The 57,671-nt window shown below is 34.1% G+C and carries 60 protein-coding genes and 1 pseudogene; 46 read left to right on the plus strand and 15 right to left on the minus strand.

Annotation, left to right across the window (positions count from 1 at the left end):
• Positions 1 to 601: 601 nt before the first annotated feature.
• Positions 602 to 802: a hypothetical protein gene (locus tag ACRPLQ_RS04510; protein ID WP_042991987.1), complete on the minus strand. Its 201-nt coding sequence runs from the start codon at positions 800 to 802 to the stop codon at positions 602 to 604.
• A 339-nt stretch (positions 803 to 1,141) separates the two neighbouring features.
• Here ACRPLQ_RS04510 and ACRPLQ_RS04515 point away from each other — a divergent pair, with 339 nt between their 5' ends.
• The 5 genes from ACRPLQ_RS04515 to ACRPLQ_RS04535 all read left to right on the plus strand — a co-directional run bounded on the left by ACRPLQ_RS04515 (position 1,142) and on the right by ACRPLQ_RS04535 (position 4,291).
• Positions 1,142 to 1,714 carry a TetR/AcrR family transcriptional regulator gene (locus ACRPLQ_RS04515; protein ID WP_014458912.1) on the plus strand — a complete coding sequence of 191 codons (573 nt, stop codon included), beginning with the start codon at positions 1,142 to 1,144 and terminating at the stop codon, positions 1,712 to 1,714.
• A gap of 14 nt (positions 1,715 to 1,728) precedes the next feature.
• Entirely contained in the window at positions 1,729 to 2,070 is a 342-nt protein-coding gene (locus ACRPLQ_RS04520; protein ID WP_432235719.1) for a DMT family transporter, read from the plus strand.
• Positions 2,070 to 2,384 (plus strand): DMT family transporter, encoded by a 315-nt coding sequence (locus tag ACRPLQ_RS04525; RefSeq protein WP_432235720.1) that lies wholly within the window; start codon positions 2,070 to 2,072, stop codon positions 2,382 to 2,384. The genes ACRPLQ_RS04520 and ACRPLQ_RS04525 overlap by 1 nt, the downstream gene beginning before the upstream one ends.
• A gap of 17 nt (positions 2,385 to 2,401) precedes the next feature.
• Positions 2,402 to 3,238, plus strand: coding sequence for a polyamine aminopropyltransferase (gene speE, locus ACRPLQ_RS04530; protein WP_116740096.1), 837 nt, complete (start codon positions 2,402 to 2,404; stop codon positions 3,236 to 3,238).
• Positions 3,239 to 3,556: 318 nt separating this feature from the next.
• The gene (locus tag ACRPLQ_RS04535; protein WP_432235721.1) at positions 3,557 to 4,291 is read left to right on the plus strand and encodes a carotenoid biosynthesis protein; all 735 of its coding nucleotides are present in this window, start codon (positions 3,557 to 3,559) and stop codon (positions 4,289 to 4,291) included.
• A 204-nt stretch (positions 4,292 to 4,495) separates the two neighbouring features.
• On the opposite strand, the gene ACRPLQ_RS04540 is transcribed toward ACRPLQ_RS04535, so the two are convergent.
• Positions 4,496 to 6,223: a sigma 54-interacting transcriptional regulator gene (locus tag ACRPLQ_RS04540; RefSeq protein ID WP_115654579.1), complete on the minus strand. Its 1,728-nt coding sequence runs from the start codon at positions 6,221 to 6,223 to the stop codon at positions 4,496 to 4,498.
• Between the two features lie 537 nt (positions 6,224 to 6,760).
• Between ACRPLQ_RS04540 and ACRPLQ_RS04545 the strand changes: the two genes are divergently transcribed.
• From ACRPLQ_RS04545 to ACRPLQ_RS04555, 3 genes are all read left to right on the plus strand, one after another.
• Positions 6,761 to 8,131, plus strand: coding sequence for an amidase (locus ACRPLQ_RS04545; RefSeq protein ID WP_432235722.1), 1,371 nt, complete (start codon positions 6,761 to 6,763; stop codon positions 8,129 to 8,131).
• A gap of 66 nt (positions 8,132 to 8,197) precedes the next feature.
• Entirely contained in the window at positions 8,198 to 9,643 is a 1,446-nt protein-coding gene (gene aspA, locus ACRPLQ_RS04550) for an aspartate ammonia-lyase (RefSeq protein WP_432235723.1), read from the plus strand.
• A 108-nt stretch (positions 9,644 to 9,751) separates the two neighbouring features.
• Complete coding sequence (locus ACRPLQ_RS04555; protein ID WP_432235724.1) at positions 9,752 to 11,380, plus strand: APC family permease; 1,629 nt, start codon at positions 9,752 to 9,754, stop codon at positions 11,378 to 11,380.
• 338 nt (positions 11,381 to 11,718) lie between these two features.
• Here ACRPLQ_RS04555 and ACRPLQ_RS04560 read toward each other — a convergent pair whose 3' ends face one another.
• The 3 genes from ACRPLQ_RS04560 to ACRPLQ_RS04570 form a co-directional block, all read right to left on the minus strand.
• Positions 11,719 to 12,417, minus strand: a complete 699-nt coding sequence (locus ACRPLQ_RS04560) for an aspartate/glutamate racemase family protein (RefSeq protein WP_432235725.1) — start codon at positions 12,415 to 12,417, stop codon at positions 11,719 to 11,721.
• A 154-nt stretch (positions 12,418 to 12,571) separates the two neighbouring features.
• Positions 12,572 to 12,754 carry a hypothetical protein gene (locus tag ACRPLQ_RS04565; RefSeq protein WP_275211260.1) on the minus strand — a complete coding sequence of 61 codons (183 nt, stop codon included), beginning with the start codon at positions 12,752 to 12,754 and terminating at the stop codon, positions 12,572 to 12,574.
• Positions 12,755 to 13,625: 871 nt separating this feature from the next.
• Positions 13,626 to 13,961, minus strand: a complete 336-nt coding sequence (locus ACRPLQ_RS04570) for a winged helix-turn-helix transcriptional regulator (RefSeq protein WP_098999701.1) — start codon at positions 13,959 to 13,961, stop codon at positions 13,626 to 13,628.
• Positions 13,962 to 14,104: 143 nt separating this feature from the next.
• Between ACRPLQ_RS04570 and ACRPLQ_RS04575 the strand changes: the two genes are divergently transcribed.
• Entirely contained in the window at positions 14,105 to 14,599 is a 495-nt protein-coding gene (locus tag ACRPLQ_RS04575) for a lactoylglutathione lyase family protein (RefSeq protein ID WP_014458924.1), read from the plus strand.
• Between the two features lie 298 nt (positions 14,600 to 14,897).
• Positions 14,898 to 15,938, plus strand: coding sequence for a zinc-binding dehydrogenase (locus ACRPLQ_RS04580; RefSeq protein ID WP_416420532.1), 1,041 nt, complete (start codon positions 14,898 to 14,900; stop codon positions 15,936 to 15,938).
• A 51-nt stretch (positions 15,939 to 15,989) separates the two neighbouring features.
• Here ACRPLQ_RS04580 and ACRPLQ_RS04585 read toward each other — a convergent pair whose 3' ends face one another.
• Positions 15,990 to 16,157, minus strand: a complete 168-nt coding sequence (locus tag ACRPLQ_RS04585; RefSeq protein WP_033580113.1) for a gamma-type small acid-soluble spore protein — start codon at positions 16,155 to 16,157, stop codon at positions 15,990 to 15,992.
• Positions 16,158 to 16,416: 259 nt separating this feature from the next.
• Here ACRPLQ_RS04585 and ACRPLQ_RS04590 point away from each other — a divergent pair, with 259 nt between their 5' ends.
• The 3 genes from ACRPLQ_RS04590 to ACRPLQ_RS04600 all read left to right on the plus strand — a co-directional run bounded on the left by ACRPLQ_RS04590 (position 16,417) and on the right by ACRPLQ_RS04600 (position 18,357).
• Positions 16,417 to 16,932 (plus strand): hypothetical protein, encoded by a 516-nt coding sequence (locus tag ACRPLQ_RS04590; RefSeq protein WP_108674835.1) that lies wholly within the window; start codon positions 16,417 to 16,419, stop codon positions 16,930 to 16,932.
• A gap of 126 nt (positions 16,933 to 17,058) precedes the next feature.
• The gene (locus ACRPLQ_RS04595; protein ID WP_165573594.1) at positions 17,059 to 17,235 is read left to right on the plus strand and encodes a hypothetical protein; all 177 of its coding nucleotides are present in this window, start codon (positions 17,059 to 17,061) and stop codon (positions 17,233 to 17,235) included.
• 921 nt (positions 17,236 to 18,156) lie between these two features.
• Positions 18,157 to 18,357, plus strand: a complete 201-nt coding sequence (locus ACRPLQ_RS04600; protein WP_033580115.1) for a cold-shock protein — start codon at positions 18,157 to 18,159, stop codon at positions 18,355 to 18,357.
• Positions 18,358 to 18,590: 233 nt separating this feature from the next.
• Here the strand turns inward: ACRPLQ_RS04600 and ACRPLQ_RS04605 are convergent, their stop codons facing one another.
• A complete protein-coding gene (locus tag ACRPLQ_RS04605) occupies positions 18,591 to 18,791 on the minus strand; it encodes a cold-inducible protein YdjO-related protein (RefSeq protein ID WP_155010758.1) in 201 nt (66 codons plus the stop codon).
• A gap of 267 nt (positions 18,792 to 19,058) precedes the next feature.
• On the opposite strand from ACRPLQ_RS04605, the gene ACRPLQ_RS04610 reads away from it, so the two are divergent.
• The gene (locus tag ACRPLQ_RS04610; RefSeq protein WP_432235726.1) at positions 19,059 to 19,604 is read left to right on the plus strand and encodes a hypothetical protein; all 546 of its coding nucleotides are present in this window, start codon (positions 19,059 to 19,061) and stop codon (positions 19,602 to 19,604) included.
• Between the two features lie 24 nt (positions 19,605 to 19,628).
• Positions 19,629 to 20,540: a hypothetical protein gene (locus ACRPLQ_RS04615; protein WP_432235727.1), complete on the plus strand. Its 912-nt coding sequence runs from the start codon at positions 19,629 to 19,631 to the stop codon at positions 20,538 to 20,540.
• 348 nt (positions 20,541 to 20,888) lie between these two features.
• Here ACRPLQ_RS04615 and ACRPLQ_RS04620 read toward each other — a convergent pair whose 3' ends face one another.
• Positions 20,889 to 22,187 (minus strand): CitMHS family transporter, encoded by a 1,299-nt coding sequence (locus ACRPLQ_RS04620; RefSeq protein WP_274862737.1) that lies wholly within the window; start codon positions 22,185 to 22,187, stop codon positions 20,889 to 20,891.
• Between the two features lie 723 nt (positions 22,188 to 22,910).
• On the minus strand, positions 22,911 to 23,762 hold the full coding sequence (locus tag ACRPLQ_RS04625) for a MurR/RpiR family transcriptional regulator (RefSeq protein WP_432235728.1): 852 nt from the start codon (positions 23,760 to 23,762) through the stop codon (positions 22,911 to 22,913).
• Positions 23,763 to 24,100: 338 nt separating this feature from the next.
• Between ACRPLQ_RS04625 and ACRPLQ_RS04630 the strand changes: the two genes are divergently transcribed.
• The 4 genes from ACRPLQ_RS04630 to ACRPLQ_RS04645 all read left to right on the plus strand — a co-directional run bounded on the left by ACRPLQ_RS04630 (position 24,101) and on the right by ACRPLQ_RS04645 (position 28,357).
• Entirely contained in the window at positions 24,101 to 24,781 is a 681-nt protein-coding gene (locus tag ACRPLQ_RS04630; protein ID WP_432235729.1) for an RraA family protein, read from the plus strand.
• Between the two features lie 20 nt (positions 24,782 to 24,801).
• Positions 24,802 to 25,692: a prephenate dehydrogenase/arogenate dehydrogenase family protein gene (locus tag ACRPLQ_RS04635; RefSeq protein ID WP_432235730.1), complete on the plus strand. Its 891-nt coding sequence runs from the start codon at positions 24,802 to 24,804 to the stop codon at positions 25,690 to 25,692.
• Between the two features lie 46 nt (positions 25,693 to 25,738).
• Positions 25,739 to 26,821, plus strand: a complete 1,083-nt coding sequence (locus ACRPLQ_RS04640; protein WP_432235731.1) for an amidohydrolase family protein — start codon at positions 25,739 to 25,741, stop codon at positions 26,819 to 26,821.
• Between the two features lie 207 nt (positions 26,822 to 27,028).
• The gene (locus tag ACRPLQ_RS04645) at positions 27,029 to 28,357 is read left to right on the plus strand and encodes an MFS transporter (RefSeq protein WP_432235732.1); all 1,329 of its coding nucleotides are present in this window, start codon (positions 27,029 to 27,031) and stop codon (positions 28,355 to 28,357) included.
• Positions 28,358 to 28,959: 602 nt separating this feature from the next.
• Here the strand turns inward: ACRPLQ_RS04645 and ACRPLQ_RS04650 are convergent.
• Positions 28,960 to 29,793, minus strand: coding sequence for a helix-turn-helix transcriptional regulator (locus tag ACRPLQ_RS04650; RefSeq protein WP_432235733.1), 834 nt, complete (start codon positions 29,791 to 29,793; stop codon positions 28,960 to 28,962).
• Between the two features lie 104 nt (positions 29,794 to 29,897).
• Here ACRPLQ_RS04650 and ACRPLQ_RS04655 point away from each other — a divergent pair, with 104 nt between their 5' ends.
• Genes ACRPLQ_RS04655 through ACRPLQ_RS04665 form a run of 3 tightly spaced genes read left to right on the plus strand, consistent with a single transcriptional unit; the run spans position 29,898 to position 32,311 of the window.
• A complete protein-coding gene (locus ACRPLQ_RS04655) occupies positions 29,898 to 31,085 on the plus strand; it encodes an MFS transporter (protein ID WP_432235734.1) in 1,188 nt (395 codons plus the stop codon).
• A 37-nt stretch (positions 31,086 to 31,122) separates the two neighbouring features.
• Positions 31,123 to 31,530 carry a carboxymuconolactone decarboxylase family protein gene (locus tag ACRPLQ_RS04660; RefSeq protein WP_165636310.1) on the plus strand — a complete coding sequence of 136 codons (408 nt, stop codon included), beginning with the start codon at positions 31,123 to 31,125 and terminating at the stop codon, positions 31,528 to 31,530.
• Positions 31,520 to 32,311 (plus strand): amidohydrolase family protein, encoded by a 792-nt coding sequence (locus ACRPLQ_RS04665; RefSeq protein WP_165636311.1) that lies wholly within the window; start codon positions 31,520 to 31,522, stop codon positions 32,309 to 32,311. Before ACRPLQ_RS04660 ends, ACRPLQ_RS04665 begins: the two co-directional genes overlap by 11 nt.
• A gap of 218 nt (positions 32,312 to 32,529) precedes the next feature.
• On the opposite strand, the gene ACRPLQ_RS04670 is transcribed toward ACRPLQ_RS04665, so the two are convergent.
• A complete protein-coding gene (locus ACRPLQ_RS04670; RefSeq protein WP_432235735.1) occupies positions 32,530 to 33,438 on the minus strand; it encodes a DMT family transporter in 909 nt (302 codons plus the stop codon).
• Positions 33,439 to 33,984: 546 nt separating this feature from the next.
• Between ACRPLQ_RS04670 and ACRPLQ_RS04675 the strand changes: the two genes are divergently transcribed.
• The 11 genes from ACRPLQ_RS04675 to ACRPLQ_RS04725 all read left to right on the plus strand — a co-directional run bounded on the left by ACRPLQ_RS04675 (position 33,985) and on the right by ACRPLQ_RS04725 (position 40,031).
• Positions 33,985 to 34,290: a hypothetical protein gene (locus ACRPLQ_RS04675; protein WP_064471965.1), complete on the plus strand. Its 306-nt coding sequence runs from the start codon at positions 33,985 to 33,987 to the stop codon at positions 34,288 to 34,290.
• 183 nt (positions 34,291 to 34,473) lie between these two features.
• Entirely contained in the window at positions 34,474 to 34,935 is a 462-nt protein-coding gene (locus ACRPLQ_RS04680; protein WP_432235736.1) for a hypothetical protein, read from the plus strand.
• 199 nt (positions 34,936 to 35,134) lie between these two features.
• Complete coding sequence (locus ACRPLQ_RS04685) at positions 35,135 to 35,638, plus strand: MepB family protein (RefSeq protein ID WP_367076947.1); 504 nt, start codon at positions 35,135 to 35,137, stop codon at positions 35,636 to 35,638.
• Between the two features lie 249 nt (positions 35,639 to 35,887).
• Positions 35,888 to 36,322 carry an SMI1/KNR4 family protein gene (locus ACRPLQ_RS04690; RefSeq protein ID WP_108674819.1) on the plus strand — a complete coding sequence of 145 codons (435 nt, stop codon included), beginning with the start codon at positions 35,888 to 35,890 and terminating at the stop codon, positions 36,320 to 36,322.
• 77 nt (positions 36,323 to 36,399) lie between these two features.
• Positions 36,400 to 36,807, plus strand: a complete 408-nt coding sequence (locus ACRPLQ_RS04695) for a MepB family protein (protein ID WP_108674818.1) — start codon at positions 36,400 to 36,402, stop codon at positions 36,805 to 36,807.
• Positions 36,800 to 36,967: a hypothetical protein gene (locus ACRPLQ_RS04700; protein WP_226313303.1), complete on the plus strand. Its 168-nt coding sequence runs from the start codon at positions 36,800 to 36,802 to the stop codon at positions 36,965 to 36,967. Before ACRPLQ_RS04695 ends, ACRPLQ_RS04700 begins: the two co-directional genes overlap by 8 nt.
• Before the next feature lie 163 nt (positions 36,968 to 37,130).
• Entirely contained in the window at positions 37,131 to 37,724 is a 594-nt protein-coding gene (locus tag ACRPLQ_RS04705; RefSeq protein WP_034267152.1) for a YdeI/OmpD-associated family protein, read from the plus strand.
• Between the two features lie 121 nt (positions 37,725 to 37,845).
• Positions 37,846 to 38,217: an iron chaperone gene (locus ACRPLQ_RS04710; RefSeq protein ID WP_098999706.1), complete on the plus strand. Its 372-nt coding sequence runs from the start codon at positions 37,846 to 37,848 to the stop codon at positions 38,215 to 38,217.
• A 40-nt stretch (positions 38,218 to 38,257) separates the two neighbouring features.
• Positions 38,258 to 38,965: a DNA alkylation repair protein gene (locus tag ACRPLQ_RS04715; protein WP_432235737.1), complete on the plus strand. Its 708-nt coding sequence runs from the start codon at positions 38,258 to 38,260 to the stop codon at positions 38,963 to 38,965.
• 163 nt (positions 38,966 to 39,128) lie between these two features.
• Positions 39,129 to 39,422 carry an RNA polymerase alpha subunit C-terminal domain-containing protein gene (locus tag ACRPLQ_RS04720; RefSeq protein WP_098999708.1) on the plus strand — a complete coding sequence of 98 codons (294 nt, stop codon included), beginning with the start codon at positions 39,129 to 39,131 and terminating at the stop codon, positions 39,420 to 39,422.
• A 123-nt stretch (positions 39,423 to 39,545) separates the two neighbouring features.
• Positions 39,546 to 40,031: a tetratricopeptide repeat protein gene (locus ACRPLQ_RS04725; RefSeq protein ID WP_108674815.1), complete on the plus strand. Its 486-nt coding sequence runs from the start codon at positions 39,546 to 39,548 to the stop codon at positions 40,029 to 40,031.
• A 262-nt stretch (positions 40,032 to 40,293) separates the two neighbouring features.
• Here ACRPLQ_RS04725 and ACRPLQ_RS04730 read toward each other — a convergent pair whose 3' ends face one another.
• Positions 40,294 to 40,482, minus strand: a complete 189-nt coding sequence (locus tag ACRPLQ_RS04730) for a hypothetical protein (protein ID WP_014458940.1) — start codon at positions 40,480 to 40,482, stop codon at positions 40,294 to 40,296.
• Between the two features lie 501 nt (positions 40,483 to 40,983).
• Here ACRPLQ_RS04730 and ACRPLQ_RS04735 point away from each other — a divergent pair.
• The 3 genes from ACRPLQ_RS04735 to ACRPLQ_RS04745 all read left to right on the plus strand — a co-directional run bounded on the left by ACRPLQ_RS04735 (position 40,984) and on the right by ACRPLQ_RS04745 (position 42,551).
• On the plus strand, positions 40,984 to 41,211 hold the full coding sequence (locus ACRPLQ_RS04735; RefSeq protein WP_251439580.1) for a hypothetical protein: 228 nt from the start codon (positions 40,984 to 40,986) through the stop codon (positions 41,209 to 41,211).
• Between the two features lie 91 nt (positions 41,212 to 41,302).
• Entirely contained in the window at positions 41,303 to 42,151 is an 849-nt protein-coding gene (locus ACRPLQ_RS04740; protein WP_165636323.1) for a sialate O-acetylesterase, read from the plus strand.
• 79 nt (positions 42,152 to 42,230) lie between these two features.
• Positions 42,231 to 42,551 carry a hypothetical protein gene (locus tag ACRPLQ_RS04745; RefSeq protein WP_165636324.1) on the plus strand — a complete coding sequence of 107 codons (321 nt, stop codon included), beginning with the start codon at positions 42,231 to 42,233 and terminating at the stop codon, positions 42,549 to 42,551.
• Positions 42,552 to 42,603: 52 nt separating this feature from the next.
• On the opposite strand, the pseudogene ACRPLQ_RS04750 reads toward ACRPLQ_RS04745, so the two are convergent.
• Positions 42,604 to 42,876 (minus strand): annotated as a pseudogene (locus tag ACRPLQ_RS04750) (nucleoside transporter C-terminal domain-containing protein); the annotation flags it as partial.
• A gap of 509 nt (positions 42,877 to 43,385) precedes the next feature.
• Here ACRPLQ_RS04750 and manA point away from each other — a divergent pair.
• The 3 genes from manA (at position 43,386) to ACRPLQ_RS04765 (ending at position 45,322) form a co-directional block, all read left to right on the plus strand.
• On the plus strand, positions 43,386 to 44,351 hold the full coding sequence (manA, locus tag ACRPLQ_RS04755) for a mannose-6-phosphate isomerase, class I (protein WP_260506424.1): 966 nt from the start codon (positions 43,386 to 43,388) through the stop codon (positions 44,349 to 44,351).
• A gap of 136 nt (positions 44,352 to 44,487) precedes the next feature.
• A complete protein-coding gene (locus tag ACRPLQ_RS04760) occupies positions 44,488 to 44,697 on the plus strand; it encodes a sugar phosphate nucleotidyltransferase (protein WP_221817686.1) in 210 nt (69 codons plus the stop codon).
• 355 nt (positions 44,698 to 45,052) lie between these two features.
• On the plus strand, positions 45,053 to 45,322 hold the full coding sequence (locus tag ACRPLQ_RS04765; protein ID WP_221817685.1) for a sugar nucleotide-binding protein: 270 nt from the start codon (positions 45,053 to 45,055) through the stop codon (positions 45,320 to 45,322).
• A gap of 126 nt (positions 45,323 to 45,448) precedes the next feature.
• Here the strand turns inward: ACRPLQ_RS04765 and ACRPLQ_RS04770 are convergent, their stop codons facing one another.
• Complete coding sequence (locus ACRPLQ_RS04770) at positions 45,449 to 46,048, minus strand: class I SAM-dependent methyltransferase (RefSeq protein WP_221817684.1); 600 nt, start codon at positions 46,046 to 46,048, stop codon at positions 45,449 to 45,451.
• Between the two features lie 778 nt (positions 46,049 to 46,826).
• Here ACRPLQ_RS04770 and ACRPLQ_RS04775 point away from each other — a divergent pair.
• From ACRPLQ_RS04775 to ACRPLQ_RS04805, 7 genes are all read left to right on the plus strand, one after another.
• On the plus strand, positions 46,827 to 49,178 hold the full coding sequence (locus ACRPLQ_RS04775) for a glycosyltransferase (RefSeq protein WP_221817683.1): 2,352 nt from the start codon (positions 46,827 to 46,829) through the stop codon (positions 49,176 to 49,178).
• Positions 49,179 to 49,502: 324 nt separating this feature from the next.
• Positions 49,503 to 50,618, plus strand: a complete 1,116-nt coding sequence (locus ACRPLQ_RS04780; RefSeq protein WP_221817682.1) for a glycosyltransferase family 4 protein — start codon at positions 49,503 to 49,505, stop codon at positions 50,616 to 50,618.
• A gap of 92 nt (positions 50,619 to 50,710) precedes the next feature.
• Positions 50,711 to 51,676, plus strand: coding sequence for a GDP-mannose 4,6-dehydratase (gene gmd / locus ACRPLQ_RS04785; protein ID WP_432235738.1), 966 nt, complete (start codon positions 50,711 to 50,713; stop codon positions 51,674 to 51,676).
• Positions 51,673 to 52,596, plus strand: coding sequence for a GDP-mannose 4,6-dehydratase (locus tag ACRPLQ_RS04790; protein WP_221817680.1), 924 nt, complete (start codon positions 51,673 to 51,675; stop codon positions 52,594 to 52,596). Before gmd ends, ACRPLQ_RS04790 begins: the two co-directional genes overlap by 4 nt.
• 130 nt (positions 52,597 to 52,726) lie before the next feature.
• Positions 52,727 to 53,764: a mannose-1-phosphate guanylyltransferase gene (locus ACRPLQ_RS04795; protein WP_432235739.1), complete on the plus strand. Its 1,038-nt coding sequence runs from the start codon at positions 52,727 to 52,729 to the stop codon at positions 53,762 to 53,764.
• 634 nt (positions 53,765 to 54,398) lie between these two features.
• Positions 54,399 to 55,133: a sulfotransferase family 2 domain-containing protein gene (locus ACRPLQ_RS04800; protein ID WP_432235740.1), complete on the plus strand. Its 735-nt coding sequence runs from the start codon at positions 54,399 to 54,401 to the stop codon at positions 55,131 to 55,133.
• Positions 55,134 to 55,245: 112 nt separating this feature from the next.
• A complete protein-coding gene (locus ACRPLQ_RS04805) occupies positions 55,246 to 56,511 on the plus strand; it encodes a glycosyltransferase family 2 protein (protein WP_432235741.1) in 1,266 nt (421 codons plus the stop codon).
• 137 nt (positions 56,512 to 56,648) lie between these two features.
• Here ACRPLQ_RS04805 and ACRPLQ_RS04810 read toward each other — a convergent pair whose 3' ends face one another.
• Positions 56,649 to 57,617 (minus strand): CgeB family protein, encoded by a 969-nt coding sequence (locus ACRPLQ_RS04810; RefSeq protein WP_432235742.1) that lies wholly within the window; start codon positions 57,615 to 57,617, stop codon positions 56,649 to 56,651.
• Positions 57,618 to 57,671 lie beyond the last annotated feature (54 nt).

Genomic DNA, 57,671 nt, shown 5'->3' on the forward strand with positions numbered 1-57,671 from the left:
TATCATTTAGAAGTATAAACATATAGACTACATTTTACTTACTATGTTTACCTAAAGGGATCCCGTCATAAATATGTTCTTAGCTTTGATAAATCGCTTCTGCTTCATTCCATCTTTCCAAAATTCTCTATTTGTTTCATTGATTCTTTCTTTTTGCTTGAATAATCAATTGAATTAGCTATTTCAATAAGAGATTGGATCGATACTTGTTTTGAAACTCTCTTATCATAAGCATATACTGCCAATTAGCTTTTTCGAAAACAATCATCTCGGACCCTGAATTTTCTATATAATGAGCTGATTGCCCCTCTTTAAGAAGGTAAGATCTTTTTATGTGCTTATTTGTAAACTGTATTTTATGCTTACTAGGCCTAATTTCAATTGTGTAATGATTTTCTGGAATTTGATCATGAACACATTCTAAATCAAATGAGTCGTTAATCGTACCTTGCAAATCACTAAAGCGCCCCAAGCAATGAGTAAAGGGAAGAAATGGAACTCTAAATGCTAAGAATACGGTATGCTTTATTTTAAGTTATAGATTTTTTTGAAAGGGAACCTCCTTCTCCAATGCTATTAGAAAGAGGTACCCTTTTCTTATTTAACTACTAAAGAAACTTCCACTCTTTCTTTTCCTCTTATAATGATGATGTCCATAACTTCCGTGATGACCACGTTTTTTCCTATAGTCATCACTACTGCTATAACTTTTAAAAGGTTTTGATCTGCCTCTTTTATAATCACTGCTACTATAACGCTTATGCTTATTGTTCATTAGTGAATCAAACAGTTTCTTGAACATAATTTAATCACTCCTCATAGTCATTTTAAATCTATAAAAAACAAAAAGCGCTTTTATCCTTTTAGTAGATAAAAGCGCTTGATGTATAAACAGTCTTCACCTAACTAAAAAAGTAGGCAAAGGTCTTGCTAACAATTAAGATTGCCAACAAAGCCGGAAACATTTTGTTTCGTAGTGACGACTTTTGTTGTACAGCTACTCCCCTTTGGAGTATTAAGTTTGTTCAATGTTAACTTAAAACAATTCTATAAGTCAATTAATAACAAAACGCTATTTAAATTGACATCAAAATCGCGTTTTGTTAAGATTTCCTTACGAACGTTCGTAAGGAGTGGTGAAATGAAATCAAATCAATTAAAAGAAGTCGCTTTAAATCAATTTGCTTTACATGGTTATCAAGGGGCTTCGCTTGCTTCTATTGCTAATGAAGTAGGCATTAAAAAACAATCTATATATGCACATTTTAAAAGTAAAGAAGATCTTTTTATTAGTACTTTTAATGATTCTCTAGAAAATGAATTGCAATTTATTAAACAATTCATGGAAGAAAATCATTCAGTACCTCTTGAAGAAGTTTTATATAACTTTTTAAACGAATACTTGGGACGTTATCAAAAAGATCATAATATGAGTTTCTTTATGAGAACATCCTTTTTTCCACCATTAGAGTTTGAAGAACAAATTAAGATTGGTACTAACACGTTTGTGAATGAATTAGAATCCTTGTTTTTATTAGTATTTAAAGACAGAAAGGCTGACTTAAAGTCAAACCTTGCTCCTGAATCTGCAATGATGTCATTTTTAACAATATTTGATGGATTATTAGTTGAATTGCTATATGGATTCCCAAATCGTCTTCAGAAACGTCTAACTAATTCGTGGAATGTTTATTGGCAAGGTATTACTAAATAAAAGGAGAGAGTCAAATGAATCGCGCTTGGGGTTTATTAGTTTTAGGATCCATATTAGAAATATTCTGGGTCATGGGGTTAAAACATGCTGATGATGCACTCACGTGGACAGGAACAATTATTGCCATTGTTTTATCTTTTGGCCTATTAATTAAGGCCACTTCAAAACTTCCTGTTGGAACAGCCTATGCTGTATTTACTGGACTTGGTACCACGGGTACTGTGTTACTTGAGATGCTAGTTTTTGGAGAGCCATTTCAACTTGTAAAGATTATCTTAATTCTGGTTCTTCTTGCGGGTGCTATTGGTCTGAAGCTTGTAACCGGAAGTACAAATCAAGAAGGGAGTGCTTCATAATGGGATGGATTTTTCTTGTTTGTGCAGGAGTCTTTGAAGTTGTAGGTGTCACAGGTTTAAACCTTATATTACGTAATAAAAACATCTTCTCATTTGCAGTCTTTGTCTTAGGACTGGGAAGCAGCTTCACCTTCTTAAGCCTAGCTATGCAATCTCTACCAATGGGAACAGCTTATGCAATATGGACAGGAATTGGAACAGTTGGGTCAGGACTTGTAGGAACCCTGTTTTATGGAGAATCAAAGAGCTTGGCTAGAATTATATTTATGGCTATGGTATTAAGTGCCGCAATTGGTCTAAAGCTTATTAGTTAACAAGAGGAGAATATAACATGACATTATGGTTTACAGAAAAACAGACTTCATCATTTGGTATTACAGGAAAAGTAAATCGTGCATTAGAAAGTGAAAAGACTACTTTTCAACAGCTAGACATGGTAGAAACTCAAGAGTTTGGAAACATGTTGTTATTAGACGGTATGGTCATGACATCAGAAAAAGATGAATTTGTCTATCACGAAATGATTGCCCACGTACCATTATTCACACATCCCTCTCCTAAACATGTTTTAGTAGTTGGTGGTGGTGATGGAGGAACAATTAGAGAAGTATTAAAACACACGAGTGTAGAAAAAGTAACACAAGTTGAAATTGACGATAAAGTAGTTGAGTATTCCAAGAAGCATTTGCCGCACATTTCGTCTGAATATGAAAACCCAAGAGTTGAATTGATAATTGGCGATGGATTTGAACATATCATCAAGAGTGAAAATAGGTATGATGTGATCTTAGTTGATTCTACTGAACCTGTTGGACCAGCTGCGGGCTTATTTACAAAGGGCTTTTATGCGGGTATTGCAAAGGCTTTAAAAGAAGATGGAATCTTTGTAGCTCAAACAGATAACCCTTGGTTTAAAGGCGATTTAATTAGGAAAGCCATTCATGATACAAAAGAAATCTTTCCTGTTTCTAAACTTTATACATGCAATATTCCGACGTATCCAAGTGGAATGTGGACGTTTACCATGGGTTCAAAAAAACATGATCCTTTAAATATGCCAGATAATCACTTCTTTGAAATAGATACTAAGTATTATACAAAAGAACTCCATTATGCATCTTTTGTGTTGCCAAGGTTTGTTCAGGAATTATGCGAAGACAATAAATAAAAAAGGTTCCGTCAATGGCTCCCTTGTTATCACTTCAAGGGAGCCGTTGATTTGACTTTAATAATATTTTATTAGCAACAAAAAAGACAAAAACTCCCTCATCTCTACACAGATAGAACATACTTTCATGCTCCTTTCTCCTGTTTTCTTAATAGTTGATATGCTATTTTTGTATGGTTTGTGGAAATCCATAAATGAAAAGTATTTAAATTCTCCATGAAATATAAAGTGCGTCAAAATATGCGCAAGGGACCTGAATAGGAAAGTTTTAAAATAGGGGGAAGTAGTAAAAATAGTTTTAGGAGTGCTAATACAAACATGTTAATTTTTCAAAAGTACCTTTGGATCTTTTTTAAAGTTTGGTTTTTCATTGGACTAATTTTAGTCGGATTCTCACTTTTACCACCGTGGCTTGAGTGGGCAAACACCGTATTTTTATTCGCATCTGGTTTATATGCTTCTTGTTATTTATGGAATGTATTACCGAGAGGACGCTTTATAATTCCACTGATTTTTTGGGGGTCAATTATAATAGAGTCTTTTGGAACTCATACTGGTCTTTTATTTGGGGAATACAGGTATGAATCAGATTTTGGACTTATGGTTCTCGGAGTCCCGATTACGATGGGACCTGCGTGGTTATCGGTAATTGGAGCTAGTCTCGCATTTTCACGGTTATTTTCATTTCGTCATCGAACAATCATATTAGTTCCACTTTTCTCTGTATGGTTAGATTTAGCTATTGATCCCGTCGCTGCTAATGTAAAATATTATTGGATTTGGAACGAGGGTGGATTATATTATAATATTCCCACTCAAAACTTTTTCGGTTGGTATATGACTGCACTTTTATTTTCTTTATTTATCTCAAGGTTTGAACACAAAACATCCATAATTGAATTAGAGCGTAATAATCAGTACCTCTTTTTGATGTTACACATTCTATTTGGTTTCACTGCATTTATTTCTGGTTTATATGGTGTTTTATTAGTTGGAATCTCATCTAGCATCTGCTATTTGGCTCTAAAATTTAAGGATTCCCAGCAGAAATAGTCTACAAGAAGGAGAGAAAATGCTCTTTTCTGAGGACCGATCTGGGACCTTATCGGCTGCTGTGTCTTAGGTTTCCCAGTTTTGGTGCGAAAACTTCGCAAAGCAGTACTTGTACTGCCTAGATTTATTCAATATTAGTGTAGTAATTAACAGTTTTTATATGAAACTGTTAATTACTACACTAGAAAATCTTTTCTATTAAGACTACTTATTGTTTAAATTTATCTTTTGTAATTTTCTGCTGATGGTTGATTGATTAACTCCAAGTGCAACAGCCATATGCGCAGTAGATGAACACTCCCGTTGAGCTAATTCAAGGAGTTGCCTTTCAGCCTCTTCTACGCAATCTTTGAGGGGCATAATATTATTGATATTAACATTCTTCTTAGATTTTCTTTGGTCTGTATATAGGTACTGTTCAACTAATGATTTTTCAATTGTATCATCATCGCTTAAAACAACGAGACGTTCTATGATATTTTGAAGTTCCCTAACATTTCCTGGCCAATTATAGCTTTGTAGCAATTCAAAGGCAGCTGAAGAAAGTTTTTTTGACTGTGAATACGTTTGGTTAAAGTAATTAATAAAGTGTATAGCTAAAGCTAAAATGTCTTCATGTCTTTCACGTAAGGGAGGGATTTTAACTGGTATAACATTCAATCGATAATAAAGATCTTCTCGAAATGTTCCTTCGTCTACCATCTTTACTAGGTTTCTATTTGTTGCTGTAAGGATTCGCACGTCAAATCTAATAGGTTTTGTTCCACCTACTCTTAACATTTCTCTTTCTTGAATAACACGTAGTAACTTTGTTTGTAATGAAAGAGGCATTTCACCAATTTCATCTAAGAAGATTGTTCCACCATTTGCTAATTCAAACATTCCTATTTTCTGTGTAACAGCTCCAGTAAATGCGCCTTTTTCATATCCAAATAATTCTGATTCGAGAAGATTTTCTGGAATAGCTCCGCAGTTGAGCTTAATAAAAGGTTTATGACTTCTTGGACTCAATTTGTGTATATAGTTAGCAATTACCTCTTTACCTACTCCTGTTTCTCCAAAAATTAAAACAGTTGAATCTACATTTGCTACTCTTTTAGCAATAGAAACAATTTGATTCATTGCTATGCTTCGAAATATAAGTTGATTTTCGGCTTCGTTACGCACACGAAGTTCTTCTAACTCGTTTCTATAAGCTTCCGCAAGCTTTTTCATTTCTTGTAGTTCTGATTGAAGCTGGCTAATTTCCGTAATATCTTTTGAAACATTTACTACTTTTACAATTTCTCCATTCTTATCTTTAATAGGCGTACCAATAACTTTAAGTTTTCTTCCAGTTCGCGTTATTTGAAATTCTGAGACAGGCGCTTTTTTTTCTAAGACTAGACGTGTAATGGAAGGTGTGTAAATACCTTCTCTTTCTAACGAATAGACACTTGTTCCTACTAGCTCATTTTCATCTTTTCCCCATAATTCTTTGCATGCTGAACTTACCCGTAGTGTTACGCCTTTATTGTCCGATACATAGATAACATCATACGATGTATCTAAAAGAGCTTGTAAGTCAAAGTTTAGGTTACTGTGTGAGTTCACATCTTTTAGTAATCCTTCATAATGATGCTCTTCTTCAAAAAAAGCTGAAATTCCATAAAAACCTTGATCCGTAAAAATAGGAGAATGATTTAATACAAGCTTTTGTTTACCGATAAAGATCTCACTAGTTGAATGCTCTTGATTTAAGAATAAAGAAGAATCACCTTTTGTTAACAAATCTAAAATAGATTTATTTGCAATTGTTTCAGCCTCAACCTTAAGCAACTTAGCACCTTTTGGATTAATAAACTGAATAGTGCCTTTACGGTCAATAATGATGAACCCAGACGAAAGAGAATTGAGAGCCAACTCTAATGGAAAGAAAAATTTTTTATTCATATAAGACACATCCTTTAAAAGTTTAATGCGAAAATGCAAAAATACATGCAATACTGCATTGGAATTCATTTTATATTCCATTAACTATTCATATTATTTCAAGCATAATGCTAAAAACTATTGGATATAAAAGTTGGCATGAATTTTGCATAGTAGATTAATGAGTACATGTAGAAAGCTATATAAAGCAAAAAGAAGGAGATGAGAACCATATGAAAATAACCATAAAAGTTACGAAAATATATAGTAAGCCATAACCACTTAATTTTTATAGTAAATCATTTATGCAATATTGCAAGAGAGTATTGATAATCAAGCATTATTTGTAATACAACATTGTAGGTTTATGAGTTGGCAACCTTAACACAAGGTTATTTAAGGTAATGATACAAAATTAAGTCCCTGGATACGTTGAATTTTAGACTACTGCTTAAAATATTGAAAAATGAGATAGTATCCTAATCCACAAAACCATAAAAACTAATTTGTTCTTATTTAGGAGTTAGATGTAAGTTGATGATTAAGGAGTTAACGAAGATGAATATTGATGAGGTATCACCATTAATTGAACAAAAAAAACTATCTCCTACTGAGTTGGTAAAACATACGTTAGAGAAGATATCTAATGAGAATAGCAACACTAATTCTTTTATTACTGTATGTAGTGAAAAAGCTCTCAAAGCAGCTGAAGATTTAGAAAAAGAACTGGTAGAAGGAAATGTAAGGAGTAAATTACATGGAGTTCCTATTGCGTTAAAGGACTTAATCTTTACAAAAGGCATCAGAACAACAATGGGTTCAAAACTTTACAAAGATTTTATACCTGATACAAATGCTACGATAGTAGAAAAGCTTGAAAATGCTGGTGCCATTATCATAGGAAAAGTGAATACACATGAGTTTGCTTATGGACCTACGGGCGACCGTTCATATTTTGGATCGTGTCTTAACCCTTATGACTCATCGAAGATTACTGGTGGATCAAGTAGTGGGTCTGCAGCTTCTGTAGGCGCCGGTTTAGTTAATCTTTCTGTAGGAACGGATACAGGTGGATCTATCAGAATACCATCATCAGCTTGTGGAACAGTAGGCATGAAACCTACTTTTGGTCTAGTTAGTAAAAAAGATGTCCATGCTTTGTCATATACTCAGGATCATGTTGGTCCTATAACTAGAACTGTAAAAGAGAATGCTTTGCTGTTAAATGTTCTAGCAGGATATGATCCAAATGATCCTTATTCTTTAAATATGGAAATTCAAGATTACAGCTCTTTAATTGGAACGGATGTTAAGGGGAGGGTAATTGGTATTCCTTCTTTTTATTTACAGAGCTTAGAAGAAGAAGTCCATCAAATGTTTAGCAAATGTATTAAGGTATGTGAGTATCTAGGTGCAAAGGTAACAGAAGTTAATATAGATGATATTGGCGAGATTTCTCACGCCCAATCTATAACAGTCCAATTTGAAGCTTCATCTATACATGCGCAAACATTAAAAAAACATCAAAAAAGCATTGATTCTGAAGTATATGAAAGGCTAAAAGCTAGCCGACTAGTAAAAGCCTATGAATATGTACATGCGCAATCAAAAAAACAAGAATTAATTTATAAATATAATCAGGTCTTTGATCATGTAGATATCCTATTAACACCTACTTTGCCAATAGTTCCACCTAATATTGGGCAAAGAGAAGTTACGATCAACGGAAAAGTGGAGTCTGTTCGAAACGCTTTGTTACGCTTGACAGCGCCGACTAATTTTACAGGAAACCCCTCTTTATCTCTACCTGTTGAACTGTCAAAAGACGGGTTGCCTATAGGTCTACAACTTATTTCTAGGCACGGTATGGAAGCAAAAATTTATCAATTTGCTTATATGCTAGAGCAACATGTCAACTTTGCAAAATAAATAAACCCTATTTATATAGAACAACGCCATAAATACTAATTAAATAGATGAATAAGGGGCGAGAGCATGGTTTTAGATGTAGACAAAAATACAAAATTTCGTATTGAAAAAGACTTTTTAGGAACAAAAGAAGTTCCTCATAATGTATATTACGGAATTCAAACTTTAAGAGCTGTGGAGAATTTCCCTATTACTGGATATAAGGTTCATACAGAACTTATTAAAGCCTTAGCTATGATTAAAAAAGCAGCTGCAATTTCTAATACACATACACAACGTATGCCATTAGAAATTGGAAAAGCTATTTCAGATGCTGCCCAGGAAGTAATAGATGGTAAATGGCATGGTCAGTTTATTGTAGACCCTATACAGGGTGGTGCTGGAACATCTATGAATATGAATATTAACGAAATTATTGCTAATCGTGCCTTAGAACTTTTAGGAGTAGACAAAGGTACATACAGTAAGGTTAGTCCGAATAGTCATGTCAATATGTCACAATCCACAAACGATGTCTTTCCAACGGCTATTCATATTTCTATATTAAATCTTTCTGAAGGCTTAATTACTACTATGGAAAACATGAAAAAAGTATTTACGCAAAAAGCTCAAGAATTTGATCATGTTATAAAAATGGGTCGTACTCATTTACAAGACGCTGTGCCTATTCGGTTGGGGCAAGAATTTGAGGCTTATAGTCGTGTGCTTGAACGTGATTTGCAAAGGATTAAACAATCTCGTCAACACTTGTATGAAGTAAATATGGGGGCAACAGCTGTTGGTACTGGGTTAAATGCAGATCCTAACTACACAAAAAATGTAATAGAAGAGCTAAAAAACATTAGTCATTTACCACTTGAGCATGCGTCCCATCTCGTAGATGCTACGCAAAATACAGATGCGTATACAGAGATTTCTTCAACACTAAAAGTATGTATGATTAATATGTCCAAAATCTGTAATGATTTGAGATTAATGTCTTCCGGTCCTCGCGCTGGACTTGCTGAAATCTTACTACCTGCTCGTCAGCCGGGTTCATCGATAATGCCTGGAAAGGTAAATCCCGTGATGGCAGAGATGATTAACCAAGTTGCCTTTCAGGTAGTTGGGAATGATCATACCATTTGTATGGCTTCAGAAGCAGGACAGTTAGAGTTGAATGTAATGGAGCCTGTATTAATTTTTAATTTACTTCAATCTATTAGTATTATGAAGAACGCTTTTCAAACTTTTACAGATTATTGTTTAAAAGATATTCAAGCAAATGAAAATCACTTAACAGAATTTGTAGAAAAAAGTGTAGGGGTCATTACAGCTGTTAATCCTCATATTGGATATGAAATGGCAGCTTCTATTGCACGTGAAGCTACGTTAAGTGGAACATCTGTTAAGGATTTATGTTTACAAAAAGGCGTATTAACAGAAGAACAATTAAACATTATACTCGATCCTTTTGAAATGACTCGTCCTGGTATTGCAGGCAAACAACTTTTAAGTATTATATCTAGTTAATTTACTAAATAGGAAAATTCTATATCTACTCAAATGTAAGCGTTATATAAAGTAAGATGTTTAAGGAGAATTTTCTTTATTTAAATTTAATATATGGGAGAAAAAAATATGAACAATTTAAACCGAAATATGGGGGTTTTTGCATTAACAATGGTTGGTCTTGGATCAATTATTGGATCAGGCTGGTTATTCGGAGCTTGGCGTGCTGCACAAATCGCTGGACCGGCAGCTATTTTTTCTTGGATCATTGGCATGATTGTTATTCTTTTTATTGGACTTTCTTATAGTGAGCTAGGCTCTATGTTCCCAGAGGCTGGAGGGATGGTAAAATACACACAATACTCTCATGGGTCATTCCTTGGCTTTATTGCTGGTTGGGCAAACTGGATTGCGATTGTATCCGTTATTCCGGTAGAAGCTGTAGCTTCTGTTCAGTACATGAGTTCTTGGCCTTGGGAATGGGCTAGTTGGACAAAAGATCTAGTTGAAAACGGAAAACTGACTGGAGAAGGATTAGTATGGGGGGCAGGATTATTAATTATCTATTTTCTATTAAACTATTGGACTGTTGGGTTATTTTCGAAAGCTAATTCTCTTATTACAGTTTTTAAGATTGTGATACCTGGCTTAACAATTGGAGCTCTTCTATTTGCTGGCTTTCACAGCGAAAATTTCACTTCAGGTCAAGGTTTTGTACCAAATGGGTTAGCAAGTGTATTAACGGCTGTTGCTACATCAGGTATCGTATTTTCATTTAATGGTTTTCAAAGTCCTATTAATATGGCTGGAGAAGCAAAAAATCCAGGTCGTACAATTCCATTAGCTGTATTTGGATCAATTGCAATCGCTACAATTATCTATGTTCTTCTACAAGTTGCATTTATTGGGGCTGTTGATCCAAAGATGATTGTGAATGGATGGGGGAATATTAATTTCAATTCACCATTTGCAGATTTAGCTATTGCATTAAGTATTAATTGGCTTGTTATTGTACTGTACGTTGATGCTTTTATATCTCCTTCTGGCACAGGTATTACTTATACAGCTACTACATCACGTATGATTTATGGAATGGAAAAGAATAAATATATGCCAAGTGTATTAGGGAAATTACATCCAATCTATGGGATTCCACGTCAAGCTATGTTTTTTAATCTAGGTGTATCTTTCATTTTTCTATATTTATTTAGAGGATGGGGAGTATTGGCTGAAGTTATTTCAGTAGCTACGCTTATCTCCTATATTACTGGTCCGGTTACAGTTATGACTTTAAGAAGAACAGGTAAAGATTTATATAGACCTTTACGACTTAAGGGATTAAAAGTGATTGCACCACTTGGCTTTATATTTGCTTCGTTAACGCTTTATTGGGCACGTTGGCCACTAACAGGACAAGTCTTATTCATTATATTAATTGGGCTACCTATCTACTTTTATTACCAAGCCAAAAATAATTGGAAAGGGTTTGGACGTAATCTGAAAGCTGGGATGTGGATGGTTGTGTATTTATTGTGTATGATGACCATCTCTTTCTTAGGAAGTGAAAAATTTGGAGGTCTTAATATCATTAAATATGGATGGGACATGCTCCTTATTACTTTTGTTTCTCTAATTTTTTATGGTTGGGCTCTGAAAAGTGGATATAAGACTGAATACATGGAGGCGGCTACAGAAGTAAATAATGAATTAAAAGCTGAAAAGCAAGATAATGAGATAAATGAAGAGCTATCTGTTTAACCTTCTTCTACCTCAATTTATCAGTTGGTGATAAAATTACCTAAGGAAAACTTCCCTTTGACAAATCAGGGAAGTTTTTTCTTTTATACATAAGTTATTGTTAAATTGAGCAAACTACCAAAGACGCTGTGAAGCACCCCTTTGAAAAACCTTACTATTTCTCGAGTCAATAACATGGAAGAAGAAAAAACTCTCCTAAACTATTTGTCCAGTTAGTTAAGGTAGTTTTTCTGTTTTTTAGGCTGCCTAAGATATACTTCCGCAGTTATCATAAAACGAATTCTAGGAAGGCTTTTTTCTGAAGAATAGGGCAGTTAGCCTATTTCTATCTGTTGTTTTTAGGACAGCTCTAACGCCCAATCAACTGCGGTTTGTGCGTGTATTTCTGTTGTATCAAAGATAGGTAGCGAGGTATCATTTTGATTAATTAATAAAGAGATTTCAGTGCAACCTAATATAGCTCCTTCTATTCCATCGTTAATTAAACCATTTATAATCTTTTGATATGCACTTTTGGAGTTTAAGTTAATCTTTCCTAGGCATAATTCTTTGTAAATGATATCATGCACAGTTTGGCGCTCTTTTTCACCTGGAATATTAACTTTAAGATTATGGTTAGCTATAAGTCGTCCTTTATAAAAGTCTTCTTCCATTGTAAACTTTGTTCCAAGCAACCCAACTCTACTAATCCCCTTATTTTTTATTCTCTTAGCTGTAGCATCTGCAATATGTAGGATAGGAACACTAATCTCATTCTGAATATCATTTGCCATTTTATGCATAGTATTTGTACAGATCACTAAAAAGTCAGCCCCACCTTTTTCAACATATTGAGCTCCTTTAATCATTAATTCTGTTGCTTCATCCCATCTATTATCGTGTTGTAATTTTTTTATTTCTTCAAAGTCCACAGAATACATCACACTTTTAGCAGAGTGATGTCCTCCTAACTTTTCATTTACTGTTTGATTGATAATTCTGTAGTACTCAGCTGATGATTCCCAACTCATCCCGCCTAATAAACCTATTGTTTTCATTTTCTCAACCTCCTTTATAGAAAATATTACCACAAACCAAGCTTTTTCAGGGTTAACATCATATATAATCGTAGTTACCATAATGTGCGTTCTAGGTAGCAAAAAAAGCATCTAATCACAATATTAGGTGCTTTTTTATAACGATTTAAGTCTTCTATCTATCTCGGTTAATTACTCCATTTTTCTTTTTATCTAAAGCTATTTTTAAATGAGAGATAAACATTAGTAAACCACAAATAATCATTACCCAACGCGTAAATCCATGAAAACCAGAATCAAAAATGTTTGCTAAAGCTATTATTAGCCCTGATAACATACCAATAAAATTAAAAAACAAAAAATAACCCCTTTTCCTTATCTTCCTAATAATTACATTTTATCAAAGTTTACGTATTAGTTCAGAATATATGTTAGCTACAACCGTAGTTAACGTAATCCGTATTACTGGTAATTTTCCAATTTAATGGAAATGTGATATTGTTAAATTATAGATAAAGATTGCTTGTCTTTTTTTATTTAACTAAATGATTTGAGGTGTAATTTTGGTTCAGCTTACTATTTTAATTATTTGTGCTATCTGCCTAGTACTAGGGATATTTATAAAAAAGAAAAACGCTTAAAACTACAAATCTTTATGTATACCATATACAAATCTAGTTTACATAAACACTCTTTCCGGAAGACACGAAAAAAGAGAACCCTTATGGGAGTAAGGGTTCTACAAGGGTCGCTTTTATAGAATATTCAGCTTTTTATACATCCTTGATATGACGAATTTCTCCTTACAAGTAGTTGAAGAGATGATGCATAAAAAGCGCACCTTTTATTCATATTCAGCAACACATTAAAAATATCCTTTAATTACATAAAATGGTAATATACCTATATTTCAATACTTCGGATACGTATGAACAAACCGTTATAAAAAAGCAACCTCGGCATTGGCCAATGAACGAAGTTGCTTTTTTATAACGTTATTCAAGTTCTAATCTTCACTCAAAGCTTTCGACCATGTCATTTTCTGATGCTCTTAACCACTTTTAAGGGTGAGTTAGATTTCCTAATACTGTATAACCCTTAGTACCACTTAATTTAATATGTACAAGATTACCTTCTAACGGTATTGCTTCCTATATACCAGTTCTTAATTGATTACCAAGATTTAGAGTGTTTTATGATAGGCAAATATTTTTGTCAAAGCTCTCAAATTAAAAACCCTCTCCATGTTCTTTCCCCCATGTATGCATCAGGTCTAAGATGGGCATTAACGTTTTTCCCTTGCTGGTTAAGGAATAGTCCACTTTAGGTGGTACGGTATTGTACTGAGTCCTATTAATTAAGTTATCTTGCTCAAGTTCTTTTAATTGTTTCGTCATTACTTTATGGCTCACACCAGGTAACAAATGACGTAATTCACTATACCTTAATGTCCCGTCTACGCCTAAATGCCATAGGATCACTGTTTTCCATTTGTTACCTATTTTTCCTAATGTATATTCAATAGAACATTTTAATTTTCCTGTATCGTCTATCGGAGTGCTCATTTCATTCTTCAGTCCTTTCTTACCTTTAGGTTAGTTTCTTACAAAAAAGTGCGTTCTTCCATAATTTAAAATTGTGAAATACACTATTTATGTGTTCGACAGCAAACACTAAAATCATTAAAAAAATTGGAGGAATATAAATTATGTTCACATATCCTAAAACATTTTCTCATATCGGTCTTTCAGTACCTAACCTAGATGAGGCAATTAAATTCTATACTGATGTGTTCGGTTGGTACGTTATTATGGAACCTTCAGATGTGGAAAATGATGACACACCTATCGGTCAAATGTGTCGAGATGTATTTGGGAATGACTGGGATAAATTCAGAATTGCACATTTAGCTACGGGAGATAAAATTGGCGTAGAAATGTTTGAGTTCCCTGAAAATGAAACACCTGAAAATAACTTTGAGTATTGGAAAACAGGCATTTTCCATTTCTGCATTCAGGATCCAGATATTGAAGGTCTTGTAGAGAAAATTAAGCAACATGGTGGTAAACAACGTATGCCTATCAGAGAATATTACCCAGGAGAAAAACCATATAAAATGGTTTATGTAGAAGATCCATTTGGAAATATTTTTGAAATTTATACGCATAGCTATGAGTTAACTTATTCACAAGGCGCTTACTAATAAATAATCTCTTTCCACCAGCAAAATCTTTTGCTGGTGTTTTTTATTATATGGTAGCGCCATGTTACAAAACAACAAAAAAGAGAGTTTATTAACATTTCTAAATTTAATGATCCAGTGGTTTTTGACACTGCGAAACAGAAGTAAAAAGAAAAGGCCGTAAAAGTATACTGACTCCAAACTTGATGATAATAGAAAGAAGAGTGCATAATGAAATATGCATGTTTTTTTCTAAACTATAAGCAGCCGTATGAAATATATTAAAAACTATATTCGTAAAAAAGAAGGGGACTGTTCTATGAAAGCTGTACAAGTAACAGGTTATGGAGACGTAAGTAAATTAAGCCTAGTAGAAATTCCTATACCTGAACCCAAAGAAAATGAAGTTCTTATAAAAGTGAAGGCCTGTGCTATTAACAATACAGAAATTTGGATGAGAGAGGGTGCTTACGGTACTGACTCAAAATCTGGATGGCGACCGGAAGGAGTCCAGTTTCCACGTACACCAGGATCTGATATCACGGGAAAAGTAGTAAAAGCAGGAAAGTTAGTAGAGGAGTCTATAGTGGGAAAAGACGTTGTGTTATTCCCTTTTATATCTAGCGGAGAAGAAGGGTACGAACATATTGCTGATGATATGTCCTTTATAGGTTCAGAATACGATGGTGGTTATGCTGAATATGTGGTTTGGCCTGCTGAACTTTGCTTTGACATGCCCCTATCAAGCTATTCAGAAAGTGCTGTTTTTTCGGTAAGTGGGTTAACTGCTTGGCACATGGTCAACCAAATTCAAGCTCAACCAGGTGAGACAGTTATAGTAACTGGAGCAAATGGTGGTGTGGGATCATTAAATGTACAGATTGCCTCTAAAGTCTTTGGTGCTAAAGTTATTGCAATCACGGGGGACTTAGAGAATCAAGAAAGAATTAAGGGATTGGGAGCCACACACGTATTATCATATAAATCTGATGCTCTTTCAGAAGACATTTTAGAACTGAACGGAGGTCCGGTCGATTCCGTTCTAGATGTTGTAGGAGATGCTTTGTTTTCCATATCTCTTCAAGTGTTAAAAAACGGCGGGAAATTTTGCATTTCAGGTTCTGCTGGTGGTCAGCATACAAATTTTGATTTTAGAACATTGTATCTAAAACATATTACAATGTATGGATCTGTGTTGGGAACGAGAGCAGAGTTTAAAGATATGCTTAAGGCCATTTCTGAGGGGGAAATTAAACCGGTTATCGATAAAATTTTCCCTTTAGACAAAGCAAAAGAAGCCCAAGTGTATTTTAAAAATAAAGGGAAGTTAGGGAAGATTTTATTACTTCCCGAAGAATAACCTTGTATCACAAAGGGTTCTTTCAACGAGCATGAAAGAACCCTTTTAACATTATTTTTGGTTTTTGTTTGCTTGAGCGTTTTGACGTTTAACGTGTTGTACGTCAGTCTCGCTAGCAAATTCCGTACCGTATTTGCCAGAAGATGCTTGAGCATTCTTTTGCTTCACGTGTTGTACATCTGTTCCTGAAGCTGTCTTGTTAGAGTATTTGTTTTCCATTACTATCACCTCCACAAGAATTAATATATCCAAGTGGAGAGACAGTATCCTTAGAAGTACCTGGTAAGAAAAAATTGAAAATTTCAGGAAGTATTGTGCATACAACTATGAGGCAACATGTACAAGAAAACATCGTCAATAGTTTGTTCGAATTTTTACCGATTATATATTATAATCCTTAGGCAGCATGCTCTTAAGATAATTCGTTGTGTAATTTTAGAATAGATGTACACCTTAAAATAGAGAGGTGTATAAAATCATGAAAAAGAATAGACTATTTTTAATACTGTTAGTTATCACTTGTTGGTCCAGCTTTTCATTTATGAAAGGCAAAGATTTTAAACGGTTTCTTCCAGCGTCCATTGCTATTTGTATGGTAACTAAATACCTTAATTCTTATGCTAAGAGAAAGAATTTTTGGTCTTTTAAACAAAGTGTACATCCGAAAATTCCTGGTGAAGATGTGTGGACATGGGGGCCCTTTTTTACTGTATCTATGTGGGTGCTTAAATCCACATACCGTAAATTGCCTCTGTATATAGCTGTAAACTTTATGATTCATACTACATTTACATTTGTAGTTGTACCTAAATTAAAAAAGGGCAGCATCTTTAAGCTTAAGAAAATTAATCCTTTTCAGTACGTAACCATTTTGACTGTTAGACAACTCCTGTTATATGGTTTTCAACATATGAGTGAGTTTATAATGTCGAAGAAACTAGAGGTAAAGCCGGATAATGGGGAGCATTCCTTTATTAGGTTATTGGATGAGTGATAAAAGTATCTGGCTACAAGACACGACAAACACCTTCTAAATAGCTGATTGTTTCTTCAGCTGTCTCTACTTGAAAGTAGAGACAGCTTTTTTAAACCTCTCATCTCTTTTTTCTCGGCTACGTATATGAAAGACGAAGAAGACATTGATTTTGTTCCCAAAGATGTTGAATTTTCAGGTGGAGAAGATTTAAGTGCAGTATTAGTCCACGGATATGCTAATGGTAAAGAGAAGAAAAAAGAGGTGTCTGTCACAGTAGATTACGGTGATGATTACCGAGTAACAGGGTACGGATACAATTAAAGAAAACCTATGCAGAGAACTCTGTACACCTTAATTGAAGACTTACATGCAAATAAACAAGTATACCTTAGATAGTATGTATAACAAAAACGAGATGCAAACGATTATGCATCCCGTCATGTGAAGAAGGAAAAATCAGCTTTTAATGCAGCATATGATCTTTAAGGAACACCTCATTTACGTAATTCCATTGCCTAATGAAACAGTAACTTGAAAAAGTATATTCTCTTTAACAAACACCTCATTTAAGCATTGAACTAAAAAAATATACAATGTGAACGAAATCGTTCTTGGTCTGGGACAAACACCTCATTTGTACAGTGATAAATGAATATTATTGTCTACCCATTATATATATTCTTACTACGTTCATGACTACCATCCCCTTATGAATCAAACATACATCGATTTACAATAAGGTTTTCTGAAATAGGCCTGCTGTAGACACCTCATCCCAAATGTAAGAAGCTTTGTAATGATTAGTTGTAATCAATAACTTGTTTTCCTTCTTCCCTAATTAGAATATCCCAATAGCCTCTTTATAATTCAGTAAAGTTAACAGGTGTTTTTTGGATTACATATACCCTTTATTTATAAGAAAGGTTAAATAGTGAATTATCATGAATAGCTATAATAAATGGAGATATATACATATTCAATATGCTCGAGCATTTATAAGCTATGCTACATATGCCTACCATAAGTCTTGGTAGGGGAAAGATGAATAGGTAGAACTTGTTGAAGGGGATATTTTTCTTGTTTGCTATCAATCCTACTATGTGTTACACTACAGATAACTTATTTTTGTTCGGTATATTGAGAAAAGAAAAAACCCTAAGTAGAAGTTTTTATCTTGAAATAGTATGTTTGGGCAAGATTAGTAATACATTTGTGGAGTATTCCACAGCAGGAGGCAACATTATGACACAAGGTACAGTAAAATGGTTTAATGCAGACAAAGGTTTCGGTTTCATCGAAGTTGAAGGCGGAGAAGATGTATTCGTTCATTTCAGTGCTATTCAAGGTGAAGGTTTCAAATCATTAGAAGAAGGTCAAAAAGTTACTTTTGATATCGAGCAAGGTCAACGCGGAGCACAAGCTGCTAACGTTCACAAAGCATAATTAAAAGTGATAAAAAAAGACTCCTGTGAAGGGGTCTTTTTTTTATGGTGTCATAATTAGCATACTATTGGTTCAATAGAAAAACCCAGGCTTTAAAAAAAACTGGGTTTTAGACAAGACGATTGGTACAAGGTTAACTAGTTATAACATACAACAGAAATAGAAAGCAAAGATGAACCAAGCTTTTTTTATGGATAAATAGTGTTTAATCTTTTAGAAAGCATAGGTTTATATTATTTTTTATGCGGATTACGGGGGATTTTATCAATAAGCCGTTTTTTAGCTTCCATCTGACTTTTACACAAAGGACATTTCTGATGCCTATCGTAAGAGAAGTCTTTCCTCATCCAGCCTTTACACTCTTCTACTGTACATTCCCAAATTTCTGTTTCCTCTTGAATCGGAGGTTCTTGATTTCTTTTACTATAATGCATATTAATCACTGCTCCTCTCTTTAGAAGTATACCTTATAAAGAGAGCATAAATACTTTATACCTTTTATTTTGTTCATATTTCACTGGCATCGATCTCATATTTGAAAATAAGAGTGAAGTGAGAAGAAGCAGGGAAAGTTCCCTGCTTCTCTTTTTATATTATGAGTTAAAAATATTCTAATCGTAATATGATGTTGTTAAGAGGGGGAATGAATGTGAGTAATTTAGCACAGGAAGACAGAGAAAAAGAAAAAAAAAAGAAAACTGATGCTTATTGTTTTGACATTTGTGCTCATTATTGCAGCATTTGCTTCAATTGGTGCTTATCATAAGCACCAAGAACGCGTAGCAGCCGAGCAAAAGAAAAAGGCCGGGCAAAAATATAAAGAGAATTTGTCCTCAGCCTATAATCAAATGGTAGCTGCTGGTTCAATGATGGAAGACATCATTAATGGCTATACAGAAGTTTGGCATGCGGCTATATGGAATAATGGTGCTACGATCGATGGTCAACGCTATACAGATTTTAACATGGCGCTAGCTGCTCAAATGGCATCTTATGATACAAATGGAGACTTAGCCACGGTAGAAGTTACCATGACTTCGTTAGACCAGACAATGGGTGAGTTAAAGAATCCTCCGGCTAAGTTTAAAGATGAATACACTGTCGCTCTTGATGCTTATACGGCTGTTAAAGATATGAATACTTACGTAAATCCTTCCGGTTCTTATCAGACTTATTCTCAAATCACAAATGAAAAAGATAACGAACTGGCAAGTAAGTTAAATAGCTTAGAAGTGCGTATCGATTAAATTAAAAATAATGGGGGAAAGAGAATGTCGAGACAACAGGAGCAAAAAGGGTTCTTTAAGACGTTATTTAGTAAGTGGTGGGCATGGGCGTTAGTGTTTGTGGCATGTATTGCTCTTATTTTTACTGCTGCGATTATCAGCTTTGGGCTTACGCCAGAATCAGTAAAAGAAGTGACCTCGCAAAAAGTAGAGGTTCAAGAAAAACTAGATAAAAGTGAAGCAAGACGAGAAAAAGTAGAATCTTCACTGGAACAAACAAAATCTTCTCTTAAAGACGCTCAAGCCAAGCTAGCGGATAGCGAAGCAAAGCTGAAGAAAGCAGAGTCTGCATCAAAAGATAAAAAAGAAGCTAGTAAAAAAGATTCGAAAGCACTCCAAAACAAATTAGCTAAAAGTGAAAGCAGCTTAAAAGAAACGAAAGGGGATTTAAAAGAGACTAAGGATAAGTTAAATAGTGCGAGTGCTAAGGTAACTGAGTTAACAAAACAATTAAAGGAAGCTAACGATCAAGTCGCGAAAGCCAAAGATGAAGTGAAAACGGCCAATGCGAAAGCAGAGGAGGCAAAAGCAGAAACTGAAAAGGCACTGGCTAAAGCGAAAGAAACACCTGCACCTGCCAAAGAAGAGCCAATAAAAGAAGAACCTAAAAAAGAAACTGCATCATCAGGCAGTTTTCATAATCCGGTTCTGGATCTTAATCCAACCAATGTAGCTAGTACAATTAAATCAAATGCAGAACAAAGATGGAAAGATGATTATCAAATGCAAGACTATGAGGTACAGCAGCAAACCTCAGCTTATAATCAATTGAAGAACGTAGCGGTTGATACTGAAGTTAAACAAACTCAAATGGAAAACGCATTAAGCAGATGGGGCTATGACTTTGAAATGGTTCAGTATGAGTACAGTGAGCAGATGAAGGCTTATAATAATTAGAGGGGGAATACAGGGGGGAATAGCCGAGGCTGCAGTTTCGGTTATGCTATTTTTCTATAAAAATATTAACAATCTATAAAAAAACCTGACTTTATTCCTTTAATATTTGAAATCAGATTGAAAATCAGCATCCGTAAATGTATATTTTTACGGACTTTTCTGTTTTATAAGAAACCTGCTATTTCTATCGTTCGTTTAAGTTTTAAAATAAATTATGAACGTCTTCTTTCATACTTACACCTTTACGAACGTTTTCGGTAGCATGAATAGAGAAAAACTCGTTAAATCAGATGAGAAAAGAGAGCTGTTTTAAAAAGTCAGCTCTCTTTTTTTGTTACTATAAATGACTTATATGGAGAGTATTCCAAATAAAACAGCTACAATCGTCATAACTAATGCTGTTCCAATGGCATACTTGGCAGCAAAACGAATGTGATCACCTATATCGATACCAAGAAGTCCTACTAAGACATAGATAGAACCTTGAAGTGGACTTAGTAGATGCAAGGGTTGTCCTAGTAGAGAAGCTTGACCAATTTCTATTGAAGGGATGCCAAAGTGAGCAGCTGTTTCAGACATAATAGGAATAATCCCGAAATAGAAAGGGGCATTTGCCATAAAAAATGTGAATGGCATACTTATAAGCGCAACTATTACTGTTAATTTGGGGCCAAGAGCGTCAGGAATAACTGCTATTAAAGTATCCGCCATAGCCTTAACAATACCTGTTCCATCTATAATTCCAGTAAATATACCTGCAGCAAATATCATGGAAACCACCGTTAATATATTCCCTGCATGAGCATGCAAGCGTTCCTTTTGATCTTGTAAATTTGGGTAATTAACAATCATCACGATAGCAAATCCGATCATAAACAAAGCTGGTAATGGTAAGAACCCTAGAACTAAAGCAGTAAGAAGTAAAAGTGTTAAAACTAAGTTAAACCAAAATAATTTTGGACGCTTTATTGATGCATCCATTCCTACATCAAGAGCTGCAGCAATTTCATTATTAAATTCTGTATCTATATTGATAACTCCAAGTCTTTTACGCTCGCGTTGTCCAAGGAAATAAGAAACCCCTAAAATCCAGATAGTTCCTGCAATCATAGAAGGAATAAGTGGTAATAGCAAGTCTGTTACATCTGCTTTTACAGCCGCCGTAGCTTGTACAGCAGGACCACCCCAGGGAGTCAAATTCATAACACCCATTGCTAATGCAGGAATACAGGCTAGGATAAGTTTATTCATACCTAATCGATTGTATAGTGGGAGAAATGCAGTTACTACAATTAGATATGTAATGGTACCGTCACCATCTAAAGCAACTATTAAAGAAAGTACTGCAGTACCCATTACAATTTTTAGAGGATCACCGCCAACCATCTTTATAATCTTCGCTACTAATGGATCAAATAATCCTGTATCAATTAACACCCCAAAATAGAGAATGGCAAATATGATCATAATTGCTGTTGGAGCAATGGTTTCAAGCCCTTTCATCATCATTGGACCTAAATCAGTAAATCCGCCCAATAAAGCAAAAATAATAGGAACCACTGTTAATGCACTAAAAGCAGATAAGCGCTTACTCATGATTAAATACATGAATACTACAATCATAGAAAAACCTAAAAATGTTAACATATTATACCCCCTCTAGAACTTTCTTTCATTTTCCCTCTTGTTTATCTTTAATGTCATACTTTTTTTAATTATCATGAAACTATCTAACTATCATTCTTTATTATAAAGCTTCTTTTCACAATTATTTGTGATTAAAAATAAGTAGGTACCTTTTAGAATTTATTGTAAAACCTGTTCCTGCAATAAATGTAAGGGTTTACAAAAAAGCTAACGTGAATTTCCCCTTAAGCCCACTGTATATATAGAATCAGTAATAAATTATCTTCTATTCCCATGTTCCTTTAACCAATCACTCCTTTACTAAAATCGTTTGTTGATGGTTGCTCAGAATCAAGGGTAGTGCTCCCATCATTTGCGTTTTAACAAGCAAAATACAAGTGTTAGGATTAATAAACTTATAGTCACTTTGTAATATCTTAGTAGGGGAGCAGTCAGATATCTCCGGATGATATCTGAAAATGATTTTACAGAACTAACTATATTCATTATTACAACCCATCGTTTGAAGTAATAATTATTACTTTTTATTTAATTGTTGTAATAATTGTGACTATTTAAAAGTATAATATCATGGCTTCTAATGAAAAGTAAATGTTTTTTTATAGAACTGAAAAGTGAAAGGGAAGTATTAGACTTAATTAAAAAAATAAAAAATGGTAAAAACATAAAATATCGAATTATTTTATACATTCGATATTTTATGCTTTTACCACATTCGTAAATTTAATCAGTGTAATGATAATTAATTTTTGTAAGGACTGAAGTGATTTTATCGAGACGATCCTTTGTCTTTTCTGGATAATTTATAGCTATCGCACTTACAAGATAATCGGCCACAAGTAGCGACGCTATAGGTGAATTATGAAAAGCGATACTACTCGAGCTACAAGTCAGTACTAAATCAGAGTACTTAACTAAAGGGGAAGAATAACTATCAGTGATTGAAATGACTTGAGCATTATTGTTTTTAGCAGCTGTTACAAATTCAACAGTTCTTCTAGCGTATCTTGGAAAAGAGGTTGCAATAACTAAATCTTTAGAAGTTAAAGTAATTCCTTTATCCACCCAATCACTTAAGTCAGAGACAATTAGCTCACAGTTTCCCAGTAGTCGATTAAGCCCAAAAGATAAGTGCTGTGCCACGGGTAAACCACTTCTAACGCTTGTACAAAATATTCGGTCTGCAGAGACAATCATTTCTAACGCTTTATCTAGGCTCTCTGTAGAAATCATTTCTACTGTTGATTGAATATTATTGAATTGATTTTCTGCACAGCGCATCCACAAATCACTTTCATCTAAGCCCTTCAAATTTGTTTCTAATCTGATTTGAGGAGCAGCATTGTTACGCAAAAGTTCCTGAAGTCCTTTTTGAAACTCTGCATATCCAGAATAGCCTAGGCTAAAAGTTAATCTCATTATCGTAGTTGTACTAGTTTTTACTGCTAAGGCCAATTGGTCAACAGTTAGAAAAGCTACATCGACAGGGTTTTTAAGGATGTAGTCTGCTACTCTACGTTGAGTTTCTGTTAGTTGTGATATATTATCTTTTAATTTTAATATTGGATTTTCCATATATTCGCTCCAATTAAACAGATTATATTGTAAATTTTATTTTTTTTTAGTATACAAAAAGTATTTATCACAATACTTACTTGAATTTTAGCATGTTTGATTTTTTATGTAAAAATGTTTCTTCTAAGTAATAAAGCTTAGGATATGTTTTTCCTGTGCTTTATTTATAAAAATAGATTTACTTTATTAGGTACCGGTGATAAGATACATTTAAGATTATAGTAATAAATATTACTTATATGAAAAATGTAGTAATTTTTATTACTTTAATTTTGTAAGCGTTATCCTGAGTAGAGCATTGATTAGAATATATTAAAATCGAAGAGGAGTGTATATCAGTGAGTAATTTAGCACCAGTATTATCTGAAGACATTATTAAGAGAGCAAAATTTCTTAACACAACTCTTATATCCGATGCAATGGGGTGTACAGGCTCAATGGATTATAAAATTAAGCCTGTATCTACAGGAATGAAGGTAGTTGGAACTGCTCTAACTGTAAGTTTAAGACCTGGAGATAACTTATTTCTTCATCAGGCGATCTATGACGGGACAGAAGGTTATGTATTAGTTGCTGATGGGAAGGGGCATACCGCAAATGCTTATCTCGGAGAATTAATGGCAGCTGCAGCTAAATCTATGGGAATAGAGGGCATTATTATAGACGGGGCAGTTCGTGATAAGGAGACGCTTAGTCAATCAGATTTCCCTATTTTTTCAAAAGGGTTTATTCCAAATGGCCCTCTAAAAGACGGTCCAGGTGAATTACATAAACCTATTTCTTGTGGAGGTGTAGCCGTTATTCCAGGAGATCTAATTATAGGTGATGATGACGGGGTTGTTGTAGTTCCAAAAGCAAAAATTGAAGAGGTTCTTTCTAAAGCTGAAAAAAAATTAGAGTATGAAAAAACACGTTTAGAAACGATTGAAGCATTTGAAAAAGCACGTCTGAAAGGTGAAGTTGGAGGCAACATTCAGCCTTCATGGTTAAGAGAACAAATGAAAGTATATGGATTATAAACAGAAGGGAGAGGTTTAAAATGAAATTGGGTTTTATTGGATTTGGAGAGGCAGCCTTTGAGTTGTCAGTTGGTCTAAAAGGCGAAGGGCTAGAAACCACTTTTGCTCATGATGTTATGATAGACCATCCTACATTTGGTCCACAAATTAAAGAACGGGCTGCTCAAGCTCAAGTGGAGCTTCTTTGTAGACCTCAAGAAGTTTTAAAACAAGTAGATATAGTAATGGTAGCAGTACCCGCAGATAAAGCACTTGAAGTTAGTGAGATGCTAAAACCATTTATAAAGAAAGGTTGTATCTATGTAGATGTATCAGCTTCCACTCCCATCATAAAACAAAAAATTGATATAAATATACGAGAGAAGAATGCATTCTTTGTGGATGCCGCAATGCTAGGTCCCTTGCCGGTATATAAACATAAGGTTCCCATTTCAGCAAGTGGAAATGGTGTAGATCGATTAATATCCTTAATGAATCCTTACGGTATGAACATAACTAAAGTAAGTGAAAAACCTGGTGATGCTTCTGCTGTAAAACTAATCCGCAGCATTTATATGAAAGGTGTAGTTGCTCTTTATCTAGAGTTATTAGAAGCTTCTCATGAATTTAATGTAGAACAATTAGTCTTAGATTCTATTAGTGAAACTCTTGATAGCAAGAGCTTTAGAGAAACAATGAACCGATTAGTAACCGGAACGTCTATACATGCATTAAGAAGATCAATTGAGTTAGACGGTTCTATTCAAATGCTAGAGGCTTCTAATTTAGATTCTGTTATGTCTAAAGCAGCAAAAAGTAAGCTAGAAACATTGGCTTCATTTAATTTAAAAGAAAAGTTTAAAGGACAAAAGCCAGACCATTGGTTGGATGTTATCAAGGCATGTAAAGAAGATGTTACTGTAAACAATTAAATAAACTCATCTATTATATTAATATTAAGTTAAGGGGTGTATTTGCATGGGAGTATGGAATTTTCAAGGCGGTTCTATTTGGTCAGAAAAAGGGTTCATTCCAAATAAGTCTACAAGTATAACAGTTACTCATGAGGATGATAGGGATATTCATTTATCTGAATCTAGTGTAATTTTACCAGGACTAGTAGATTTTCATTGTCATTTATGGGCGCCTGGAGCAGAGATTGGTGTTACAGATAAACAATATCTCTCCTCAGGAGTAACTACAGTTGGGGACGCAGGTACTTTTGGTTATGACGGATGGGAAGAGGCAAATCGTTACTGGGAAAACAGCCCGTTAACAGTGCGTTCTTGGTTATCAGCCTTACCAGAAGGGCTAACTAATCACCCCAACCCTAATCCGACCAAGCCTGAAAACATTTCGTTGGATCGAATTGTGGAAGTTGCATCTTCAGCTGAAGATAGTTTATTAGGAATTAAGATTCGCTTAGGCCAGGTGGACGAAACTACTGACCGATCTTTATTACGCTTAGCAAGAAAAGCAGCCGATCGAACCGATTTACGAATGATGGTTCATTTAACTGGAACGAAACTAGATATTGAAGAGGTAACACAATATTTGAATAAAGGGGACATTCTAACTCATCCATTTCAAGGAAGGAATGGAAACGTGTTAAATACTGCTGGAAAGGTAAAAAAAGAATTTCTAGCTGCAGTGGAAAGAGGAATATTATTAGATATCGGCCACGGTAGAAAACACTTTAATTGGGATGTTTTTTATAAATGCTTAGCTGAGGGAATTAAACCAGATACTATCAGTACAGATTTAACAAGCGCGTCATGGGGAGAATACCCTGTTTATAACATGAGCTACATAATTTCTAAAATGATTGTAGGTGGACTGTCTCTAGATGAAGCTTTTAGAGCAGTTCTGGTAACAGCTCCTAAATTGTTAGGAATTGATAATTTTACTTCTACTCCAAAAAACCTTGTGGTTCTAGATTCTGCTTCCACTGAGACTGCTTTTCCCGATGTAGATGGAGGAACCGTGTTAGGTAACATTAATTATCAACCAAAACATTTAATATTTAACGGTATACCAAGCATTGAGAGCATTCTCAATTAAAAATAAACGTTTTTTGACACTATCACAAAAAGTTTTATTATTAGACTTGATTTAGTTAATTTTGCTGGCTGTATTGAGGAGAAAACAGAAGGATAAACGGAGATACTCTTACACATCTTACAGAACCATAAGAGTATCTCTTTATTTTCAAAACAAATGTAAGCGCTATTAAAATTTCTTTTTATTATTTTAAAAGGAGGAATTTCAATGGAAAATTCTCAATTGAATTTCGAAAAGAAGACAATTCGAAAGGTAACACAAAGAATTATCCCTTTTCTATTTTTACTCTATATTATTTCTTATCTAGACAGGGCAAATGTAGGATATGCAGCATTGGAAATGAATGAAGCACTAGGACTAACAAGTAAAATGTTTGGTCTCGTTACAGGTATTTTTTTTATTGGTTATTTTATCTTTGAAGTACCAAGTAATATTTTAATGCAAAAATTTGGGGCAAGAGTTTGGATTACTAGAATTCTCATTACTTGGGGAATTATCTCTATGGCAACCGGGTTTGCTCAGAGTGCTAATCAACTTTATATTATTAGATTCTTTCTTGGAGTAGCAGAAGCAGGTTTATTTCCTGGTGTTATTCTATATCTTACTTATTGGTTTCGAGCTAAGGAAAGAGCAAGTACAATTGCGATGTTTATGACAGCAATCGCAGTTTCTTATATTATTGGAGCTCCCGTTTCTACTCTAATTATGGATCATATTCATTGGATGAATGTACCTGGATGGCGTTGGATGTTTATTATAGAAGGGGCCCCTGCTGTTGTTTTAGGATTTGTAACATATTTCTACTTAACAGACCGACCAGAACAAGCAAAGTGGTTAACAGATGAAGAAAAAAATTGGTTGATTTCAGAATTAAGAAAAGACGAGGAGCTAAGAGAAAAGAAAGGCCAACAAACCTCTAGTCATAAGACAGCCTTGACTGATCCTAAACTGTGGCACCTCTCTTTAATTTACTTTGTATATACTGCAGGCACACTAGGCGTTGGTTATTGGATGCCCCAAATTATTAAAGGATTGTCGAGCTACTTAACAAACACACAGATTGGATTCATTGCTACAATTCCTTACATTATTGCTTCAATAGTAATGAACTACTGGTCAAGGCGTTCGGACCGTACTGGCGAAAGACGTGTACACACAGCTTTACCGTTACTCGTATCTGGTTTAACGTTATTTAGTGTAGGGATGGTATCTAATCCATTTATTGCGATGATTTTAATAACAACTTCATTGGCAGCAATGTATTGTTTTAAAGGTCCTTTTTGGTCATTGCCAACTATGATATTAAGTCCAGCCACAGCAGCTGTTGGGATTGCAATAATTAATTCGATTGGAAATCTAGGAGGTTTTGTTGGCCCTTATGCAGTTGGATGGTTAAAAGATTCTACAGGAAACATGCAATCTGGTTTAATCTTCTTAAGTATTATTTTAATTATAGCTTTTATATTAGTATTAGCTATGAAGTTTGATAAAAAGATAATTGCTTTAAAGAGTCAGAAGGAAATAGGGAAAATCTAACTTAAAAATTCAAAGAACATGTCTGGAGTATCTATAGTATAAAAGTGGAGATAATCTTTGAACTGGAGTGTTTTTTCATGTGGATGGTTACTATAATAAATGCTTATTCAAGAGAAAATAATATTACCATATTCGAATTCAAAACAGAAAAAGAGGCCGAAGAAACATATAATAACTTGCAAAAAAGGAAAATTTTTTCCGACATTTTCTACTGTCAAAACCATTTTTAATACTTTCAAAAACCTTACTAGTTAATATCTTGATAATGGAACTAACTTATGCCACTTTACCTAAAGCAATGGGTTACAATAAATTAGTTGTAGTCGGGAAAATATGCTATTGGTCGCTAATAGTTACAAACGCTAAAACTACAACCCATAAAAATTGATTTATTAAATCTTCTTAATATAATCCTTTTTATTTTATATTAATTTGTATTTAATGATAGAGCTTAAAGTCAGTGTTAAACTTAAAATTTAACATTTAAAAAGTTTATTGGCTACCGATAATCAAACTTATGTTAACTCAAAAAGAAAAAGCCTATGTGCTTGCCAGAAGTACATAGGTTTTTAATAATTAAGACCATTAATATATAACTACTATTACCTCAGTAACTGTTCCATCTTTTCTTCTGTTTCGTTTTCCTGACGAGGCTGATAAACAGTCACTTTTAATTCAGGTGCATCATACACTTGGAGCGTAATATGATCCATAATCATTTTTCCTGCCACAGGGTGAATAATGGTCTTTTTTCCACAAGGTGTGCCTAAAACTTCATGATTAGACCACCACTTGTAAAACTGAGGGCTTTTCTCGCTAAGTTCACTAATCATAGCTTTAAACCACTCATCTCCGACGAAGCGCGTGTAAGCTAGGCGGAATTGGGCAATTAGTCGTTGGGCATGATCTTCCCAATTTTGAAAAAGGTTTTGATATTCTTGGGAAGTGAAGCAGCGCCACACTGCATTGCGGTTTCGCTCGTCCATCTCGTTAAAGTCTCCAAATACCATTACAGCAGCTTTATTCCAGTCTACGATATTAAGTTTTTCGTCTGTTACATAGGCAGGGCAATGAGCTAATTGGCTTAATAGATTTTTTACGACACGATCTATATTTTCTCTTTCATTCTGCATGGTTGCAGATGGAAGGGGCTGATTGCCTAGTAAGAATAAATGCTCCATTTCTTCTTTGTTTAATTTAAAAATACGGGATATGGCTTCTAATACTTCGGAAGATACTTGTATATCTCGTCCTTGTTCCAGCCACGTATACCAAGTTATGCCGACTCCTGCTAGTTGAGACACTTCTTCTCTACGTAATCCTTTAGCTCTTCTTCTCGGTCCAATAGGCAGGTTAAAATCTTTTGGAGACAATCGTTCTCGTCTTATCTTTAGAAAATCCCCTAATTCTTTTCTTCTTTCTTTATCGCTTACCATGATTTTACTCCTTTGTGTAGGTAATACTTTTACTACTAGTATAACTAGACTCCTATTACCATTATAATCCTTATTTTATGATCTAGGTAAGGGAGGTGAAACAGATGATAGTAAAAGATAGCGAAAAGACGTCTGATATATCAAAAGGATTAGTTCTTTTAATGGCTACAGTTTGTGGGTTTTCAGTGGCTAACGTCTACTTGAACCAAACTCTTTTAGTAAGCATGTCCGCCAGTTTTCATGTTTCAGCGGCTAGCATAGGCATTATAGCTACTTTAGCTCAAATTGGATACGCACTAGGAAATCTTTTGATAGTACCGTTAGGAGACATCTTTGAACGAAAAAAAATGATTTTGTTTTTATTATTCGCTATATGTATCGTTCTCGCTTTAAACGCTTTATCTATCAACAAAACGTGGATGATGGTTACAAGTTTAGCATTGGGAATTGTAACGGTTGTTCCTCAAATTATTGTTCCGCTGGCTGCAAATATCGCTTCAGATCATAATCGAGGAAAAATTTTAGGGAATGTCGCCATTGGATTAGTTTGTGGTATTTTAGGCGCTCGACTTATTAGTGGTTTTATTGATGTACATTTTGGATGGCGAATGGTGTATTGGACGTCCGCTGTAGCTACACTTTTTATGATTTTGTTAGTTTATATCTATTTTCCAAAAAGTAAAGGAGGAAATGCGACCAGTTATAAACACTTACTCATGTCGTTAGGTCCGTTATTTATAAAAGAAAGAGCCTTGCAACAAGCATGTGTAAGTCAGGGAATGATGTTTGCTTCTTTTAGCACATTTTGGACCACGCTTGTCTTTTTATTACATACACATTCCTATTCGTATGGAAGTGACATGGTAGGGGTAATAGGGTTAGTCGGGATAGCGGGAGCGTTTGCTACGCCTATTATTGGACGTTTAATTGATACAAAAGGGGCAAAGTTTGCAAGTCTTTTGTGTATGTCCATATCTTTATTTGCGTTTATAGGTCTTATACGGGGAGGATACTGGTTACCTGGATTAATTTTAGGAGCTCTCCTTATAACGGTAGGGACTCAAGCGAACCAAGTTGCCTGTCAGTTTACTATTTTCCAATTAGGAGAAGAGAAAAGAAGTCGATTAAATGGATTATATATGGTTTCCACATTTTTAGGCGGGTCCCTAGGGTCTTATGTTGGTTTACTTGCATGGAGTAAATGGGAGTGGCATGGAGTGTGTGCCATAGCCATACTGATGATAGTCATTAGCTTTTGTTCTTTAATTCCAATGAACATTCCTAAAAAATGATAGGGAATTTAATGAATAAGAAAGGAAGTAATATGTAATGGGAACACATACAGATAACTTTCATCGAGGATTAGATATATTAGCTAAGATTGATCCAGAGAATTATGAGGATATAATGGTAGGCTTTGAACAGTCAGCTCTCCCTGATTTAGGAATGCTAGCTGTAGAGTTTAATTACGGACAAATTTTCTCGAGACCAGGTTTAGACTTAAAGTCACGCCTTCTTGCTGCAGTGGCTGGCCTAACTGCATTAGGTAATACGGAACAGCTGAAATTTTATCTGAACGGGGCGTTGAATGTTGGGTGGACACAGGAAGAAATTCTAGAAGCAATGTTACAGATGGTTATTTATGCTGGATTCCCTGTAGCTTTAAATACGATGTTAACAGTTGCCAATGAAGTCTTTTACGAAAGAAATGAAAAGGAGAAACAAAATGATTATTGATAGTCACGCACATGTGGTTTTGCCTATAGAGAAACATATTAAAATGATGGATGACAGTGGAATAGATAAAACCGTATTGTTTTCTACTCTTGTTCATCCAGAAAAAAGCAGCAACGTTAAAGAATTTACAGCTGAAATGAACAAACTAAATCAAATTCTCAATAACGATGTGAATCCCGTACGAGCACGGTTAAATGCGCTAGAAGAAGTAAGCGATGCGATTAACCAATATCCAAATAGGTTTGTAGGATTTGGTTCAGTTCCTCTTTCTTATTCTCCGGGTGATATCACCTTAAACGACTGGGTAGAGAAACTTGTTAAAGAGCAAAAGATGAAAGGTCTCGGAGAATTTACTCTTGGTACAGGTCAAATTCCATTGTTAGAACCTATATTTAAAGCAGCAAGTGACTATACGTCTTTGCCTATCTGGGTACATACTTTTCATCCTTTGAACTTAAAGGATATCCAGGAGTTATTTCTTCTCACTCAAAAATATGAAAATGTGCCGGTGATATACGGGCATATGGGCGGAATTCATTGGCTACAAACGATAGAAATGATAAAAGACACTAAAAATGCTTACTTAGATATATCTGCATTTTATACAACATACGCCTTGTCTTTGGCTATAAAAGAGATACCTGAAAGAACGTTATTTAGTTCAGATTTTCCATATGGAGATCCATATTTAAATCTACAGGCCGTTAAGCGTCATACATCCAGTAGAGAAGTTGCAGACAGAGTGTTAGGCGGGAATATCTCGAATCTGCTTCATATATAAATTCAGCGTTTTTTGTTTGATGTTGTGTTGTACGGGATAGCTATCAGTGAACTTTAAAATTATCTTCTGGCTTAAAATAAAAAAAGGCAGCCAAAGAGCTGCCTTTTAAACCGAATTCTAGAATTCTATTTTAAATATACCATGTTCTGTAGTCTTTCAGTTTCTTAATTCGTCTCTCGGAGATAATTTTAAAGACTCACATTACAAAATCTACTTACTCAATTTTGTTTATTGCTAACGAGAGTGACATGCGGAGTTTTACCTTTTGATTTCCTAGATGAAAGATAAACGCCAGTAAAGATAATAAGTAGTCCAACGATTACGTTTGGAGTAATTGTCTCTCCCAGTAGTAAATAACCCCAGACCATGGCCGAGGCAGGGATCAGGTAAGTAACCGTCGCTGCTAATTCAGGGCCACCATTTTTATTGATATAAAAATAGATTAACTGACCCAATCCTGAGCCAAAACAGCCGAGACCCACAATTGCCAGAAGCGGAAGTGGATGAATCAACAAATCTGATTTGAATGGTTCAGTAAACAACATTCCAATTAAACCGATGATAGCACCTGTTAGTAAGGTGAAGGTTGTTATAGTTAATACGCTCACGCTAGACAAAAACCGCTTTGTTAACTGCCCAGCAAGCCCATAGCAGATACAAGCAACAAGCATTGTTCCAATTCCGACAAACCCTTTCCCGAAAATCTGACCAAATTGAAAATCCATAAGGACGAGTATCCCGAAAAAACCGATAAGAATACCGATCCACTGACGTCCGGTAAGTCGATAAGAAAAAAGAATAAATCCGATAAGACCTGTCCAGATTGGAGTGGTCGCATTTAGAATGGAGGCGGTTGTACTGTTTATCTCAGTTTCGCTTAAGGAAATTAATCCCCACGCCAAGCCACAGTTAAATATACCAACAACAATCAACGCCTTCCAGGGTAGTTTCTCTTTAACTTTTCTACGCTTCCACCATAGAAAAGGGAGCAAGATGATTGCACCTGCTAGACAACGAAAAAACACAATTCCCCATATTCCAGCTGAGGGAAGCAGCCACTTCATAAATACAAAAGATAAACCCCAAATGAAACTAAGCCCAATTAAGGCTCCATACAATCGAAACATAATACACCTCCTTACTTCACTTATTATGGCAAATTTTGTTGATTATTTCATTGCGAAATTTTGCTTTGTAGAACATTTTCTCATGTTTTTTTCGTTATCTCGATATCTTTCTCTAGGTATATAAGGTATTTCTTTTTTTTATAAAATAATAAATTCGACGTTATTCATAGGAATAATTCGGAAAACTTTAGAGTTTTTATTGAAAAGAGAACGTTTGTTCGTGTATAATGTAGGGAACGAATGTTCTTTTTGATAGGTTCTTTGGATCGATTATGAGCAGCTACCAAACAGAGTCATTATATGTATCGACATGAAGGCATTCTTTGCTTTGTTTTTTTCTATATTAAATGCAAACGTTGAAGAAGAGGAGAAAATGAGCTTGTTGGAGGATATTATAATCAGCGCGAAAGAAGCCTACGCGCTTGCCAAAACGATTAATTAAATTTGGCTTTCTCTTTAAGAACATCCAATTATACTATCATCTTAAAGGGAAAAGGTAACTAATATACAAATTATATAAAATTAGTTTTCTAAGGAGAAATAACATTGAACTCTACACTCAATAATTCAGAAGATATAAAAAGGGAAGAAGGACAAAAGCAGCTGCTTGAAAAAAGTCTTCAAGCTCATAGAAATAAAAAATGGATAATCAACTTTACTTGTACTATATCCTTTCTTTTAGCAGTATTATGTTTTTGCTTCCAAGTGCCAGACGCTATAATTATTGCTATTATCTTACTGTTCATATGTGTAACTTTCCAAACCGCACATAAAATGTTAGATAGAAAAATAGAGCTGCGCTTGAAACGTATAAAGCAGGATCATAGAAAGATCATATTCAAGATAAAATAAATCCTAACTTCCTGCCTATACTTTTCTAAAGTTTAGACAATCTTGCCGCGAACTAATAACACGTCATTTTTTTGCTTATTCATTTAAAGTTAGAGGTTTTTGAATAGATGTAATCCAAGAATGAACGCTTTTTTACTTGTTATTGGACTCACTCGATGCTTTAGTTTAAAAAAGGAGGGCTTTATGAATTACTCTAAACTGCTTCAATATCAAGGCTGTATTTATTTAAACTCTATATTTGAACCTGAGGATAACGCGTTAATAGTGGATATTGAACGTTGCAAAATTAGTGGAAATGTAACTGAAGAGATAACAGGAGAAAGCACTTCTTCTTCGTATGCCTCTATTGATGTGGATTACGCACTTCCTATAATTCGACTTACATTTGATTGGTACATTGCATACTCTGTTAGAAACGAAAGTTTTACTGTAATAGATGAATATGAAATGTATAGAGGAGGCGCTTTTGCAGTTTATTCAAAGTCCAGATATCTAGATTTTATCGAAGTTGGTACCATAGCTGACGATATACACCCTGGCCCATTTAAACACTATGGAATACATGCTTTGAATCATATAATTGATGTGGTTTCAACTGAACCTCCAAGTATTTCAGTAATAGAAAGAGATCGCGAACAAAAGTAAAAAAATGGGGTTAATATGTAGCACATTAACTATATTAAGAGGATAGCAACGCTTAATGGATCAAGAGGTGTTATAAGGCAAGGATAGCTTTGCTATAACATTTTGAAATATTTAAGATATTAAAACGCAATTTCGAGGAAAGAAATACAAACCACTTATTATTAATTGAAGAAGGCTATAAACATAAGGGGTAAAAACAATGAAATTTTATGAGGCGTTAACCTATGTAAAAAAGAACTTTTATGAACCCCATCACTTCGTTATAAAAGCTATTCGAGAAGAAGCTCAAAATTCAGATTATGGCGCTGGTATCTTTCAGTTAAATTCAAAATCTGTACGATTTAGGGTGGCGAAAACTACACCTAATAAGGTAGGACAGTTTGTATCCTTTTGGGAAAAAGATGCGACTCATAAAAACCAGGCCTTTTCGGATGGAAAAGCTACCGATCTATTAGTTATTAATACCTTCACTAGTACAAATAGATTTGGACAGTTCATTTTTCCAAAAGAAATTCTTTTAAAACAAAAAATTCTTAAAACGGCTACCACAAAAGGTAAGATGGCAATTAGAGTGTACCCGATATGGGATACACCAACTAGCAAACAAGCTATGGAAACACAGAAATGGCAATTAGAATATTTTGTTGAGATAAATGATGCGAACAATTTGCCCCGCCAAAAATTATTAAAGCTATACTCCTAGAAGGGTAACGATCGAAGCCCTACATACGAATTAACAAGTGTACCTTACATATTATAAGCAGGATCAATGCGTAACAGAGGCAGGATTCATGCAGTTTATGGATTCCTTAGGGGGTCGATTTATTTTTATCAATGGAGTATTTGAATTGAAAAATAAAATGAGTTTAAGTGAACTTGCTGATGTAAGAATCGTGTAAGGCTAACATACATTTATTGACTCAAGTCCAGTAATAAAAAGGGAGAAGTGCAAATGGAATTGTATCGTAAAAAAATCAGAGAATTAATTGAACAATATAGTCAAGAAGATAATTTCTATAAAGAAAATGAGGAAATAATTCAAGATACCGAAGAAAAGCTGAATGTGAAATTTCCAGAGAGCTATCGCTGGTTTCTAAAAGAGTATGGTAGTGGAGGCGATGGACTTGAAGTTAATGGTTGCAAAGATATTTTGTATTATCATAACCGTTTTAAATCCTCTGACCTCCCTAAAGCATACATTATTATTCAACACTGTGATGAATATTCTTATTGCTTAGATACAGAAAAAATGATTAACAATGAATGTCCTGTTGTAAATTGGAGCGCCTTTGAAAAGGGTGTTTATCTAGTTGCAGACAACTTTTATGAATATTTATTAGAAGAGATTAACAATGCTATTGAAAATGATTGGTGGGAAGAGGGCTAATTTCACCTTTAGAGAAGAGCCAGCAACATGGACTGGATCAGCCGGTATAACCATACTGTGATTAATTAGAGGGTATTGTGTTTAACAAACAAGGTCAATATGTACGATTTAGGGTGGCGAAAACTATCCCTAACAAGGTAGGGCAGTTTGTATCCTTTTGGGAAAAAGATGCGACTCATAAAAACCAAGCCTTTTCGTATGAAAAAGCTACCGATCTATTAGTTATTAATACCTTCACTAGTACAAATAGATTTGGACAATTCATTTTTCCAAAAGAAGTTCTTTTAAAACAAAAAATTCTTAAAACGGCTACCACAAAAGGCAAGATGGCAATTAGAGTGTACCCGATATGGGATACACCAACTAGCAAACAAGCTATGGAAACACAGAAATGGCAATTAGAATATTTTGTTGAGACGAACTATACGAATAATTTGCTCCATCAAAAATTATTAAAGCTATACTTCGAGAGTCGCAATGATTAAAGCCTTACATACAAATAAACAAGTGTACTTTACGTACTATAAGAGAAGTCAATGTATAACAGAGACAGGATTCATTCAGTTTGTTGATGCTCTTAGTAATTTATTTATTTTCATGGATCACATGCAGTTAAGTGAACTAATCGATGTTCGCTTTGTATAATGAGCAAACATACTTAAAATGTTTATAATTTTTATAACTATCAAGTCAATTGAAGAAGGGCATTTCTTGCATTTGAAGAATAGTAACACCATTAAATGAATTGAAGGTTGACTATATCATTGCGAGAGCGACAGATTAAAAAATTGAATAGGAGTGTTCCTTGATGACAAATAGCAAAATGAATCCTAAGGTTGATGAATTTTTAACTAAAGCTAAAAAGTGGAAAGAAGAATATGAGACGTTGAGAAAGATTGTTCTTGATTGTGAGTTGACCGAAGATTTTAAGTGGATGAATCCTTGTTATACGTTTGAGAAAAAAAACATTGTTTTAATACATGGATTTAAAGAATACTGTGCGTTGCTGTTTCCTAAAGGTTCTCTGTTACAAGATTCTCATGGTATTCTAATTCAACAAACGGAGAATGTACAAGGGGCACGACAAATTCGGTTTACCAATGTGCAAGAAATAGCTGAAAAGGAAGCCATCTTAAAAGCTTATATTTATGAGGCCATCGAGGTGGAAAAAGCCGGATTAAAAGTCAAAGCTAAAAAGCCTGAAGAACTCATTATTCCTGAAGAGCTACAGCATAAATTTGATGAAATACCTGCTCTAAAAGATGCTTTTACTACATTGACTCCAGGACGGCAAAGAGCATATATTCTTCATTTTTCTGCGGCCAAACAATCTAAGACTCGAGCATCAAGGGTTGAAAAATGCATTCCGAACATTCTTAATGGAAAAGGATTAAATGATTAGTACATTTTATAAATCGTTAATGTATTTGAGGTAAAAATGAAATAAGGTTAAATGAACGATTGATGTTTGATTTGTATAAAAGTAGAGTAGATTAAAAAAATTTATTTGAGGAGAAGATGCTATGGAAGTTTTTGCAGAATATTTAGCGCGTATAGATAGCCCTGACCACCGTCACCGAACAGAGGAGGTTTTGGCTTGGATTGCTAATACTTTCCCGAATTTGGAACCACAAATTAAATGGAATACTCCAATGTTTACTGATCATGGAACATTTATCATCGGCTTTGCCTCAGCGAAACATCATTTGAGCGTTTCACCTGAAGAAACAGGCATGGCGCACTTTAATCATGACATCACCCAGGCTGGATACAGCGCTACCAAAGGTCTGTTTCGAATTTTATGGACTGAGCCAGTAAACTATGAATTACTTAAGAAAATAATCGAGTTTAATATGTTAGATAAGAAAGACTGTTCAACTTTTTGGCGGAAATAAAGAGTAGATTATGAACGGAGAAGAAGGAGGGTATAGAAAGATGGATTTTGAAATGGTTATGAAAGAACTTGAAGCGCTTGGTACGGAACGAATTAAAAAGACTTACATAAACAATGGTGCACACGATCCACTTTTTGGAGTAGCAACAGGAAAAATGAAGCCGCTTGCAAAGAAAATCAAGAAAAATCAGGCTTTGGCCGAGCAGCTTTATGCGTCTGGCAATTATGATGCTATGTATTTTGCTGGTATCATTGCAGACCCAACAGAGATGACTGCGGAGGATTTTGAGCGTTGGATTGATAAAGCGTATTTCTACATGCTATCCGATTATGTAGTTGCAGTAACTTTGTCAGAAACCGATTTTGCGCAAGCTGTTGCTGATAGATGGGTGGCAAGCGGTGAAGAACTTAAAATGTCGGCAGGTTGGAGTTGCTACTGCTGGCTTTTGGGTAATCGTCCTGACGATGAATTTAGCACAAGCAAGATTGCTGATATGCTTAATCAAGTGAAAAATACGATTCACGATTCTCCAGATCGAACGAAATCGGCTATGAATAATTTTATCTATACAGTCGGTGTTTCATATTTGCCACTTCATGAAAAGGCCCTTGAAACTGCAAAGACAGTAGGTCCAGTCGAAGTTAAGAAGGATAAGAAAAAAAGTAGTATTCTTCTTGCTTCCGAAAACATTCAAAAGGATATAGATAGAGGACGGATTGGTTTCAAACGCAAACATGTGAGGTGTTAGCATGATTTGTAATGGAACTGCACTATCTAAAACGAGACTGATAAGTATTTAATGATAATGAGTTTACTATACGTATGATGTTTTGTTCCTTCATAAACCATCCATTGAAGAAGTGGCAGGGGATAAAAGCTAAAAAAATTCTTGAGAAAAGGAGAGGTTAAAAATGAAAACCCAAAAAGGAAACCTAAGAATCTGTCATAAAGGACACAAATATTATAAAAGCAGTAGTTGTCCGACCTGCCCAACCTGTGAGCAAGAACGCAAACCTGAAGATGGATTTCTTTCCATGCTATCAGCACCAGCAAGACGAGCACTGGAAAACAACGGGATAACTTCTTTGCAGCAGCTATCAACATTTAGTGAAAAAGAGATATTACAATTTCACGGTATAGGGCCGGCTTCTTTACCTAAACTTAGAGAAGCTTTGCAGAACAATGGGTTAGTCTTTAAAAATTAAACATTAAGGATAGTTAAAGCAAGAAATAGATCTAGATAAAGTGTACAAATACGCTGGATTTCTGGATATGGAAGGATGTTAAGAGATAAATAGTGGGAAAAAGAAGGGCTGGAGATTTAGATAATGAATAACAAACTAGATAAAGCATTAGCGTTACGAAAGAATGGAAATCACAAAGAATCTAACGAATTGCTAAGTGAATTAGTTAAGGAATTTCCAGACAATGCTTTATATAACTATCAATGTGCTTGGAGCTTTGACGTATTAGGAGAAGAAGAAAAGGCAGTGCCCTTTTACGAAAATGCCATAAAGATAGGATTACCTTCTAAGGATATGGAAGGGGCAATAGTGGGATTGGGCAGCACGTATAGAGCCTTGGGGGAGTATGAAAAATCAAAAAAGACATTTTTAAAAGGAATGGAATTATTCCCAGATAATCACGTAATTAAAGTGTTTTATTCCATGACCTTATACAATTTAAAAGAGCATAGCAAAGCGATGGAACTGCTACTGAAATGCTTACTAAATACAACAAATGACAATGAAATACTAAGTTATAAAAAAGCCTTACATTTCTATTCAGATAAACTTGATCAGACTTGGAAGTAGCTTGTAAAATTCACTGCATATAAGTTCTTTTCCTGAAACGAGGAGAGGACTTTTTTGTAACAATATTGGCAGGCTTCCTTTGATAAAATGACTTTTAAAATGATAGACTGTGAAGAAATACATTTAAACTATAGGAGGCTTTGTTGAACAAGAAAGCCCTTACATATTATATATGTCTAATATGTAAGGAGCCCTATACGAATTACGTTTGAAATAGGAGATTCCTGCTTTGGATCTTGCGCTTCTTTTTTTGTTGAAGCACTTATGTTTGTACAACCCTATCCTTACTAAACTCTTCTTCAATTAGCTTATCCATGAGAAAATGATAAAAAACGTGATAATTTGTTTTAGTTAGTTTGTCCAGTTCCTGGTGAGTGATGATATTATGTTGGATTAGTAAACCTATAGCAGCTGATATACAATTTACTTTTAAATCTTCTTCCCCTAACATATAAATCACCTTCCCTTATTTACTAAGTAACCCATTCTATATAATAGGCATACTTAAGACACGGACTAATATAAGCTCTTTTCTCGAATTATGGATCTCGTGCTGATAGAAAATGATCATAACATTTTCTCAACACTTTTTGATGTATACTGTTATCTTTATATACTGAGCTTTCTTTTCCTGCAAAAAAAACAAAATGATTTCGTTTTTCCCTTATTTTGGAATAATTCATTTATTTTTGACAGTTAGGGGAGCTTCTGAACGTTCAGTATGTATTTAAATGCCAACACTAAAAACTTATGAACGCCATCCAAGGAAAGCGAATAATGGAATTTATTTTAATTGGTTCCTATTATTTCTCTTATGTAAATGCGGTTTTCCTGTAGGTGAAAAAGGGGATTTTAACCATGTTATAAACCTCCCTGTAGGTAATTATTAAATTATATAGGGAAATTTACATTTCAATAAAATACTGTTATTACAAGTTAGTGAGGTAGAAGTATGGAAGAAAACAATAGTGAAAATTTAAAATCGGAAATTATAAAAAAGCACGAGGTATTATTTGCAAAGAGATTGAAGCTTGAGAGTGAAGCAAGCCGTTTGATGTTAGAAATCAATTTATTGGATGCACGGAATACTCTTAATAAAGTAAGTCAGTTAAACCAACAGATAGATGATATAACCTCTGAAATGGATTATTTGAAACAAGCTCTTGAAACCATCAATTAAGCTATATATGAGAGTGTAACTAATTCTATAAGTATAAGCACGAGCAAATTAGAAAAAAGTGATCAACATGGAAGAGAAAGAAGGTATTTCTATGAAATCTATCTTATTAATTGGACAATCAAATATGGCAGGCAGAGGATTTATTGAGGATGTACCGCCGATTTATAATGAGCATATACATATGTTACGAAACGGTAGATGGCAAACGATGGCAGAACCACTTAATTTTGATCGTCACATATCTGGCGTTGGGCCGGCACCTTCTTTTGCTCAAGCTTGGACAGAGGATCATCCGGGCGAGTCCATTGGGTTAATACCATGTGCCGAGGGAGGAAGCTCAATTGATGAGTGGACAATTGACGGACTATTAACCAGACACGCGATTTCTGAAGCAAAATTCGCAATGGAAACAAGTGAGTTAGTGGGAATTCTATGGCATCAAGGAGAAAGCGACAGTTACGGAGAACGTTATAAGACGTATGGAGATAAATTGCTCTCATTATTTAAACACTTGAGAGAAGAATTGAATGCACCAGATATCCCGATTGTTATCGGTGAGTTGGGACATTACCTTGGAGAAGTCGGATTTGGAAAAAGCGCTGTAGAATATAAACAAATAAATCAGATATTATCTAAAGTTGCCCATGCTGAAAAAAATTGTTATTTTGTAACATCAAAAGGCTTAACAGCAAATCCAGATGGCATTCATATTGATGCCGTCTCTCAAAGAAAGTTTGGATTAAGATACTATGAGGCTTTTTCAAAACAAAAGCATGTTTTAGATGTTTTGGACGTTGAGAATGAATGGATTGAAAAGGACGCAAAGCGTGAACTAACTAAAAATGAACGTATATTTGTTGAAAGTATGAAGCTTGCCTTGGGACAAGTAAGTTTTGAGGAGTTTTCTATTAATATCTCTACTATTAATGAAAGTAAGTAAAGCAGAATTAAAAGGTTGAGACAGATTACAGAATAAATCCAACAGAAAGCTTGCAGTATTGCTAAAAAGGAGAAAAGCAATGAAAAAAGCTCTCATTTTTTGTGCAGCTCTTATACTCCTAGTCGTAGGCGCAGGAATGTACATGAACCATTCTAAAGAAAAACAAATGGGGCAAAAACAAAATGATCAAATGTTCCATAAGGCGGAGCAGGCAGCCGTTACATATTTTAAAGAAAAAAGACATAAAGACCTGGTGGTGGAAAAAGCAGATTTTGCGGACCATGGTTTTGATTATATAGAGGTAACGGGGAAGGTGAAAGAAGATAACTCTAAGCAATACGTAGTAAACGTCAGCTACAATGATAACTACCGCGTTACTTCTATTGTAGATATGGATTAAAAACAGATAGAAAATGCTAAAAAAGCACTCACCACAAGTGAGTGCTTTCTCATTAAATAAACAATCCAACCATAATACCTGTTAAAATCGATCCCATTGTTGCCACTAACAGCATCTTCAAGCCAAACTTCGCAACGCGTGAAGCTTGTTCGCCGTTGATTGCTTGGATCGTACCAAGAACGATACCAATTGAGCTGAAGTTTGCAAATGAGATTAAGTAAGCTGATACGATACCGACTGTTTTTTCAGAAAGGTGAGGCATCATTTTTTGGAAGTCAAGCATGGCAACGAATTCGTTTGCTACTACTTTTGTTCCCATTACGCCGTTTAAGACGTAGTTCACTTTGATGATTCAACAAATGCAAAGTTAAATGATCTAGTTTGAGAAATTAAAGGAACGATTATACAGCAAATTGCTCATCTATTGTTAGACACATAATTAAAGAGAAAGATATCTCAAGAGAAAAAAACCTGTAAGAATGAACTTTTATTTCTAAAGAGAAACGAAGGATTTACTAGATAAGTTTATTCCTTTCCATAAGGATAATGCTACTATTGAAAAATTTATTATAAATGAATATGAACTTGGTGAGGCGTCAGTTATTAAAGATGTACTACCAATAGAGAAGAAATTTGTATTAGAGCTGGTAAAAAAATTTGATGAATTAGCTTGTCCTGATTCACGACTTTTATTTTCTGAAAAGAAATATGTACTCATACCATTATTAAAATGAAATTTTCTTCATACATTAAAAGAAAACGAGAATAGCCCATAATCTTATCTAATTTTACGGTAGCTTCAATTCTGCGGTTTCGAAGGGAGTTTCGTTAACGTTGAGAGAGCCAATTTTTTTACAACCAATGTTCCAAGAACGTATATGGGGAGGGAGGAAATTAGAAGAAGAATATAATTATCTAATTCCCTCTTCACTAACCGGAGAATGCTGGGCAATATCAGCACATCCCCATGGGCAGAGCATTATCAAAAGAGGAAAGTATCAACAATTAACACTTAGTCAATTATGGAGCAAGCATCGGCATCTATTTGGTCACCTTAAAAATAACCAATTTCCTTTGTTAACAAAAATTATAGATGCGAATGATGACTTGTCGATTCAAGTCCACCCAAATGATGATTATGCAAATAAATATGAGAATGGAGAACTAGGTAAAACTGAATGTTGGTATATTATTGATTGTGAGAAGGATGCTGAAATCATTATTGGACATCATGCACAAACTAAACAAGAGTTTGTTGAAAAAGTCAAGAATAGACAGTGGTCTCAATTGTTACGCCGTATTAAGATTAAGCCAGGAGATTTTTTTCATATTCCAAGCGGGGTACTTCATGCAATATGTAAAGGAACTCTTTTATTAGAAACACAACAAAACTCCGATACAACTTATCGTGTTTATGATTACGATCGGCTTAATGAAAATGGAAGCCTACGTAAGCTACATATGGAAAAAGCAATTGACGTTATAACTATTCCGCATGTAGATACAGATGTTGAGCCTATTATTACTAAAACAGGGGCGGCAAATATAATCACTTTTATACAATGTGATTATTTCACTCTTTATAAATGGGACATTTTTAATCAACTTAAAGTAAAACAAGATCAACCCTTTATGCTTGCTAGTGTCATTAAAGGCAAAGGAAGCATTAAAATGGCAGAACAAGAATATGTAATCCGTAAAGGAGATCATTTTATTTTACCCTATAAAATAGAAGATTTTATTATTGTCGGCAATGTTCAACTTATCGTATCACATCCCTCGGTGAATCCGAATCCATAAACATAAATTAATCTTTAATAAGAAATTAAGGTATACCAGACCGTCTAAGTTCCGTAAAAAGGTTATAAGGTTCTTCTATACCTGACTTTTCTTCCAAACATATAGAGTAGAGATTACTATAATGAGGCGTCTTAATTTGAAAAGAATTATTCTTGCAGAAGGAGTGGGTACGTGGTTCAGAGCGTTAACTACTGTTATAAATAAACACCTTCTTTCGGTGGGATCTTATTCAATGCTCTATTCTATGGCCGATAAAAAATTAAGGGAAGCTGAAATCACTGATGTATTATTATTGATAAATAAAGCTGATCTTGAAATGTTTAGTGAAACCCTTGGAAATGGGTAGCATCTCGGAGTTAATTTGTTTTTCCTTCTCCAAGAGTGACCTAATGGAATTGGAGATGAGGTAAGCCTATTCCACCTAAACCTAACTTATATGTTGTAGGAATATATATGATTCATCTGTTTTTAAGTATATTTTCAGTTCTGTGCGATCGGGAAGAGGGGAGCCTGGAGATATCTATAGCTTTGACAGTAGTAATGAGAAAACGAACTTAGAAGTTATGAAAACTATTCTTGAAACGCTTGGCGAAATCAAAAAGTTGATTATATTTATAGAAGATAGGAACTAAAAAATTGAGCGGCATGTAAATTACGCCTATGGGTAAAAGAAGCAATAAAAATAGGGGATATATTATAGTATGAAGGTCTTGGTTACTAGAGGAGATGGGCGGCTCGGGAAAAATTTCGCAGTTAATTGGAAGAAGAGAGCCAATGGGCTCGCTATTTCTAGAAAGGTATTAGACATTACTTCTTTTAAATCAGTTTTAAATAAAGTTTATAAGCGGGAAATTGTTAGCCGCTGCGCTGTTTGTACAGCTGCAGATGCTTGTGAAAAAATGCAGCTATCGGCTATTCAAATTGTCCACAAATGTTTTGTATTAAGTAAAATTGAGTTATTAACTATTTAAGATGATTGCACAAGAGTAGATTCCGTTAGGAATCTATATCTTTTTTTAAATAAATGCAACCTTTATAAAAATAATAATGACTATTTTACGGAAAGAAAATTTATCATTTTTTACCGGTGTAGTATCTTATTTTCCTACCCTACTAAATTCAAAACATAAAAACCCATTTTCGATTAAACAAATGTGGTCACCTTCTTTTTTATTCAAATCATCAATTACTGCAGTTACGTCAGGGACAGTCGCATTCCCGTAGTCATGCCAACAAATAATACCTCCTTTTCGAATTATTTGTCGAGCTAACAGAGTATCTAACAAAACTCCTTCTGCGGTATGATCACCATCAATAAATATTAAATCTGCTATAGGAAGATCAGCTGGTACCACATCTCTTGACCCATTAGGTTTAACGATTATATCTACTCGAGGATCTTGCTTAACACATTCTCCTGCTATTTTAGGTACTTCGTGTTGGAGAATAGATAATGAAGCCTTATAGTCAGGTGGCACATCTATACCTATATATCTTTCAATCCAAGGGCTATTGTCTAAAATACATTTTGCTGTAGCACCACGTTGAATACCTATTTCAACTATTATTTTAGGATAAAAAGTTCTTGAGAACGCTATCAATGGTTCGACATCAGAACCAGTGAATAAAGGTGCTTTACCTTCAAAGGAACCACTGCCAAAAATTTTAAAAAAAGTTTCTCTGCTTATTATAGACACAATTAATATACCTCCGTAATGTGAGAAGTAGATCCATATACATTGTTTAGGGATTAGCTTCTCTAAAAAAACTGATTTATATTAAAGTATGCAAAACCTCAATCAAGTAACACAATAAATCAGCTGCAAATCGTGTCCTATGTAAGTGAAACACCATTTTTATTAATTAATTGTTTCAAGGTAAAAATCTCCCAACATGATTACAAAACATATTTTGAAAAAATTATACATAGTTCACATCTTTACGGAGTATCTTAAAATTGAGTTTGGGAATTTTTTGAACTGTTCCTAATTCTAAAAGATCGCTAATTATAGGCATACTCTATAACTTATTTAATTATCAGCAGAAGGGGCAACGTGCACTATTTTTCTATCTAAAACAAATAGTACGAAAGAAGGTTCTATTAGTATATAAATGCATCAAAAACTTTTTTTATAAGAATATATTTATAACACTAACTTTTAGTTGAATTTGATTTATATACTTCTCTAATCTTTAATACGTCTTAAAGCATTTTAGTTAAATAAAATTTGAAATCACACAAAGCCGCAGTAATAAATGCTATATGGGCATATTTATTAGAGTTATAAAGGATAAATTTAGAAAGTTAAAAAAGAGGCATATATGCTTTGCTTTGATGCCAAACTTATGAAATGTTAAAAAGTTAGTAAGCGAAATATTAATATAATATCCAATCACTAGAGATAACCTAATTCCACAATATAATATGAATAATTGAAGGACATATTGTTTGTCTTAAATTAAGAGGTGATTAATATGGGTTTTACCGTAGGTATAGATATGCAGCCTTTGTGCACGGAATTTTCTAAAAATAGAGGGATAGGTTTTTATAATCACCATCTTTTTCATAATTTATTATCCGTCGATAAAAACACAGACTATATATTATTAAACCATACAGATGAATTTTGTTTCACAGGATTACCTAATGTTCGAAACCACAGAGTTGATTTTGAAATAAACAATCTAGATCTTGAAGGCAATTCGAGAAATGAGACCCCTAAAAACCTTGTTCAAAATTATATAAAGAACTTCGATGTTAACCTATTTCACTTTACTTCTCCTTTTGACCTCATAGATATATTTGATCATGATTGGTATAAGGATATAATCACCGTTTCTACTGCATACGATTTAATCCCTTTAATTTATAAAAATCATTATTTACGTGATAATCAAGCTATGAAAAACTACATGAAAAGAATTGAACTAATTAAAAAGGTTAACGGTATTATAGCCATTTCCCAAAGTACACGGAATGACTTAGCCAATCTGCTAAATATTTCGCCGAAAAAAATTGAAATTATATATCCAGGAGTAGATCCGGATTTTCAACCTATTGAAAAAAAAGTAGAAGATGAGGTTTATTTAAATAAAAAGTATGGAATCAATTGTAATTATATAGTTTGCACCGGCGGAATGGATTTTAGAAAAAATATCTTTGGATTGATTGCCTCTTTCTCATATCTACCAGATAAAGTAAAGAAAAACTATAAACTTGTTATTATATGTCGGGTCACTCCTAATGATGTGAATTCCTTTCAACAATTTGGGAAATTGTTGAATATTTCCGATCAATTAATATTTACTAACTATGTTCCTAAGCAAGATTTAATAATGCTGTATAATTACGCGTCACTTTCAGTGTTCCCTTCTTTTTATGAAGGATTTGGTCTTCCAGTTTTAGAAGCGATGTCTTGTGGAACTCCAGTAGTGTGTTCGAACAATTCTTCATTACCTGAAATTGTCGGAGGTGCAGGTATACTTATAAACCCTCATTCATCAAAAGATATTGCAGAAGGTATTAATAATATATTGACTAACTTAACCCTTAAAGAGGAACTTACTCAAAGAGGTTTAGAGAGAAGTAAGAATTTCGAATGGGAAAAAGCAGGAAGATTATTAGGTGAATATTACTCGACGTTTGAAAATGAAATTGAAATTGGTGAAAGTCAAGTAGTAAATAATTATGTGAAAATGAAGATTGCTTTTTTTTCTTCCATGCGACCCCAATCTTCAGGAATATCTGATTATAGCGAAGAGTTATTGACCGTTTTAAACAAATATTTTGATATTGACATTATCATTGACGATACTTATACACCAGTTAACAAATTTATCTTGTCAACATATAACATTGTTCACGTAAAAGATTTTAATCCTCATAATTATAAGGAATTTATATATCAAATGGGCAACAATGAATTCCATACTTACATGCTCCCTGTAATGAAAAAAAACCCAGGGATAACTGTTTTACATGATGCAAACCTTCACGGATTATTTTTTAGTTTAGGTGTGGAAAACAATGATATCTATAATGAAATATTAAGCAGAACATCAATAAATCCTGAAGCCATGCTATTACAGCGTATAGTCAATCATTCTAAAGGGATATTAGTACACAGTCATTATACTGCAGAAAAATTGTCTGCCTTATACTCTAATATTCCTGTGTTGAGAATTCCAATGGGTATACCCGATAACATAATAAAAACTAATCCTCTAACAATAAGAAAGAAATACAATTGTGGGGATTGCGTTATTATTTCCGCATTTGGTATCGTAGCACACACTAAAAGAATTGTGGAATTAATTGTATCATATACACATGCACTTAAACATTTTAATTCAAACACAAAACTTTTTATAGTTGGAAAAAACGCTTTAGATTCCCCTTCTCAATCGTTCATAGATGATCTTATAGAAGCAAATAATTTACAAGAGAGAATTATTTTTCACGGAGAAGTTCCCGCAGAAGAATACAATGAACTTTTGTCTATTTCTGACCTTGTCGTCTCGTTGAGGTATCCTCAAAAAGGAGAAACTTCGGCTGCTTTAATGAGAGCAATTGCTGCAGGTAAACCTACAATTGCAACAGATATTGGGACTTTTTCTGAAATTCCGGATGAAATGTGCTTGAAAATCTCTTATGGCGTAAATGAAATTCCTGAACTTGTTAAAGCGTTAGTTAAACTTGTAGATGATCCGGGCTTAAGAATTAAGATGGGACATAAGGCTTTTGAATATTTTGATAGAAACCATCGTTTGGAGCATGTTGCAATTAAATATAAAGAAGCTATATTGCGTTTGGTAAGTAAATCTTAACCATTTTACCTTTTTCGTACCGCTCCTTTAGAAGTAAACCGTGATAGAAAAGTTTTCTACTGAAGGAGCTTATGCTAAAGGATTATCCTAGAATGAGATGAGAAAACTAATTGTTCTTATACACGTTCAAGAATGTAAAGCCAGATATAATATCGCCTTTTGAATGATTTTATTAAGGTCTCAAAAGTCATCGTACGTATGTAAGTTAGAATGAAATTCGAATAACAGAATTTTAAATATGACTATCTTAGAATTTTGAAATCCCGAAAAATATTACGGTGTTTTTGAGTGGTATTATATTTTTGAAAATTGTGGGGTGCCTGAATGTCCATCGGCGTTAACTTATTTGGATATAGTAGAGCAGAATCAGGTGTAGGGGAGTCATGTCGTTTAGCAGCTAATTCAATGGAAAGCGTCCATATTCCATTCGGGATAGTTAACTATCCAATATGTACTGCTCGAAAAGAAGATTTAACGTGGGTAACCAAAGAAATCAAGGAGCCAATTTTCAATACTAACATATTTCATATTAATGCTGATCAATTAGAGAGTGCTTTTCGTTACAATATTATAAAACGACAGTTTTTTAAAAATCGTTATAACATTGCTGTATGGCATTGGGAACTTTCTGAATTTCCAGATGAGTTTTCTGAAAGTTTTAAAATTATAGATGAAGTTTGGGTACCATCTACCTTTATCTTTGACTCAATTTTTAAAAAATCTCCTGTTCCTGTTGTAAGGATTCCTCATGGCCTAAATACTAATCCACCTTATAAAATTATTGGGCGTAAGCATTTTTTATTGCCTGATCATCAATTCCTTTTTCTCATGATGTATGATCCAAACAGTTTTCAAAATAGAAAAAATCCCCATGGGGTGATTTCCTCTTTTAAATTAGCTTTCGAAAAAGATGATTTCTCTGTGGGTCTTATTATTAAGATTAATAATAATCAAATCGGTAAATCGATAGATTTAGAGAATTTAAAAAAACAAATAGATGGTTATAAAAATATTTATATTATAGATAAAGTAATTAATCGAAATGAAGTTAACGCCTTAATAAAAATTATAGATTGCCTAGTTTCCCTCCATCGATCAGAAGGGTTTGGTCTACCCTTAGCTGAAGCAATGGTTTTAGGAAAGCCTGTGATTGCTACTGGATGGTCAGGAAATATGGATTTTATGAATAAAAATAATTCTTGTTTAGTACGGTATCAACTAACGAAGATTGGAGACGACTGGGGACCTTATAAAGCCGAACAAGTTTGGGCTGAACCTGATATCGAACACGCTGCCTATTACATGAGAAAAATGATTGAAAACCCATATTGGCGTAAAAAAATTGCTTTAAAAGGAAAGGAAACAATACGAAAATATTTTTCTTCAATTAAATCCGGAGAATTAATGAAAGCTCGCCTGAACGAATTAAAGCTCTTATGATTGTGTATTCTTTAAAATTTGTAATATTAGATCTTAATATCTGCATAAATAATAAAATGAGTATTTTCATAAAAAAGACTGGAGAGATTATTATGAAAAGTGCTTTAATAACAGGAATTACTGGTCAGGATGGCTCTTATTTAGCAGAGTTCCTTTTAGAAAAAGGATATAAAGTATATGGTTTGAAAAGGAGAACGGCAACTCAAAATTATGAAAATATTAAACCTATTTTAAATGAAATCGACTTTATATCAGGGGATTTATCTGACATACCATCTTTAATACAAGCAATCAAGCTATCACAACCAGATGAAGTCTATAATCTTGGAGCACAATCATTTGTCGCGGATTCATGGTCACAGCCTATATATACGGGAGAAATTACAGGTATTGGTGTTTTAAACATACTAGAAGCTGTACGTCAAGTTAAACCTGAAACTCGGTTTTATCAGGCTTCCAGTTCAGAAATGTTTGGCAAAGTAATAGAGACACCGCAAAAGGAGACAACACCATTTTATCCAAGAAGTCCTTATGGTGTAGCAAAATTATTTGGTCATTGGATTACAGTGAATTATCGGGAAAGTTTTAATATGTATACCGCTTCAGGTATATTGTTTAATCATGAATCTCCGCGTCGAAGCGTCCAATTTGTAACAAGAAAAGTAACGGATGCGGTGGCAAAGATTAAATATGGTATGCAAAAGGAGCTTCGATTAGGAAACTTAGAGGCTCAAAGGGACTGGGGTTTTGCAGGTGATTATGTCAAAGCAATGTGGCTGATGCTTCAAAATGACCATCCAAATGACTTTGTCATTGCGACAGGGGAAACTCATACCGTTCGCCATCTAGTTGAGGTTGCCTTCGACTATGTTGGTCTAAAATGGGAAGACTATGTTATACAAGATACCGAATTCTTACGACCTGCGGAGGTAGACTTACTACTTGGAGATGCAAGAAAGGCAAAGGAAACGTTAGGGTGGAAACCAGAGGTGTCTTTTGAGAGCTTGATCAGAATGATGGTTGACCATGATTTAAGGAAATATAGAGGTATGAAATGAAAGCATTGATTACAGGCATTAATGGTTTTGTTGGAAAACATTTGGAATATTTTCTGAAGGATAGAGCTGATGTATTTGGAACGTCAAGAATAGATCACTCTGAGAGAAACATTTTTAAATTATGTCTATTGTCGGAATTTGATACAGTTAGGCTTATAGAGAAAGTTAAGCCTACACATATTTTTCACTTAGCAGGACTAAGCAATGTAAAAGAATCATGGGAAAATAAAGAGGCATTTATTCAGGGAAATGTGATAGGCACCATCAATTTGCTGGAAGCAGTTAGAAAAGTGGATAAAAATATAAGAGTAATTACGGTAGGATCTTCTGAAGAGTATGGGATTGTTCCTAAAGGAATCGAGAAAGTTCATGAAGAAATACCATTATCTCCTATTAATCCATATGGAATAAGTAAAAGTGCGATAAGTATGCTTATTAAGTTATATAATAAATCGTACGGTTTAGATGTGATACATGCTAGACCATTTAACCATATTGGTCCAGGTCAGAGGTTAGGTTTTGTCACAACAGATTTTGCTTATCAAATCGCAATGATTAATAAAAGAAAAACACAGGGTAATAGAATGAGTATAGGTAATTTGGAAGCTATTAGAGATTTTACAGATGTAAGAGATATTGTTGAAGCTTATTATCAACTTGGGCAATACGGAGAAGCGGGAGAAATCTATAATATTTGTACAGGTAAAGGGATTTCTATTCAAAGTATATTAAACACACTTTTATCTTTTTCAACAGTAGATATTGAAATAGTAATTGATTCTCAAAAAATAAGAGTTTCTGATATTCAAAGTCTAGTGGGAGATCCTAAAAAACTATCCCAGTTAACAGCTTGGAAACCAAAAAGGACAATTGAGAATACATTAGAAGATATTTACAATTACTGGATGATTAATCTTTAAAAAGAAGGTCTCAACAAGACCTTCTTTTTATATTTATACAGCCTGGCCTTTGTCACAAAGGCTGGGCTATATGCATACATAATAAGCAGACGAAAAATTAAATGGATTATATATGTTGAGGTGAGGCAATGTGAAAGCAATAATCATGGCTGGAGGCCAAGGTACACGATTTTGGCCTTGGAGTATTAAAGAAAAACCCAAGCAATTTTTAACATTAAGTTCTGATAAAACGATGATTCAAGAAACATATGATCGTTTCCGGAAATGGCTACCAATTGAAAAAATTTTTGTAGTAACTACAGATGAGTATTATTCTTTGGTAATTGAACAGCTGCCTGAAATAAATAGTGATCAAATCATTCTAGAACCTGAGCGAAGAGATACTGGTCCGTGTGTTGCTCTAAGCGCATTGCATTTTTTGGAAAAGCAAGAAGACGAAGTGATTGTTACCGTGCCATCAGACCAGTATATTTCGGATGGAGAATTATTTAGGAATTCAATGATAACTGCTGAAAAAGCAGCACAGAAAGATCGCTCCATAGTTACTCTTGGCATCGTTCCCACAAGACCTGAAACGGGCTACGGGTATATTGAAGCTAAAGAGGGTGTAGGACAAGAAAGTATAGTACCTGTTAAGAAATTTATAGAAAAACCATCTTTAAAACAAGCTGTAGAACTCTTGAAAAATAAAAATGTATATTGGAATAGCGGGATCTTTTTATGGAAACCATCAACAATTGCCTATTACATGGAGCTACTACAAAAAGATATATGGAGAACTTTATTAAATAATAGAAGCAATTTAAAGCAGGCTTACTCTAAATTACCTAAAATTTCTGTAGATTATGCCATACTCGAAAAAGCTGAAACGGTATATATGATTCCAGCTGAGTTTGAGTGGGATGATTTAGGATCATGGTGCTCAGTTGAGAGGATTCAAAAAGAAAACGACAAGCAAAACCTTGAGTTAGGAAATGTGTATACATTAGAATCCAATAATTGTATAGTGATTTCTGATAAGCAAAAAGCTTTAGTCATCGGAGTTGATGATTTAATAATTGTATCTACGGAAGAAGGACTATTAGTTAGTCATAAATCAAAAGAACAAATCATAAAAAAAGCTCTTAATTCAACATGGGTAAACCATTCAGAAGAAAACAAAAAATAAATGTAAGAATAAGTTTTAATATAGTTTTTGTGAAAAATCTTCTAAGGATAAAGAAAAAAAGAGAAAGTATTATCCTCCATAATAAGTGAAATAAAGGCAACTAGATTGATTTTAATAATTGTTTCACTCCCCTTATATATGAGAATGATCCTGTTGTTCTGCCAGCTTCAAAAGTATGGAACGCTAAAATGAAAGCAGCCAAGCGGATAAAAGGCCTGTCCAATAGTCCGTGATGTTCTTTGCCGAAGAGTTTATAAAATCAAGGTGGAAACATATAACTACAAATACATTACTCCTGGTTATAGATCACAGGTATGAAAAATCTTCATATATTAGAGAAATGTGGGCGAACGGGTAGATGCCTATTTAAAAGAATTCCTTCAGTAGAAAACTGTTTAATATTGATCTGAAAAACGAGCAAAAGTTCATGGTAATCTGGTGACGATTGTTTATAGCATTTCAAATTTGGCAGCAAATTCAATCAATCGAGAAATGAAATAGATAGACTAAGCTGCTTAATCTTAAAAAATATGTACTACTAACATTCTGCTAATGTAACTATGCAAATGAAACAATTATTGAAATTGATTCATATTTATAAATAAAATCTTAGTAAACAACCGGAGGAACTACGATGGTAAATATACAAAATGAAAAACTATTTGTTTTTATTCATATCCCTAAAACTGGGGGTACTACACTGCGGGAAATAATAAATAACCAGTATGGAACCGAGAGATTCTGGGGTCATGATAATACAGAAGCTGACTATCAACAGATGATAATAACTAGCAACAAAAATAGCCAATTAAAATGTTTGACTGGACATCTCCCTTATGGAATCCATCAGCTTATACAGAGACCCTGTACTTATCTCGTCATGCTTCGTAATCCAATTGAACGCGTTATTTCACTTTACTATTATTGGAAGAGAGTGGCTTATAAACCAGTTGAAAATTTGAGCTTTGAAGAATTTGTTCAATTACCTGCATTTCAATTTGAGGTTTCAAATGGACAAACTTCGTTTTTGTCAGGAAACCGATTACCTGATTTACAGAAAGCAAAAGAGAATCTTAAAAATCAGATTGCAGTTCCAGGAATTATGGAAATGTTTAATGAATCACTCTTTTTCATTAAAAATGAATGTAATTGGAATATTAATGATTATGAAATTCTTAATAGGGGAATCAATCGTCCTACACAAATACCTTTTTCAAAAGGTATACTCGAGGTATTAAAAAATAAAAACGAATTAGATATAGAATTGTATAAATTCGGAAAGGGTTTATTGGAAACTAAAATAAAACAATTAGATTTAAATGAAAAGTTGGAATTTGACAAATTTATAAATCAAGTAGGCATAAATTAAGCAGTTTATCAATGAAATAAACCACTACTTATTCAAAGCCTTTATAAGTTATCATCTTGAGCCAAAAAGTCATATTACTTGCTACAAAAATACAATACAGGAGTGGTTTTGAATGCCAAAAGTGTCTATAATTCTCACAAGTTATAACAAGCCACTTTATGTTGGTGAAGCTATTGAAAGTGTAATAAACCAAACGGAAAAAGACTGGGAATTATTTATAATGGATGATAATTCTAATGAAGAAACAATTAAAGTTATTCGTTCATATTTACAAGACCCTAGAATTACTTATATAAATAGCCAAATAAAAGATGAAAATCGATACAAAACGACTAGGTATGCGGTTCTTATAAATGAAGCAATTCCTATAACAACTGGTAATTATCTTTGTTACCTTACTGATGACACTATTTATTTACCTAATCGTCTTGAAGTGATGATTAATTTCTTTAGCCACAATCCTGGGGCTGAAGTAATATATTCGAGTCAAAAGATCCATTATGTTAATCATCAAAAAAAGATTCAGTATGTAATAGAGTTAAACGCGGAAGAAATTTTAACAAAAGCAGCCAATAAAGTTGATCATTGTTCAGTTATGCATACAAAAAATATAGCAGAAAAAGTATATATGAAATACGGTAGTTATTGGAATGAAGATCCTGAATATTGGTTTAACGCAGATGCTGTTTTCTGGTCAAGATTAAATTCATTTACAGTTTTTTATCCAATATCAGAAATACTCGATATTAGTAGAAAAACTCCCCATAGTTTTCAGAATTTAAGCTCTTTACTTCCGAAAACCATTCCCGATGGTACCGTGGTTAAAGGATTAATTAATCAATTGTACGTCATTGACCTTCAAAAACGCCGCGCTCTTGCTCATGAGATGTTTAAACGCCTGAAATTTAAAAATGTTGTAGAAATTCCCGATCCCGTTTTATTTATGTATTTGGAAGGCTGTGCGGTTTCGGAAAAAGTCTTACCAAATCAAATATTAGTAAAAACAAAGGATAGTTCTTCAATTTACTATATTCAAAAAGGTAAAAAACGTTTAATTAAAAACTCACAGACTCTTTTTAAGTATAAATTTAATGTTGAAGAAATAGTAGAATTAGACTCTGACATTTTACAATCTTTATCTAACGGCCCTAATATTACCGAATCCATTAGCAAAGGCACACTCTTGCCTGATGGTGTCATATTTTTCTATGAAGGATGCTTTTATATTAGTTACAATAACTTTCTTTGTTTTATTCAAACTGATGTTGCGGCTTTTAAATTAAAGTTATCTCTAGATCGTGCCGTCCACCTTGATAAAAATGAATTTTCTATTTTTCAACAGGGATTATCTTATACTTGGAAATTATCGTTTCAATAGATAATAAAAGGGCAGCCGCTAATTAATAATGTCTAATTTGTATTTTCTATTCTCTTATAAACAAAAAGTGCAGTTTGTAAACTATTATTTCGAAAATTAAAAAGGCTTTATGATCGACCATTAAGCTAACCCTAATACTAACCTTTTTGAATGGTTGAAATAATTTCTTTGATACGATGTGAAAAGGCGTGTTGACTTAGAACTTTAGCTTTTGCGCGTGAAGCAATTTTTTCACGCTCTTCCTTACGCTTTATATAATAATTAATTTTACACAGCAGCTCTTCCTTATTTTGAAAAGATACCATTTCTGCTTCTGTAAAATAATTGCGTAAATCGGGTTTATAGGAAATGATTTGGAACGCTCCAGAGGCTGCTATATCAAAAGTACGGTTATTAATACTGTAGTTTCTAATACCTAATGAGTTTTTATTCTCCGCTAAGTCATAGGGACGGTGTGTGTTAAGGATAATTTTAGAATGGTTATAATGATGAGCAACTTCAGTTGGAGGGATCCAATCCATTATGCTTAATTGTTTATTCGCGCCCCATTGCACGAGATTGTTTTTCCATTTACTTCCTGCTACTTGCACCGTGTAGGAAGTTTTTTTTAATAAAAAATCTATGACATCAACTCGTTCTGGATAAGGAAATCCTACAAAACAGATATCATTCATTTGGTTTGTATCCACATTTTCTTTTTGTGAAAAAACTGTGGTGTCTGTTCCAAGCGGGAGAAGATACACATTAGGATGTCCATTTTCACGATAGAAATTTAGTGCAGAGATCTCAATTGTAAAAACATAGTCATAACGTGACACAAGATTTTTAGTTGTATCCATATAGTAAGGGTCTTCTGTCATCCAGACCACTAGCTTAACATTTTCATTTCGCAACCAGTCTGTCATTTCTTTTGGGAAAATAAATCCTGTCATTGTTAACACAAAGTCTGGTTTGAATTTTTTGGTTTCGCACTTTAGAGAATCAAGTCCTTTATAAGGACTAAAACTATTACAAATGTGACCTGCATTGGTACATTCCCGAATAATACACTCGTCAAAAAACTGATAAATGCCAAAAAAACCAGATGGAATATACAAGATTCTCATAAATATCCCCCAATTATAGATGTTATTGGATTGGCTAAATGATGGTAGGAATAT

The organism is Priestia sp. TRN 1309, from assembly GCF_050846875.1.
Lineage (GTDB): Bacteria > Bacillota > Bacilli > Bacillales > Bacillaceae_H > Priestia > Priestia zanthoxyli.

Coding starts and splice junctions, on each gene's coding strand:
- ACRPLQ_RS04510 (WP_042991987.1), bottom strand. CDS start 802: ATGTTCAAGAAACTGTTTGATTCACTAATGAACAATAAGCATAAGCGT.
- ACRPLQ_RS04515 (WP_014458912.1), top strand. CDS start 1,142: ATGAAATCAAATCAATTAAAAGAAGTCGCTTTAAATCAATTTGCTTTA.
- ACRPLQ_RS04520 (WP_432235719.1), top strand. CDS start 1,729: ATGAATCGCGCTTGGGGTTTATTAGTTTTAGGATCCATATTAGAAATA.
- ACRPLQ_RS04525 (WP_432235720.1), top strand. CDS start 2,070: ATGGGATGGATTTTTCTTGTTTGTGCAGGAGTCTTTGAAGTTGTAGGT.
- speE (WP_116740096.1), top strand. CDS start 2,402: ATGACATTATGGTTTACAGAAAAACAGACTTCATCATTTGGTATTACA.
- ACRPLQ_RS04535 (WP_432235721.1), top strand. CDS start 3,557: ATGTTAATTTTTCAAAAGTACCTTTGGATCTTTTTTAAAGTTTGGTTT.
- ACRPLQ_RS04540 (WP_115654579.1), bottom strand. CDS start 6,223: ATGAATAAAAAATTTTTCTTTCCATTAGAGTTGGCTCTCAATTCTCTT.
- ACRPLQ_RS04545 (WP_432235722.1), top strand. CDS start 6,761: ATGAATATTGATGAGGTATCACCATTAATTGAACAAAAAAAACTATCT.
- aspA (WP_432235723.1), top strand. CDS start 8,198: ATGGTTTTAGATGTAGACAAAAATACAAAATTTCGTATTGAAAAAGAC.
- ACRPLQ_RS04555 (WP_432235724.1), top strand. CDS start 9,752: ATGAACAATTTAAACCGAAATATGGGGGTTTTTGCATTAACAATGGTT.
- ACRPLQ_RS04560 (WP_432235725.1), bottom strand. CDS start 12,417: ATGAAAACAATAGGTTTATTAGGCGGGATGAGTTGGGAATCATCAGCT.
- ACRPLQ_RS04570 (WP_098999701.1), bottom strand. CDS start 13,961: ATGAGCACTCCGATAGACGATACAGGAAAATTAAAATGTTCTATTGAA.
- ACRPLQ_RS04575 (WP_014458924.1), top strand. CDS start 14,105: ATGTTCACATATCCTAAAACATTTTCTCATATCGGTCTTTCAGTACCT.
- ACRPLQ_RS04580 (WP_416420532.1), top strand. CDS start 14,898: ATGAAAGCTGTACAAGTAACAGGTTATGGAGACGTAAGTAAATTAAGC.
- ACRPLQ_RS04585 (WP_033580113.1), bottom strand. CDS start 16,157: ATGGAAAACAAATACTCTAACAAGACAGCTTCAGGAACAGATGTACAA.
- ACRPLQ_RS04590 (WP_108674835.1), top strand. CDS start 16,417: ATGAAAAAGAATAGACTATTTTTAATACTGTTAGTTATCACTTGTTGG.
- ACRPLQ_RS04595 (WP_165573594.1), top strand. CDS start 17,059: ATGAAAGACGAAGAAGACATTGATTTTGTTCCCAAAGATGTTGAATTT.
- ACRPLQ_RS04600 (WP_033580115.1), top strand. CDS start 18,157: ATGACACAAGGTACAGTAAAATGGTTTAATGCAGACAAAGGTTTCGGT.
- ACRPLQ_RS04605 (WP_155010758.1), bottom strand. CDS start 18,791: ATGCATTATAGTAAAAGAAATCAAGAACCTCCGATTCAAGAGGAAACA.
- ACRPLQ_RS04610 (WP_432235726.1), top strand. CDS start 19,059: ATGCTTATTGTTTTGACATTTGTGCTCATTATTGCAGCATTTGCTTCA.
- ACRPLQ_RS04615 (WP_432235727.1), top strand. CDS start 19,629: ATGTCGAGACAACAGGAGCAAAAAGGGTTCTTTAAGACGTTATTTAGT.
- ACRPLQ_RS04620 (WP_274862737.1), bottom strand. CDS start 22,187: ATGTTAACATTTTTAGGTTTTTCTATGATTGTAGTATTCATGTATTTA.
- ACRPLQ_RS04625 (WP_432235728.1), bottom strand. CDS start 23,762: ATGGAAAATCCAATATTAAAATTAAAAGATAATATATCACAACTAACA.
- ACRPLQ_RS04635 (WP_432235730.1), top strand. CDS start 24,802: ATGAAATTGGGTTTTATTGGATTTGGAGAGGCAGCCTTTGAGTTGTCA.
- ACRPLQ_RS04640 (WP_432235731.1), top strand. CDS start 25,739: ATGGGAGTATGGAATTTTCAAGGCGGTTCTATTTGGTCAGAAAAAGGG.
- ACRPLQ_RS04645 (WP_432235732.1), top strand. CDS start 27,029: ATGGAAAATTCTCAATTGAATTTCGAAAAGAAGACAATTCGAAAGGTA.
- ACRPLQ_RS04650 (WP_432235733.1), bottom strand. CDS start 29,793: ATGGTAAGCGATAAAGAAAGAAGAAAAGAATTAGGGGATTTTCTAAAG.
- ACRPLQ_RS04655 (WP_432235734.1), top strand. CDS start 29,898: ATGATAGTAAAAGATAGCGAAAAGACGTCTGATATATCAAAAGGATTA.
- ACRPLQ_RS04660 (WP_165636310.1), top strand. CDS start 31,123: ATGGGAACACATACAGATAACTTTCATCGAGGATTAGATATATTAGCT.
- ACRPLQ_RS04665 (WP_165636311.1), top strand. CDS start 31,520: ATGATTATTGATAGTCACGCACATGTGGTTTTGCCTATAGAGAAACAT.
- ACRPLQ_RS04670 (WP_432235735.1), bottom strand. CDS start 33,438: ATGTTTCGATTGTATGGAGCCTTAATTGGGCTTAGTTTCATTTGGGGT.
- ACRPLQ_RS04680 (WP_432235736.1), top strand. CDS start 34,474: ATGAATTACTCTAAACTGCTTCAATATCAAGGCTGTATTTATTTAAAC.
- ACRPLQ_RS04685 (WP_367076947.1), top strand. CDS start 35,135: ATGAAATTTTATGAGGCGTTAACCTATGTAAAAAAGAACTTTTATGAA.
- ACRPLQ_RS04690 (WP_108674819.1), top strand. CDS start 35,888: ATGGAATTGTATCGTAAAAAAATCAGAGAATTAATTGAACAATATAGT.
- ACRPLQ_RS04700 (WP_226313303.1), top strand. CDS start 36,800: ATGATTAAAGCCTTACATACAAATAAACAAGTGTACTTTACGTACTAT.
- ACRPLQ_RS04705 (WP_034267152.1), top strand. CDS start 37,131: ATGACAAATAGCAAAATGAATCCTAAGGTTGATGAATTTTTAACTAAA.
- ACRPLQ_RS04710 (WP_098999706.1), top strand. CDS start 37,846: ATGGAAGTTTTTGCAGAATATTTAGCGCGTATAGATAGCCCTGACCAC.
- ACRPLQ_RS04715 (WP_432235737.1), top strand. CDS start 38,258: ATGGATTTTGAAATGGTTATGAAAGAACTTGAAGCGCTTGGTACGGAA.
- ACRPLQ_RS04720 (WP_098999708.1), top strand. CDS start 39,129: ATGAAAACCCAAAAAGGAAACCTAAGAATCTGTCATAAAGGACACAAA.
- ACRPLQ_RS04725 (WP_108674815.1), top strand. CDS start 39,546: ATGAATAACAAACTAGATAAAGCATTAGCGTTACGAAAGAATGGAAAT.
- ACRPLQ_RS04730 (WP_014458940.1), bottom strand. CDS start 40,482: ATGTTAGGGGAAGAAGATTTAAAAGTAAATTGTATATCAGCTGCTATA.
- ACRPLQ_RS04735 (WP_251439580.1), top strand. CDS start 40,984: ATGGAAGAAAACAATAGTGAAAATTTAAAATCGGAAATTATAAAAAAG.
- ACRPLQ_RS04740 (WP_165636323.1), top strand. CDS start 41,303: ATGAAATCTATCTTATTAATTGGACAATCAAATATGGCAGGCAGAGGA.
- ACRPLQ_RS04745 (WP_165636324.1), top strand. CDS start 42,231: ATGAAAAAAGCTCTCATTTTTTGTGCAGCTCTTATACTCCTAGTCGTA.
- ACRPLQ_RS04765 (WP_221817685.1), top strand. CDS start 45,053: ATGAAGGTCTTGGTTACTAGAGGAGATGGGCGGCTCGGGAAAAATTTC.
- ACRPLQ_RS04775 (WP_221817683.1), top strand. CDS start 46,827: ATGGGTTTTACCGTAGGTATAGATATGCAGCCTTTGTGCACGGAATTT.
- ACRPLQ_RS04780 (WP_221817682.1), top strand. CDS start 49,503: ATGTCCATCGGCGTTAACTTATTTGGATATAGTAGAGCAGAATCAGGT.
- gmd (WP_432235738.1), top strand. CDS start 50,711: ATGAAAAGTGCTTTAATAACAGGAATTACTGGTCAGGATGGCTCTTAT.
- ACRPLQ_RS04790 (WP_221817680.1), top strand. CDS start 51,673: ATGAAAGCATTGATTACAGGCATTAATGGTTTTGTTGGAAAACATTTG.
- ACRPLQ_RS04800 (WP_432235740.1), top strand. CDS start 54,399: ATGGTAAATATACAAAATGAAAAACTATTTGTTTTTATTCATATCCCT.
- ACRPLQ_RS04805 (WP_432235741.1), top strand. CDS start 55,246: ATGCCAAAAGTGTCTATAATTCTCACAAGTTATAACAAGCCACTTTAT.
- ACRPLQ_RS04810 (WP_432235742.1), bottom strand. CDS start 57,617: ATGAGAATCTTGTATATTCCATCTGGTTTTTTTGGCATTTATCAGTTT.